The sequence below is a fragment of the Paraburkholderia sp. AV2 genome (assembly GCF_054968425.1).
In genome coordinates this window covers 110,905-166,549 of sequence record NZ_JBANLK010000004.1, presented here as the reverse complement: position 1 = coordinate 166,549, position 55,645 = coordinate 110,905, and the positions used below count along the sequence as shown (strand labels likewise).

General features: G+C 65.6%; 57 protein-coding genes and 1 tRNA gene (2 of these 58 running past the window's edge). 29 read left to right on the top strand and 29 right to left on the bottom strand.

The features are described 5' to 3' along the window. On the bottom strand, window positions 1-1,957 hold the 5' portion of the coding sequence (locus tag V8683_RS04895) for a cation:proton antiporter domain-containing protein (protein WP_411187192.1). 50 nt of this gene lie to the left of the window's left edge; the window shows 1,957 of its 2,007 coding nt (coding positions 1-1,957); it begins with the start codon at window positions 1,955-1,957; its stop codon lies off the left edge, out of view. Between the two features lie 242 nt (window positions 1,958-2,199). Here V8683_RS04895 and kdsD point away from each other — a divergent pair, with 242 nt between their 5' ends. The 11 genes from kdsD to V8683_RS04840 all read left to right on the top strand — a co-directional run bounded on the left by kdsD (window position 2,200) and on the right by V8683_RS04840 (window position 11,911). Continuing rightward, window positions 2,200-3,183, top strand: coding sequence for an arabinose 5-phosphate isomerase KdsD (gene kdsD / locus V8683_RS04890; protein WP_411187194.1), 984 nt, complete (start codon window positions 2,200-2,202; stop codon window positions 3,181-3,183). Further along, on the top strand, window positions 3,183-3,743 hold the full coding sequence (locus V8683_RS04885; RefSeq protein ID WP_411187196.1) for a KdsC family phosphatase: 561 nt from the start codon (window positions 3,183-3,185) through the stop codon (window positions 3,741-3,743). The genes kdsD and V8683_RS04885 overlap by 1 nt, the downstream gene beginning before the upstream one ends. Continuing rightward, a complete protein-coding gene (gene lptC, locus V8683_RS04880) occupies window positions 3,740-4,342 on the top strand; it encodes an LPS export ABC transporter periplasmic protein LptC (RefSeq protein ID WP_411187198.1) in 603 nt (200 codons plus the stop codon). The genes V8683_RS04885 and lptC overlap by 4 nt, the downstream gene beginning before the upstream one ends. Window positions 4,343-4,373: 31 nt before the next feature. Further along, window positions 4,374-5,075, top strand: coding sequence for a lipopolysaccharide transport periplasmic protein LptA (gene lptA / locus V8683_RS04875; protein WP_411187200.1), 702 nt, complete (start codon window positions 4,374-4,376; stop codon window positions 5,073-5,075). Further along, window positions 5,072-5,863 carry an LPS export ABC transporter ATP-binding protein gene (gene lptB, locus V8683_RS04870; protein WP_411187202.1) on the top strand — a complete coding sequence of 264 codons (792 nt, stop codon included), beginning with the start codon at window positions 5,072-5,074 and terminating at the stop codon, window positions 5,861-5,863. The genes lptA and lptB overlap by 4 nt, the downstream gene beginning before the upstream one ends. A gap of 337 nt (window positions 5,864-6,200) precedes the next feature. Next, window positions 6,201-7,715 carry an RNA polymerase factor sigma-54 gene (locus V8683_RS04865; protein ID WP_411187204.1) on the top strand — a complete coding sequence of 505 codons (1,515 nt, stop codon included), beginning with the start codon at window positions 6,201-6,203 and terminating at the stop codon, window positions 7,713-7,715. 176 nt (window positions 7,716-7,891) lie between these two features. Further along, window positions 7,892-8,248, top strand: coding sequence for a ribosome hibernation-promoting factor, HPF/YfiA family (gene hpf / locus V8683_RS04860; protein ID WP_411187206.1), 357 nt, complete (start codon window positions 7,892-7,894; stop codon window positions 8,246-8,248). A gap of 375 nt (window positions 8,249-8,623) precedes the next feature. After that, window positions 8,624-9,079 carry a PTS IIA-like nitrogen regulatory protein PtsN gene (gene ptsN / locus V8683_RS04855; protein ID WP_027795919.1) on the top strand — a complete coding sequence of 152 codons (456 nt, stop codon included), beginning with the start codon at window positions 8,624-8,626 and terminating at the stop codon, window positions 9,077-9,079. Between the two features lie 136 nt (window positions 9,080-9,215). Then, window positions 9,216-10,184, top strand: coding sequence for an HPr(Ser) kinase/phosphatase (gene hprK / locus V8683_RS04850; protein WP_411187208.1), 969 nt, complete (start codon window positions 9,216-9,218; stop codon window positions 10,182-10,184). Window positions 10,185-10,343: 159 nt separating this feature from the next. Next, entirely contained in the window at window positions 10,344-11,237 is an 894-nt protein-coding gene (gene rapZ, locus V8683_RS04845; protein WP_411187209.1) for an RNase adapter RapZ, read from the top strand. A gap of 38 nt (window positions 11,238-11,275) precedes the next feature. Further along, window positions 11,276-11,911 (top strand): LON peptidase substrate-binding domain-containing protein, encoded by a 636-nt coding sequence (locus tag V8683_RS04840; protein ID WP_411187211.1) that lies wholly within the window; start codon window positions 11,276-11,278, stop codon window positions 11,909-11,911. A gap of 33 nt (window positions 11,912-11,944) precedes the next feature. Here V8683_RS04840 and mutY read toward each other — a convergent pair whose 3' ends face one another. Together mutY and mutM are read right to left on the bottom strand one after the other, a co-directional pair. Beyond that, window positions 11,945-13,075 (bottom strand): A/G-specific adenine glycosylase, encoded by a 1,131-nt coding sequence (gene mutY, locus V8683_RS04835; RefSeq protein WP_411187213.1) that lies wholly within the window; start codon window positions 13,073-13,075, stop codon window positions 11,945-11,947. Window positions 13,076-13,090: 15 nt separating this feature from the next. Further along, a complete protein-coding gene (mutM, locus tag V8683_RS04830; protein ID WP_411187215.1) occupies window positions 13,091-13,921 on the bottom strand; it encodes a bifunctional DNA-formamidopyrimidine glycosylase/DNA-(apurinic or apyrimidinic site) lyase in 831 nt (276 codons plus the stop codon). Window positions 13,922-14,056: 135 nt separating this feature from the next. Here mutM and V8683_RS04825 point away from each other — a divergent pair, with 135 nt between their 5' ends. From V8683_RS04825 to hisC, 8 genes are all read left to right on the top strand, one after another. Continuing rightward, entirely contained in the window at window positions 14,057-15,907 is a 1,851-nt protein-coding gene (locus tag V8683_RS04825) for a tetratricopeptide repeat protein (protein ID WP_411187217.1), read from the top strand. Then, the gene (gene lolB, locus V8683_RS04820; protein ID WP_411187219.1) at window positions 15,907-16,560 is read left to right on the top strand and encodes a lipoprotein insertase outer membrane protein LolB; all 654 of its coding nucleotides are present in this window, start codon (window positions 15,907-15,909) and stop codon (window positions 16,558-16,560) included. Before V8683_RS04825 ends, lolB begins: the two co-directional genes overlap by 1 nt. A 25-nt stretch (window positions 16,561-16,585) precedes the next feature. After that, window positions 16,586-17,488 (top strand): 4-(cytidine 5'-diphospho)-2-C-methyl-D-erythritol kinase, encoded by a 903-nt coding sequence (ispE, locus tag V8683_RS04815; protein ID WP_411187221.1) that lies wholly within the window; start codon window positions 16,586-16,588, stop codon window positions 17,486-17,488. A 53-nt stretch (window positions 17,489-17,541) separates the two neighbouring features. Then, window positions 17,542-17,618, top strand: a tRNA-Gln gene (locus V8683_RS04810). Between the two features lie 134 nt (window positions 17,619-17,752). After that, window positions 17,753-18,709: a ribose-phosphate pyrophosphokinase gene (locus tag V8683_RS04805; RefSeq protein ID WP_027795928.1), complete on the top strand. Its 957-nt coding sequence runs from the start codon at window positions 17,753-17,755 to the stop codon at window positions 18,707-18,709. A gap of 164 nt (window positions 18,710-18,873) precedes the next feature. After that, window positions 18,874-19,479 carry a 50S ribosomal protein L25/general stress protein Ctc gene (locus tag V8683_RS04800; protein ID WP_411187223.1) on the top strand — a complete coding sequence of 202 codons (606 nt, stop codon included), beginning with the start codon at window positions 18,874-18,876 and terminating at the stop codon, window positions 19,477-19,479. 143 nt (window positions 19,480-19,622) lie between these two features. Further along, window positions 19,623-20,225 carry an aminoacyl-tRNA hydrolase gene (gene pth, locus V8683_RS04795; protein ID WP_411187225.1) on the top strand — a complete coding sequence of 201 codons (603 nt, stop codon included), beginning with the start codon at window positions 19,623-19,625 and terminating at the stop codon, window positions 20,223-20,225. Window positions 20,226-20,288: 63 nt separating this feature from the next. Further along, window positions 20,289-21,356 (top strand): histidinol-phosphate transaminase, encoded by a 1,068-nt coding sequence (gene hisC / locus V8683_RS04790; RefSeq protein WP_411187227.1) that lies wholly within the window; start codon window positions 20,289-20,291, stop codon window positions 21,354-21,356. Window positions 21,357-21,448: 92 nt separating this feature from the next. On the opposite strand, the gene V8683_RS04785 is transcribed toward hisC, so the two are convergent. The 3 genes from V8683_RS04785 to rsmD form a co-directional block, all read right to left on the bottom strand. Beyond that, window positions 21,449-21,706 carry a YfhL family 4Fe-4S dicluster ferredoxin gene (locus V8683_RS04785; protein WP_411187229.1) on the bottom strand — a complete coding sequence of 86 codons (258 nt, stop codon included), beginning with the start codon at window positions 21,704-21,706 and terminating at the stop codon, window positions 21,449-21,451. 97 nt (window positions 21,707-21,803) lie between these two features. Further along, the gene (gene coaD, locus V8683_RS04780) at window positions 21,804-22,307 is read right to left on the bottom strand and encodes a pantetheine-phosphate adenylyltransferase (RefSeq protein ID WP_411187231.1); all 504 of its coding nucleotides are present in this window, start codon (window positions 22,305-22,307) and stop codon (window positions 21,804-21,806) included. Between the two features lie 148 nt (window positions 22,308-22,455). Next, entirely contained in the window at window positions 22,456-23,094 is a 639-nt protein-coding gene (gene rsmD / locus V8683_RS04775; RefSeq protein ID WP_411187233.1) for a 16S rRNA (guanine(966)-N(2))-methyltransferase RsmD, read from the bottom strand. Between the two features lie 232 nt (window positions 23,095-23,326). On the opposite strand from rsmD, the gene ftsY reads away from it, so the two are divergent. Next, entirely contained in the window at window positions 23,327-24,478 is a 1,152-nt protein-coding gene (ftsY, locus tag V8683_RS04770; protein WP_411187235.1) for a signal recognition particle-docking protein FtsY, read from the top strand. Window positions 24,479-24,569: 91 nt separating this feature from the next. On the opposite strand, the gene maiA is transcribed toward ftsY, so the two are convergent. Further along, window positions 24,570-25,217, bottom strand: coding sequence for a maleylacetoacetate isomerase (gene maiA / locus V8683_RS04765; protein WP_411187237.1), 648 nt, complete (start codon window positions 25,215-25,217; stop codon window positions 24,570-24,572). 38 nt (window positions 25,218-25,255) lie between these two features. Next, entirely contained in the window at window positions 25,256-25,951 is a 696-nt protein-coding gene (locus V8683_RS04760; RefSeq protein ID WP_411187239.1) for a fumarylacetoacetate hydrolase family protein, read from the bottom strand. A gap of 260 nt (window positions 25,952-26,211) precedes the next feature. Here V8683_RS04760 and ybiB point away from each other — a divergent pair, with 260 nt between their 5' ends. Continuing rightward, a complete protein-coding gene (gene ybiB, locus V8683_RS04755) occupies window positions 26,212-27,174 on the top strand; it encodes a DNA-binding protein YbiB (protein ID WP_411187241.1) in 963 nt (320 codons plus the stop codon). Between the two features lie 211 nt (window positions 27,175-27,385). On the opposite strand, the gene V8683_RS04750 is transcribed toward ybiB, so the two are convergent. After that, complete coding sequence (locus V8683_RS04750; protein WP_156954436.1) at window positions 27,386-27,619, bottom strand: hypothetical protein; 234 nt, start codon at window positions 27,617-27,619, stop codon at window positions 27,386-27,388. A 17-nt stretch (window positions 27,620-27,636) separates the two neighbouring features. On the opposite strand from V8683_RS04750, the gene leuA reads away from it, so the two are divergent. Next, a complete protein-coding gene (gene leuA, locus V8683_RS04745; RefSeq protein ID WP_411187243.1) occupies window positions 27,637-29,283 on the top strand; it encodes a 2-isopropylmalate synthase in 1,647 nt (548 codons plus the stop codon). Window positions 29,284-29,471: 188 nt separating this feature from the next. On the opposite strand, the gene V8683_RS04740 is transcribed toward leuA, so the two are convergent. Beyond that, on the bottom strand, window positions 29,472-29,855 hold the full coding sequence (locus V8683_RS04740) for a nuclear transport factor 2 family protein (protein ID WP_411187245.1): 384 nt from the start codon (window positions 29,853-29,855) through the stop codon (window positions 29,472-29,474). Between the two features lie 387 nt (window positions 29,856-30,242). Between V8683_RS04740 and rpoH the strand changes: the two genes are divergently transcribed. The 5 genes from rpoH (at window position 30,243) to cydX (ending at window position 34,750) form a co-directional block, all read left to right on the top strand. Further along, on the top strand, window positions 30,243-31,172 hold the full coding sequence (gene rpoH / locus V8683_RS04735; RefSeq protein WP_407667939.1) for an RNA polymerase sigma factor RpoH: 930 nt from the start codon (window positions 30,243-30,245) through the stop codon (window positions 31,170-31,172). Window positions 31,173-31,545: 373 nt separating this feature from the next. Then, window positions 31,546-31,845, top strand: a complete 300-nt coding sequence (cydP, locus tag V8683_RS04730) for a cytochrome oxidase putative small subunit CydP (RefSeq protein WP_411187247.1) — start codon at window positions 31,546-31,548, stop codon at window positions 31,843-31,845. Beyond that, window positions 31,835-33,424, top strand: a complete 1,590-nt coding sequence (locus V8683_RS04725; RefSeq protein ID WP_411187249.1) for a cytochrome ubiquinol oxidase subunit I — start codon at window positions 31,835-31,837, stop codon at window positions 33,422-33,424. Before cydP ends, V8683_RS04725 begins: the two co-directional genes overlap by 11 nt. Window positions 33,425-33,477: 53 nt before the next feature. Next, a complete protein-coding gene (cydB, locus tag V8683_RS04720) occupies window positions 33,478-34,614 on the top strand; it encodes a cytochrome d ubiquinol oxidase subunit II (protein WP_411187251.1) in 1,137 nt (378 codons plus the stop codon). 19 nt (window positions 34,615-34,633) lie between these two features. Then, on the top strand, window positions 34,634-34,750 hold the full coding sequence (gene cydX / locus V8683_RS04715) for a cytochrome bd-I oxidase subunit CydX (protein ID WP_411187253.1): 117 nt from the start codon (window positions 34,634-34,636) through the stop codon (window positions 34,748-34,750). 126 nt (window positions 34,751-34,876) lie between these two features. Here the strand turns inward: cydX and nagE are convergent, their stop codons facing one another. The 5 genes from nagE to V8683_RS04690 form a co-directional block, all read right to left on the bottom strand. After that, window positions 34,877-36,628, bottom strand: a complete 1,752-nt coding sequence (gene nagE, locus V8683_RS04710; RefSeq protein WP_411187255.1) for an N-acetylglucosamine-specific PTS transporter subunit IIBC — start codon at window positions 36,626-36,628, stop codon at window positions 34,877-34,879. A gap of 120 nt (window positions 36,629-36,748) precedes the next feature. Then, window positions 36,749-39,367, bottom strand: coding sequence for a phosphoenolpyruvate--protein phosphotransferase (gene ptsP / locus V8683_RS04705; protein ID WP_411187257.1), 2,619 nt, complete (start codon window positions 39,365-39,367; stop codon window positions 36,749-36,751). 12 nt (window positions 39,368-39,379) lie between these two features. Continuing rightward, the gene (locus V8683_RS04700) at window positions 39,380-40,387 is read right to left on the bottom strand and encodes an SIS domain-containing protein (RefSeq protein ID WP_411190450.1); all 1,008 of its coding nucleotides are present in this window, start codon (window positions 40,385-40,387) and stop codon (window positions 39,380-39,382) included. Next, entirely contained in the window at window positions 40,380-41,483 is a 1,104-nt protein-coding gene (nagA, locus tag V8683_RS04695) for an N-acetylglucosamine-6-phosphate deacetylase (protein ID WP_411187259.1), read from the bottom strand. The genes V8683_RS04700 and nagA overlap by 8 nt, the downstream gene beginning before the upstream one ends. An 82-nt stretch (window positions 41,484-41,565) precedes the next feature. Continuing rightward, window positions 41,566-42,300: a GntR family transcriptional regulator gene (locus V8683_RS04690; protein WP_411187261.1), complete on the bottom strand. Its 735-nt coding sequence runs from the start codon at window positions 42,298-42,300 to the stop codon at window positions 41,566-41,568. Window positions 42,301-42,689: 389 nt separating this feature from the next. Here V8683_RS04690 and V8683_RS04685 point away from each other — a divergent pair, with 389 nt between their 5' ends. Then, window positions 42,690-43,643: a bifunctional helix-turn-helix transcriptional regulator/GNAT family N-acetyltransferase gene (locus tag V8683_RS04685; protein WP_411187263.1), complete on the top strand. Its 954-nt coding sequence runs from the start codon at window positions 42,690-42,692 to the stop codon at window positions 43,641-43,643. Between the two features lie 94 nt (window positions 43,644-43,737). Here the strand turns inward: V8683_RS04685 and V8683_RS04680 are convergent, their stop codons facing one another. The 6 genes from V8683_RS04680 to V8683_RS04655 all read right to left on the bottom strand — a co-directional run bounded on the left by V8683_RS04680 (window position 43,738) and on the right by V8683_RS04655 (window position 48,931). Next, window positions 43,738-44,550 (bottom strand): MetQ/NlpA family ABC transporter substrate-binding protein, encoded by an 813-nt coding sequence (locus V8683_RS04680; RefSeq protein WP_411187265.1) that lies wholly within the window; start codon window positions 44,548-44,550, stop codon window positions 43,738-43,740. A 146-nt stretch (window positions 44,551-44,696) separates the two neighbouring features. Then, complete coding sequence (locus tag V8683_RS04675; RefSeq protein ID WP_411187267.1) at window positions 44,697-45,326, bottom strand: SCO family protein; 630 nt, start codon at window positions 45,324-45,326, stop codon at window positions 44,697-44,699. Between the two features lie 25 nt (window positions 45,327-45,351). Further along, complete coding sequence (gene cyoE, locus V8683_RS04670; RefSeq protein WP_411187269.1) at window positions 45,352-46,257, bottom strand: heme o synthase; 906 nt, start codon at window positions 46,255-46,257, stop codon at window positions 45,352-45,354. A 9-nt stretch (window positions 46,258-46,266) separates the two neighbouring features. Continuing rightward, on the bottom strand, window positions 46,267-47,376 hold the full coding sequence (locus tag V8683_RS04665) for a COX15/CtaA family protein (protein ID WP_411187271.1): 1,110 nt from the start codon (window positions 47,374-47,376) through the stop codon (window positions 46,267-46,269). Between the two features lie 47 nt (window positions 47,377-47,423). Further along, window positions 47,424-48,092, bottom strand: coding sequence for an SCO family protein (locus tag V8683_RS04660; RefSeq protein ID WP_411187273.1), 669 nt, complete (start codon window positions 48,090-48,092; stop codon window positions 47,424-47,426). An 89-nt stretch (window positions 48,093-48,181) separates the two neighbouring features. After that, the gene (locus V8683_RS04655; protein WP_411187275.1) at window positions 48,182-48,931 is read right to left on the bottom strand and encodes an SURF1 family protein; all 750 of its coding nucleotides are present in this window, start codon (window positions 48,929-48,931) and stop codon (window positions 48,182-48,184) included. A gap of 126 nt (window positions 48,932-49,057) precedes the next feature. On the opposite strand from V8683_RS04655, the gene V8683_RS04650 reads away from it, so the two are divergent. Next, complete coding sequence (locus V8683_RS04650) at window positions 49,058-49,267, top strand: twin transmembrane helix small protein (protein WP_027795959.1); 210 nt, start codon at window positions 49,058-49,060, stop codon at window positions 49,265-49,267. A 92-nt stretch (window positions 49,268-49,359) separates the two neighbouring features. On the opposite strand, the gene V8683_RS04645 is transcribed toward V8683_RS04650, so the two are convergent. From V8683_RS04645 to V8683_RS04610, 8 genes are all read right to left on the bottom strand, one after another. After that, a complete protein-coding gene (locus V8683_RS04645; protein WP_411187277.1) occupies window positions 49,360-50,217 on the bottom strand; it encodes a cytochrome c oxidase subunit 3 in 858 nt (285 codons plus the stop codon). Between the two features lie 104 nt (window positions 50,218-50,321). Further along, window positions 50,322-50,534: a DUF2970 domain-containing protein gene (locus V8683_RS04640; RefSeq protein ID WP_411187278.1), complete on the bottom strand. Its 213-nt coding sequence runs from the start codon at window positions 50,532-50,534 to the stop codon at window positions 50,322-50,324. Between the two features lie 6 nt (window positions 50,535-50,540). Continuing rightward, a complete protein-coding gene (locus tag V8683_RS04635; protein ID WP_411187280.1) occupies window positions 50,541-51,110 on the bottom strand; it encodes a cytochrome c oxidase assembly protein in 570 nt (189 codons plus the stop codon). A 53-nt stretch (window positions 51,111-51,163) separates the two neighbouring features. Next, window positions 51,164-51,304 carry a cytochrome oxidase small assembly protein gene (locus V8683_RS04630; protein WP_411187282.1) on the bottom strand — a complete coding sequence of 47 codons (141 nt, stop codon included), beginning with the start codon at window positions 51,302-51,304 and terminating at the stop codon, window positions 51,164-51,166. A gap of 84 nt (window positions 51,305-51,388) precedes the next feature. Next, window positions 51,389-52,999: a cytochrome c oxidase subunit I gene (ctaD, locus tag V8683_RS04625; RefSeq protein ID WP_411187284.1), complete on the bottom strand. Its 1,611-nt coding sequence runs from the start codon at window positions 52,997-52,999 to the stop codon at window positions 51,389-51,391. Window positions 53,000-53,052: 53 nt separating this feature from the next. Beyond that, the gene (gene coxB / locus V8683_RS04620; protein ID WP_411187286.1) at window positions 53,053-54,735 is read right to left on the bottom strand and encodes a cytochrome c oxidase subunit II; all 1,683 of its coding nucleotides are present in this window, start codon (window positions 54,733-54,735) and stop codon (window positions 53,053-53,055) included. 92 nt (window positions 54,736-54,827) lie between these two features. Continuing rightward, window positions 54,828-55,304 (bottom strand): DUF2244 domain-containing protein, encoded by a 477-nt coding sequence (locus V8683_RS04615; protein WP_411187288.1) that lies wholly within the window; start codon window positions 55,302-55,304, stop codon window positions 54,828-54,830. Window positions 55,305-55,584: 280 nt separating this feature from the next. After that, window positions 55,585-55,645, bottom strand: the end of a protein-coding gene (locus V8683_RS04610; RefSeq protein WP_411187290.1) for a methyltransferase domain-containing protein. Its footprint extends 914 nt past the window's final position; 61 of the gene's 975 nt are visible here — the last part of the coding sequence; its start codon lies beyond the right edge, outside the window; the stop codon is at window positions 55,585-55,587.

Here is a 55,645-nt window from a genome sequence, read left to right as displayed (position 1 = left end):
CCTCGGCCTCGGCCAGTTGCTCGGGCAGGCCGCGCAGCACGACGATATCGTTCTCGCGCAGCTTCGTCGACGGATCGGGCTCGACGCCGCGAATCCCGTGCCGGCGGATCGCCGTCACCTCGACGCCGATCTCGGCAAGCCCCAGCTCGGCGAGCGTGCGGCCCACGGCGTCGGCGCGCTCGTCGACCGGTACGGATTGTAGCCGCACCTGCTCGTGACCGTCCTCGCCCACATCGTCCGTGCCGTGGAAGTAGCCGCGCAGGAGGCTGTAGCGCTCGTCGCGCAACTCCTCCACGCGGCGCACCACGCGCCGCATCGGCACGCCCATCAGCACCAGCATGTGGGAGGCGAGCATCAGGCTGCCCTCGACGATCTCCGGAATCACCTCGGTCGCGCCGGCGGCCAGCAGGCGTTCGAGATCGGCGTCGTCGACCGTGCGCACGATCACGGGCAGCGTCGGCTCCAGCTCGTGGATGTGATGCAGCACGCGAAACGCCGACGGCGTGTTCGCATAGGTGATCGCCACGGCCGCCGCGCGGTGGATACCCGCGGCGACGAGCGACTCGCGCCGCGCCGCGTCGCCGAACACCACCGACTCGCCCGCCGCAGCCGCGGCCGCCACGCGGTCGGGGTCAAGGTCGAGTGCGACGTACGACAGGCCTTCGTTTTCGAGCATGCGCGCAAGGTTCTGTCCGGCGCGGCCATAACCGCAGACGATGACGTGGCCGCTCTGCTTGAGGCTCTGCGTCGCGATGCGCGTCATCATCAGCGACTGCTGCATCCATTCGGTCGAGGACAGGCGCAGCACGATGCGGTCGGCGTTCTGGATCAGGAACGGCGCGGCGAGCATCGACAGCAGCATCGCGGCGAGGATCGCCTGCAGGAGCGTGGGATCGACGAGATGCTTGTCGAGAATGAGGTTCAGCAGCACGAAGCCGAATTCGCCGGCCTGCGCGAGCCCGAGGCCCGTGCGCATCGCCACGCCCGGCGACGCCCCGAAGAGGCGCGTGAGCGCCGTGATCATGACGGCCTTGAGGACCACCGGGCCGATCAGGAAGGCCAGCACCATCAACGGGTGCTGCCAGATCACGTGCGGATTGAGCAGCATGCCGGTCGTCACGAAGAAGAGCCCGAGCAGCACGTCGCGAAACGGCTTGATGTCCTCTTCCACCTGATGCTTGTACGGCGTTTCGGCGATCAGCATGCCGGCGATGAAGGCGCCGAGCGCGAGCGAGAGGCCGAACTTGTCGGTGATGAACGCGGCGCCGAGCGTGACGAGCAGCACGTTCAGCACGAACAGCTCCTGCGAGCGGCGGCGCGCCACGACGTTGAACCAGCGCGTCATGAACTTCTGCCCGACGATGAGCAGGAGCCCGAGCGCGAACACGATCTTGAGCGCGGCGAGGCCGAGCGACTCCACGAGCGACTTCGAATCGCCGCCGAACGCCGCGATCACGATAAGCAGCGGCACGACGGCCAGATCCTGGAACAGCAGCACGCCGAGAATGTTGCGGCCGTGCTCCGCTTCGATCTCGAGCCGCTCCGCGAGCATCTTGCTGACGATGGCCGTGGACGACATGGCGAGCGCGCCGCCCAGCGCCACGCAGGCCTGCCAGGTGATATGCACCCAGTGTTCGAGCGCGAGCCCGACGAGGAGCGCGACGGCGATGGTTCCGAGCACCTGCGAAAGCCCGAGGCCGAACACCGCGCGGCGCATCGCCCGCAGCTTCGAGAGCGAGAACTCCAGCCCGATCGAGAACATCAGGAACACCACGCCGAATTCGGCGAGATTCTGCGCGCCGTGCGTGTCCGGCACGATGCCGAGCGAGCGCGGCCCGACGAGGATGCCCACGCTCAGATAGCCGAGCATCGGCGGCAGGTTCAGATAACGGAACAGCACGACGCCGACCACCGAGGCGAGCAGCAGGAACAACGTCATTTCCAGCGGGGAGATCATCGTGTGAAGCGTCCTCGTGCGTGGCGTGTACAGCGTGTTCGACCGGCGAAACCGGCGGGTGCATCGGGCCCGCGCCGGGTCGGTCCATGATCGGCGCAAAGCGGGGCGAATGGATAGTGCTGCGAGGGAGCACCGTGAGGTTGGCGCGACGGTCGCGCGAGGCGCCCGGCGGCAGGGCCGCCCGGGGCTTGCCGGCTGGGCGTACCGGCGCGGCGGGCAGACGCCTTTGCTATACTCCGCGAATGATAGCGAAAATCAATGGCGACCGGGCGCTGAAGCTCGCTCGCGACGTGCTCGACATCGAAGCTGACGCCGTGCGCGGGCTTCGCGACCGGCTCGACGACAGCTTCGTCGGCGCGCTCGATCTCATTCTTGGCTGCCGTGGCCGTGTGGTGGTTTCCGGCATCGGCAAATCGGGGCACATTGCCCGCAAGCTGGCCGCCACGCTGGCCTCCACGGGCACCCCCGCCTTCTTCGTCCACCCCGCCGAAGCCAGTCACGGCGACCTCGGCATGGTCACGGCCGAAGACGTATTCGTGGCCCTCTCGAACTCCGGCGAATCGGAAGAGCTGGTCGCGATCCTGCCGCTCGTGAAGCGCATCGGCGCGAAGCTCATCGCCATGACGGGGCGCCCGGGCTCCACGCTCGCGCAACTCTCCGACGTCCATCTGTACGCGGGCGTGGAAAAGGAAGCCTGTTCGCTGAACCTCGCGCCCACCGCCAGCACGACGGCGGCGCTGGCGCTCGGCGACGCGCTCGCGGTCGCGGTGCTCGACGCACGCGGCTTCGGTGCCGACGACTTCGCGCGCTCGCATCCGGGCGGCGCGCTCGGCCGGCGCCTGCTCACCTACGTGCGCGACGTGATGCGCACGGGCGAACAGATGCCGACCGTGCCCGAAAGCGCCACGGTGCGCGACGCCCTGTTCCAGCTCACGGCCATGCGCATGGGCATGACGGCCATCGTCGACGCGGACCAGCGCGTGACGGGCATCTTCACCGACGGCGACCTGCGCCGCGTGCTGGAGCGCGCGGGCGACTTCCGCGATCTGCCGATCACTTCGGTCATGACGCGAGGCCCGCGCACGATCGGCCCCGACCATCTGGCGGTCGAAGCCGTGGAACTCATGGAGCGCCACCGCATCAATCAGTTGCTGGTGGCCGACGCGTCCGGCAAGCTGATCGGCGCGCTCAACATGCACGACCTGTTCTCCAAGAAGGTGATCTGATGGCGGCTCTCTCCGAACTCGACGCGAGTGCGCGCGCGGCGCGCGTGCGTCTGATGATTTTCGACGTCGACGGCGTGCTGACCGACGGCGGCCTCCTGTTCACGGGCGCGGGCGACACCATGAAGGCGTTCAACTCGCTCGACGGCCACGGCGCGAAGCTCCTGCGCGAGGCCGGACTCGACACGGCGATCATCACGGGACGCCGCTCGGAAATCGTGGCGGTGCGCGCGAAGGAACTGCGCATCACGCATCTGTATCAGGGCGTGGAAGACAAGCGCGTCGCGTTCGCGCAGCTGCTGGCCGAAACGGGCATGACGCCCGGACAGTGCGGCTACATGGGCGACGACTGGCCCGATCTCGCCGTGATGCTCCAGTGCGGCTTCGCCGCGGCGCCCGCCAACTCGCACGCCGAGGTGCTCACGCGCGCTCACTATGTCACCACCGCACGCGGCGGCCACGGCGCCGTGCGCGAGGTCACCGATCTGATCCTGCGCGCGCAGAACCGCTACGATGCGATGCTTGCGGCCGCCTGCGCGCCGCATGCCGCGGAGCCCCGATGAACCCGCAGAAGTTCAGTCTCACCTCGCTCGTGCCGGTCGTCTGCGTGGCGGCGCTTGCGCTCTTCACGTGGTGGCTGCTGCAGGCCGTCAAGCCGCACGAGAAGGAAGAGGCGCCGCGCGCGCTCACGCATACGCCCGACTATTTCGCCGACAACTTCTCGGTGTCCGAGCTCGACCAGTCCGGCGCGACGCAGTACCGCCTCACCGCGACGCACATGGTCCATTACGAGGACGACGAGAACAGCGACCTGACGCTGCCGGCCGTGCGGGCGTTCCAGCCCGACAAGCCGATCGTCACCGCTACGGGCCTGCGCGGCACGGTGAACAGCGACGCCTCGATCATCGATTTGTACGACCACGCGCGCATCCTGCGCGCGGCCGGCTACGGCGACCCCGAGATGCAGGCGGATTCCGAACATTTCCACGTGATCGTGAACGACGATGTGATCCTGACCGAAAAGCCGGTTAAACTTCGTCGCGGCCAGTCGGTCATGACGGCCACCAACGGCATGAACTACAACAACGTCACCCGGGTCATCAAGCTCTACGGCAATGTCCGTGGCGCGATCGCTCCGGCTGACTCCGGCGGCTCGTCCTGAACCCCGGGCCGTCCAATCCAGGCGTGACTGCATGAACGTATCGCATCCCCGTCCTCCGTCCGGCGCCCTGCGCGCCGCGCGCGTGCGCCGCGCCCTTCTCGGCGCGCTGGCCGCGCTGACCACGCTGTGCGTGGCGCTGCCGCTCGCGGGCTACGCGCCCGCCGCGCATGCCGAGCGTGCCGACAAGGACAAGCCGCTCAACATCGAAGCGGACAACATGACCTACGACGATCTGAAACAAGAGACCATCTTCACTGGTCACGTGGTCGCCACGAAGGGCACGATTCTGATCAAGGCCGACAAGGTCGTGGTGACCCAGGACCCGCAGGGCTACCAGTACGCCACCGGCACGGTGGCGCCGGACACCCCCGACGCCAACCTCGCCTACTTCCGCCAGAAGCGCGAGGGCATCGACGAATACGTCGACGGCACCGCCGAGCGCATCGACTACGACGGCAAGCAGGACCTGACCACGCTCACGACGCGCGCCACGGTGCGCCGCCTGCAGGGCCTCTCGACCGTGATGGACACGGTTCACGGCAGCGTCGTCACCTACGACGGCCAGAACGACTTCTACACGGCGAAGTCCGGCAAGGACGTCGCGGGTCCCGGCAACCCCACGGGCCGCGTGCGCGCGATGCTCTCGCCGCGCAACGGCGGCGCCCAGCCGCTCACGGGCGCCTCGGTCCCGCTCGCGCCTTCGACTTCGTTGCAGGGAGCGCCGCAGCAATGAACGCCGTAACCGCTCCGCAAAGCCATGGCCGGCAACTGGCCGGCAAAACCAGCTCGCTCGTCGTGCGCAACCTCAAGAAGCGCTACGGCTCGCGCACGGTCGTCAAGGACGTCTCGCTCGACGTGAAAAGCGGCGAGGTGGTCGGACTGCTGGGCCCCAACGGCGCCGGCAAGACCACGTCGTTCTATATGATCGTCGGCCTCGTGCCGCTCGACGCGGGCGAGATCGACCTCGACGGCCAGTCCATCAGCCTCCTGCCGATCCACAAGCGCGCTTCGCTCGGCCTCTCGTACCTGCCGCAGGAAGCGTCGGTGTTCCGTAAGCTCACCGTCGAAGAAAACATTCGCGCGGTGCTCGAGCTGCAGGTCGACATGAACGGCAAGCGGCTGTCGAAAGACATCATCACGGAACGCGCCGAAGCCCTGCTCGACGAGCTGCAGATCGCGCACCTGCGCGAGAATCCGGCCCTGTCGCTCTCCGGCGGCGAGCGGCGGCGCGTGGAAATCGCGCGGGCGCTCGCGACCGACCCGAGCTTCATCCTGCTCGACGAACCGTTCGCGGGCGTCGACCCGATCGCCGTGCTGGAAATCCAGAAGATCGTGAAGTTCCTGAAGCAGCGCAACATCGGCGTGCTGATCACCGACCACAACGTGCGCGAAACGCTCGGCATCTGCGACCACGCGTACATCATCAGCGACGGTACGGTGCTCGCCGCCGGCGCACCCGGCGAGATCATCGAAAACGAGAGCGTGCGCCGCGTCTACCTCGGCGAACACTTCCGCATGTAATCCGCGCGGGGTGGCGCACTGCGCGCCCCCCGCCGTGCGGCTATGCGCCGCGCATTCCCGAATCCTCATCTCCTGTTTCCCGCTCGGCGCGCCCGTGTGCCGCAAGCACGCGCCAACGCGCGGGCAAGTACGCCCGGCTGGCGTACAGGCGGGCGGCGCTGGTGCCATGCTTGATCGCCTGTTTTCAGGTCGCATTGCCGGCTGCTTCGCGGCCCGGGACCGCTGCCTTGCCCGACCGACGATTTGGGGCCGCACCATCGCGGCGCACGCGTATTTTCGTGGATTTTGCGTGGTATCGCGGGCGTGGCAAACTCTTTACAATGAATCGCACACTGCCATGAAAGCCAGCCTCCAACTCCGCCTCTCGCAGCATCTTGCGCTGACCCCGCAACTGCAACAGTCCATCCGGCTGCTGCAGTTGTCGACGCTCGAACTGCAGCAGGAAGTGGCGACGGCGATCTCGCAGAATCCCCTGCTCGAGAACGACGACGACTGGATCGCGAGCCCGCTGCGTGTTGCCGCCGACGGCTCGCTGATCGCGCAGCCGCCCGCGCCGGCGGGCGATGGCGCGCCGGGGCCGTCCACGACCTCGAGTTCCTCGGCAAACGGCAGCGAAGGCGGCGACGGCGAGCCGCGGGGCGTGGACGAATACGACGGTCTTGGCTCCGACGCGAACGGCGACGCGAGCCAATGGAACCTCGACGACTACGGCCGCCCCGGCGGTGCCTCGGACGACGACGATCTTCCCCCGCTGCAAATCCACGAATCCACCACCACGCTGCGCGATCACCTGATGGCGCAGTTGCGCGTGACGCAGGCGAGCCCGCGCGACCGGGCGCTCATCACGTTCCTGATCGAGTCGCTCGACGACGACGGCTATCTGAGCGCAACGTGCGAGGAAATCCTCGCCGACATCCCCGAAGAACTCGAAGTCGACGGGGACGAACTGAACGCCGCCCTCGCGCTCCTGCACAGCTTCGACCCGGCGGGCGTGGGCGCGCGCTCGGCGTCGGAATGCCTCAAGCTCCAGTTGCTACGCATCGAATCGACCCCCACGCGCACGCTCGCGCTGGAGATCGTGTCGAATCATCTGGAACTGCTCGCCGCCCGCGACTTCACGCGGTTGCGCAAACAACTGAAGACGGGCGACGACGAGCTGCGCGAAGCGCATGGGCTGATCCGCTCGCTGGAGCCGTTTCCGGGCGCGGCCTACGGCAAGGCCGAAGCGGACTACGTGGTGCCGGACATCATCGTCAGGAAGATGGGCCAGAACTGGCATGCCGAACTGAACCCGGAAGTCGTGCCGAAGCTGCGTATCAACCATCTTTACGCGAACATCCTGCGCAACAACCGGGGCGACCCGGGTAGCGGCTCGCTGCGTCAGCAACTGCAGGAAGCGCGCTGGCTCATCAAGAACATTCAGCAGCGCTTCGAGACGATCCTGCGCGTCGCACAGGCCATTGTCGAGCGGCAGAAGAACTTTTTTGTGCACGGCGAAATCGCCATGCGCCCCTTGGTTTTGAGGGAGATTGCTGATACGCTGGGCCTACACGAATCAACTGTCTCGCGTGTGACAACCGGTAAATACATGCTGACTCCATTCGGGACACTTGAATTTAAGTACTTCTTCGGATCGCACGTATCAACGGACACGGGAGGCGCGGCGTCATCCACGGCCATCCGCGCACTCATCAAACAATTGATAGGAGCCGAGAACCCTAAATCCCCCCTTTCGGACAGCCGCATAGCCGAACTGCTGGCGGAACAGGGCTTCGTGGTCGCGCGGCGCACCGTTGCGAAATATCGCGAGGCACTCAAGATTCCGGCAGTCAATCTGCGCAAGTCTCTTTAGCCTGTTGCCGGCTCGACCGGCACGGGCACTTTCCGGCCGCGGCGCCATCTGGCGGCGAAGGCCGGCCGAGGTAGTCCGTCGCGCAGGCCTTTTCGGGGAAGCCTCACGCGGTTCCACCAGTCGACCGGCGTCGCCACGCATGATGCGTAAGGCGGTTATTAGCCAGGAGTTGCACTATGAACTTGAAGATCAGTGGACACCATCTCGAAGTAACGCCAGCGTTGCGAGAATACGTGATCACCAAACTGGACAGGGTGCTAAGACATTTCGATCAGGTAATCGATGGCAATGTGGTCCTCTCGGTCGACAACTACAAGGAAAAGGATAAGAGACAGAAGGTTGAAATGAACCTTCATCTGAAGGGCAAGGACATTTTCGTGGAGAGCGCAAACGGCGACATGTACGCCGCCATCGATCTCGTGGTCGACAAGCTCGACCGCCAGGTCGTCCGCCACAAGGATCGGATGCAAGGCCACCAGCACGAGTCGCTGAAGTACCAGCCCGCACCTTCCGCCGAAGTCCCCCCACAGTAATCCCCGCGAACCCGCGCTTGCTCGCGGCGGGTTCGGCCGGATCGATCAAGGTGGCCGATGGGCGACTGACGATCCGGCCCCAAACAGCATGAGCCGCCCCTGCAAGGGCGGCTTTTTCATGCATAGAGGAGAGCGAACAGTAGAACCTGGTGCAACCAGGCATTATCGGTTGCACTGATGCATGGCGCATCGCACCATCCGTCCGTACGCTTGTTCTATAATGGTCCAGTCGTTTTCGGGGCGTGACGTCCCCACGGTCCCGGCACCGGCTTCGCCGCGAGAATCACATGCGTCTTCGGGGCGTGCAGCAAGGCGCCGGATTTCGCGCCAATTGCCGGGGTGAGGAGCATTCAGGCCACGTTTTCGCCTGCCAACATGAATCGTTTAGCCAAAATACTTCCCATCGAGAACGTCGTCGTCGGCCTGTCCGTCACCAGCAAGAAGCGCGTCTTCGAACAAGCTGGACTGATCTTCGAAAACCAGAACGGCATCGCCCGCAGTACGGTTACCGACAATCTGTTCGCGCGCGAGCGCCTCGGCTCCACCGGCCTCGGTGAAGGTGTCGCCATTCCGCATGGCCGCATCAAGGGCTTGAAGCAGCCGCTCGCCGCTTTCGTGCGCCTCGCCGAGCCCATCGCATTCGAAGCGCCCGACGGCCAGCCTGTCTCGCTCCTCATCTTCCTGCTCGTGCCCGAACAGGCCACGCAGCAGCATCTTGAAATCCTGTCCGAGATCGCACAATTGCTGTCGGATCGCGAGACGCGCGAGCGTCTGCATACGGAACAGGACCGCGAAACGTTGCATCGCCTGCTCACCCAGTGGCAACCTTGATGTAACGGGCCACATCGCGCGGTACGGCCTCGCCGGGCGCCTCGCACGGAGCCTGGCCGGCCGCAGCGGCAAGCGAGCGGCGCGCGGCCCGAAACGTCGCGGCCCTAAACCCGAGTCTTCGCGGAGTCACCGACTCATGGATACTTCCAGCATCAACGCCCAAAGCATCTTCGACGACAACGCCACCACGCTGAAGCTCAGCTGGCTGACGGGGCACGAAGGCTGGGAACGCGGCTTTTCGGCCGAGACGGTGGCGACGGCCACGGCAAGCGCGGACCTCGTCGGCCACCTGAACCTGATCCACCCGAACCGCATCCAGGTGCTCGGCGACGCCGAAATCCACTACTACCAGCGCCAGACCGACGAAGCCCGCTCGCGCCACATGGCCGAGCTGATCGCCCTCGAACCGCCGTTCCTCGTCGTAGCGGACGGCATGACCGCGCCGCCCGAACTGGTCCTGCGCTGCACGCGCTCGTCCACGCCGCTCTTCACCACGCCCATGTCGGCAGCGACCGTCATCGACAGCCTGCGCCTTTACATGTCGCGCATCCTCGCGCCGCGCGCGACGCTGCACGGCGTGTTCCTCGACATCCTGGGCATGGGCGTGCTGCTCACGGGCGACTCGGGCCTCGGCAAGAGCGAACTGGGCCTCGAACTCATCAGCCGCGGCCACGGCCTCGTCGCCGACGACGCCGTCGACTTCGTGCGCCTCGGCCCCGATTTCGTCGAAGGCCGCTGCCCGCCGCTCCTGCAAAACCTGCTCGAAGTGCGCGGCCTCGGCCTTCTCGACATCAAGACGATCTTCGGCGAAACCGCGGTGCGCCGGAAGATGAAGCTCAAGCTCATCGTCCAGCTCGTGCGCCGCCCGGACGGCGAATTCCAGCGCCTGCCGCTCGAAAGCCAGACCGTGGACGTGCTGGGCCTGCCCATCAGCAAGGTGACGATCCAGGTGGCGGCCGGCCGCAACCTCGCGGTGCTGGTCGAGGCCGCCGTGCGCAACACGATCCTGCAACTGCGCGGCATCGACACGCTGCGCGACTTCATGGACCGCCAGCGTCTCGCCATGCAGGACCCGGACAGCCAGTTTCCCGGCAAGCTGATCTGACAGTACGAGTACGCGAGTACGCCGAATGCGCGGAAGGTCTGCGCACGCTTTCTGCAGGGGCGTTTGCGCCTCTGCCGGGCGGCGTCCCTTGCCCGGACCGCCATCGCCTGCGGGCGGGTCCGATGCTATGATGGCCTAATCAGGTCCATCGACTTCCCCATGCGTATCATCCTGATCACCGGTATCTCGGGTTCCGGCAAGTCGGTTGCGCTGACCGCGCTCGAAGACGTCGGCTACTTCTGCGTCGACAACCTGCCCCCGCGCCTTCTGCCGCAACTCGCCCAATCTCTCTCCGACGACGGCTACGAACGCCTCGCCGTCGCTATCGACGCGCGTTCGAGTTCGTCGTTCGAAGAAATGCCGGAGATGATGCGCGACCTCGCGCGCCGGCACGACGTGCGCGTGCTGTTCCTCAACGCGAGCACCCAGTCGCTGATCCAGCGGTTCTCCGAAACGCGCCGCCGCCATCCGCTTTCCGGATCGGCCGCACACGACGCGAATGTCGGCATGCTGAAGTCGCTCGAAGAAGCCATCGAGCACGAACGCGAGCTCGTCGCGAATCTCGCCGAGTTCGGACACCAGGTCGATACGAGCAACCTGAACGCCAATGCGCTGCGCGCGTGGGTGAAGGCATTCGTCGAAGGCGAGCGCGGCTCGCTCATGCTCACCTTCGAATCGTTCGGTTTCAAGCGCGGCGTGCCGCTCGACGCGGATCTCGTGTTCGACGTGCGTACGCTGCCCAATCCGCATTACGACCAGCGCCTGCGCCCGCTCACGGGACTCGACCAACCCGTGATCGACTTCCTGCGCGCACAGCCGGCCGTTCACGAAATGATCGACGACATCTACACGTTCGTCGCGAAGTGGCTGCCGCATTTCCGCGCGGACAACCGCAGCTATCTGACCGTCGCGATCGGCTGCACGGGCGGCCAGCATCGCTCGGTCTACATCGCCCAGACCCTGGCCACGCGCTTTGCGGGCGAATCGAACGTCATCGTGCGTCACCGCGACGCCCCACTCGATGTTGGGGAGTCGTCCCGGCTGATAGCCTAACTGGCCCGCATGCGGGCCTTGACCGAAAGCGCTCCGCCATGTCCTCGTCTCCTGCCGTGCTCGCCGATTTGCCGCTCTTTCCGCTGCATACGGTGCTCTTCCCCGGCGGCCTGCTGCCGCTGAAGATCTTCGAAGCGCGTTATCTGGACATGGTCAGCAAGTGTCTGCGAGAGCACACGCCGTTCGGCGTGTGCCTGCTCAAGAGCGGCGGCGAGGTAGCGCAGCACGACGAACCTTCGGTGCCCGAAGATATCGGCTGTCTCGCCGAGATCGAGCAATGCGACGCGGAAGGCTTCGGCATGCTGCTGATCCGCGCGCGCGGCACGCGGCGCTTCCGGCTGCTCTCGCATCGTGGAGAAGCCGACGGCCTCCTCGTCGGCATGGCCGAACCGCTGCCCGCGGACATCCCGCTCGAAGGCACGGAACGGCTCGCGCGCTGCGGCGCCTGCGCGGAAGTGCTGGAACGCATCATCGCGACGATCCGCGAACGCGATGCGGCCAGCGTGCCTTTCGCGGAACCGTTCCGCTTCGACGATCCTTCGTGGGTCTCCAACCGCCTCGCCGAAGTGCTGCCGATCGCCATGCGCGCGCGACAGAAACTGATGGAACTGCCCGATGCCGGCGCGCGCATCGACATCGTGCATCACTACATGCAGCAGCATCAGTTGCTCTGATACGCGCATCGCAGCAAACCATCGGCGCGGGCGTCAGATCAGCGAACCGCGCAACCCGTCGAGCAGTTTGCGCACCGGCGCGGGCACACCGAACGCGTCGATCTCGCGCAGCGCGACCCATGCAGTCTGCCCATCGTTGAGCTCCAGTGCCGACGTCGGCCTCATCTCGCGCGCGAGTTCGACCACGCGCGGCTCGATGTCGAGCTTGAAGTGCGTGAACGTATGCGAGAACGGCGCGAGCGGCGAAGCCTGGCCCGCTCCGCCGAACGATTGCGCACGCTCGGCGAGCGCCGCTTCGTCGGCGGCTTCAGGCAGGCTCCAGAGACCGCCCCAGATGCCGGTCGGCGGGCGCTTTTCGAGCATCACCGTGTCGCCGTCCAGCAGCACGAGCATCCACGTGCGGCGCGTCGGCACAGTCTTCTTCGGGCGCGCCGCGGGCAGTTCGCGCTGACGCCCGGTCGTATTCGCCACGCAGTCTTCCGCGAACGGGCAGCGTGCGCAGTCGGGCTTGCCGCGCCCGCACAGCGTCGCGCCGAGATCCATGAGCCCCTGCGTGTACGCGCTCACGTCCGCGTCGCTCGCGTCGGCGCCAGGCACGATCGATTCGGCGAGCGTCCACATCGCGTTCTCCACGCGCTTCTCGCCCGGAAATCCCTCCACCCCGTACACGCGTGCGAGCACGCGCTTCACGTTGCCGTCGAGTATCGTCGCGCGCGCGCCGAACGCGAACGACGCAATGGCCGCCGCCGTCGAACGGCCGATGCCGGGCAGTTCGGCGAGGCCCTCGACCGTCGGGGGAAACCGGCCGCCGTGCTCCTGCGCGACGGCCTGCGCGCAGCGATGCAGATTGCGCGCACGCGTGTAGTAGCCGAGCCCGGCCCACAGCGCCATCACGTCATCGAGCGGCGCGGCGGCGAGCGCCTCGACCGTGGGAAAGCGTTCGAGAAAGCGCGCGTAGTACGGAATCACGGTGCTGACCTGGGTCTGCTGCAGCATGATTTCCGAGAGCCAGATGCGATAGGCGTCGCGCGTGTTCTGCCACGGCAGATCATGGCGGCCGTGCTCGCGCTGCCACGCGATCAGGCGCGGCGCGAAGCTCTCGATCAGTTCGGGCGGATAGACGCCGGCAGGCAGCGCGGTGGACGTGGACGAAGAACGATACATGGCGAAACCGGAAGCTCAGCGCTGGCAGCGCGGACAGAAAAAAGTGGATCGCTGGCCCTGCACGATCTGCCGGATCGGCGTGCCGCACACGCGGCATGGCTGGCCCTTGCGGTCATAGACGAAATATTCGAGCTGGAAATAGCCGCTCTCGCCGTTGCTGCCGACGAAATCGCGCAGCGTGCTGCCGCCCTTCTCGATGGCCGAGGCGAGCACGGCGCGCACGGCGTCCGCAAGCAATTCGTAACGCGCGAGCGAGACGCGGCCCGCGGGCGTGGTTGGCCGGATGCCCGCGCGAAAGAGACTCTCCGACGCGTAAATATTGCCAACCCCGACGACGATATCGCCGGCCAGCAACGCCTGCTTGACGGAAACCTTGCGGCCGCGCGTCTCGCGGTAGAGCAGCGCGCCGTCGAAGGCCGGCATGAACGGCTCGATGCCGAGTCCCGCGAGGAGCGGATGGCCAAGCACGTCGCCCGCCTCGCGCGGATGCCAGAGCACGGCGCCGAAACGGCGCGGATCGCGAAAGCGCAGCGTAAAGTCGTCGAAGAGCCAGTCGACGTGATCGTGCTTTTCGGCGACGGGCGGCTTCGGCAGGTTACGTAGCACGCGCAACGTCCCGGTCATCCCGAGATGGACGATGAACCAGCCATCCTCGACCTCGAACAGCAGATACTTGCCGCGCCGCCCCACGGAGCGGATCGTCTGGCCGCGCAGCGCGCGCGCGAGCGCGGCCGGCACGGGCCAGCGCAGCGCGGGGTTGCGCACCTCCACGCGCTCGACGCGGCGGCCCGCAACCCACGGCTCGATACCTCGGCGAGTGACTTCAACTTCGGGGAGTTCTGGCATGTCTAACGGGTATGTTGAACGTCGAGCCGGGTGGCAAAGCGGGGTTGGTCTGCAACTTGCATAATCGGTGTGTGTGCGTTGTGCGCGTATTGTAGCCAGCGCGTTACAATCGACCGAAACATTCGACGGAATTCCATGGAACTGTCTTTCGTAAAGCTGTTTGCGAAGCGCTCGTCCGCCGTGGCGGCGCGCCTGCCCGTCGCCATCGGTGCCCGCCGCCTCATCGGCGTGGCGGTGCTCGCGGCCTGGGCGTTGACCGCACCAGGCGCCTGGGCGCAGGATCAGGCCCCCGACACGGACGACACTTCCGTCTCGATGCCGGACATGTTGGGAGAAGTGAGCGCCAACGAAAAGAAGGATCTGCCCGACGTCCCGCTGACGAGCCAGATCGTCTTCCAGGTGCTCGCCGCGGAAATTGCGCTTCAGCGCGACGAGCCGGCGCCCGCATACCAGACTTACCTCGCGCTTGCGCGCGACACGCACGATCCGCGCTTTGCGCAGCGCGCGACGGAAGTCGCGCTCGCGGCGCAAAGCCCGTCCGACGCGCTGAACGCGGCCCAGCTCTGGCAACAGTACGCCCCCGATTCGGAGCGTGCCGCGCAACTGGACGCTTCGCTGCTCGTGCTCTCCGGCCGCCCCGAAGACGCCGAGCCGCTGCTCGCGCGCGAACTTGCGGCCGTGCCGGCGGACAACCGCGGAGCCGCGGTGGTGTCGCTGCAGTTGCTGCTCTCGCGCGGCCCGAACCGCGCCGGCGGCCTGACCGTGCTGAAGGATCTGCTCAAGAACGACATGGACCGGCCCGAGGCACAGCTCGCGATCGGCCGTCAACAACTGCTCGCCGACGACGTGGCCGGCGCGCGCAAGTCGTTCGAGCAGGCGCTCACGATCAAGCCCGATTACCTGCCCGCCGCGCTGATGCTGGCGCAAATGGGCCCGGAAGAGCGCAGCGAAGGCATCGCCGCGATCGAGAAGTACGTGCAGCAGAACCCGAAGTCGCATGAGGGACATCTCGCGCTCGCGCAGACTTACCTTGCGGCCGACCGGCTCGACGACGCCCAGAAGCAGTTCGAGATCCTGCGCAAGGACAACCCGAACGACCTGATGCCGTATATGGCCCTCGCGCTCATCGCCGTGCAGCAGAAGCACTACGACGTCGCGCAAAAGAATCTGACGCAGTACACGCAGCTCGCGGAAAAAACGCCGGGCGCGGACCCGGGCCAGGGCTACATCTACCTCGCACAGCTCGCGATCGAACAGAAGGACGACGACACGGCGCAGAAATGGCTCGACAAGATCGACCCGAACAGCCAGCAGTACGTCCCGGCGCAGATCACGCGCGCGCAGATCTACGAAAAGGAAGGCAAGGTCGACGACGCGCGCCGCCAGCTCGCGAGCATCCAGACCGACGATCCGCGCGATCAGGCGCTGATCGCGCGCACGGACGCCGCGATCCTGTTCGACGCGAAGCGCTATCCGGAAGCGGAAGCCCGCCTCGCGAAGGCCGTCACGGATTTCCCCGACGACCCCGATCTCACCTATGACTACGCGATGTCCGCCGAGAAGAACGGCCATTACGACGTCATGGAAACCCAGTTGCGCAAGCTGATCAAGACGCAGCCCGACAATCCGCAAGCGTACAACGCGCTCGGCTATTCCCTCGCAGACCGCAACCTGCGCCTGCAGGAAGCGGACAAGCTGGTCGAGAAAGCGTCGGCGCTCGCGCCGAACGACGCGTACATCCTGGACAGCGTGGGCTGGGTGAAGTACCGCCTTGGCGACAACGCCGAAGCTATCAAGCTCCTGCGCAAGGCCTACGATATGCAGCCGAACGCCGAGATCGGCGCGCACCTGGGCGAGGTGCTGTGGGAGAACGGCGACCAGAGCGGCGCACGCGAGGCCTGGCGCGAGGCCCTCAAGCTCGAACCCGATAACGACACGCTCCTGAAGACGCTCAAGCGCTTCCAGGTGCAGACGAACGATCTCTGATGGCAGATAACCGATCGACCTTCCGCCCCGCCGCGCCGGTCCTGTTCAGCGCCCGCTTCCTGCGGCGCCCGGTGCTCGGTGTGGCGGCGGCCGCCCTGCTTGCGCTCGCGGGCTGCGCAACGCCGCCGCATCAGCCCTCGACCTCGAACGCGACCACCTCGCTCACCACGCAGACGACCCGCGCCTACCACGGCCGCTTCGCGGCGCAATACGTCGACCAGAATGGTCAGCAGCGCAATGCGTACGGCAATTTCGACTGGCGCGAAACCGACTCGACCGTGACGCTGCAACTGCTCAATCCGATCGGACAGACGCTTGCGATCATCACATCGTCGCCGGCGCAAGCGATGCTCGAACTGCCGAACCGTGACCCCATCATCGCCGACAACGTCGGGACGCTGATGCAGCAGGCGCTTGGCTTCGCGCTGCCGGTCGAAGGCCTGCGCTATTGGCTGCAGCCCACGGTCGCGCCCACCTCGCGCGCGCATACGACAGCCGATCCGCAAGATCCATCGCACCTCGCCCAGATCGAACAGGACGGGTGGACGATAAACTATCTCGCCTATGCCGACGCACCCGCCACCGGCGTCAAGCGCGTGAACCTCACGCGCGAAGACCCGCCGCTGGAAATCAAGCTCGTGCTCGACCAATAAACTGGCCGCACCCGCCATCCGCATCATGACTGAAACCCAGGACTCGCTGCGCGACTGCCTCGCGCCGGCAAAACTCAATCTCTTCCTCCACATCACCGGCCGCCGCCCGGACGGTTATCACAACCTGCAGTCCGTGTTCCAGTTGCTCGACTGGGGCGACACGCTGCACTTCAAGCGCCGCAACGACGGCCGCATCGCGCGCACGACCGAAGTGGCCGGCGTTCCCGCGGAACAGGACCTCACGGTGCGCGCCGCCACGCTGCTCAAGCAGTACACGGGTACGCAGGAAGGCGTCGAAATCGACATCGAAAAGCGCCTGCCGATGGGCGCCGGCCTGGGTGGCGGCAGCTCGGACGCGGCAACCACCCTGCTCGCGCTCAACCGCCTGTGGAAGCTCAATCTGACACGCGCCGAACTGCAGGCGCTCGCGCTGAAACTGGGCGCCGACGTGCCGTTCTTCGTGTTCGGGAAAAATGCGTTCGCGGAGGGTGTTGGCGAGGCACTCGAGGCGGTACAATTGCCCGCGCGTCATTTTTTGGTCGTGACGCCGCAGGTACATGTCCCAACTGCCGCGATTTTCTCGGAAAATTCGTTGACAAGGGACACAAAGCCTTGCACAATAGCAGTCTTTCTTGCACAGCAAGCGGCGCAGAAGGGATGGCCAGATAGTTTTGGCCGGAACGATATGCAAGCGGTTGTCGCAGGAAAATACGCGGAAGTAGCGCAGGTGCTTGGATGGTTTGAGAATGGCTGCAATGTCTCGAACAACATCGCACCGGCGCGGATGACCGGATCGGGTGCAAGCGTTTTTGCAGCGTTCGCCAGCCGGGCAGAAGCGGAAGCGGTGCAGGCGCAACTGCCGGATGTCTGGCGCAGCGCTGTAGCTTCGAGCCTGGACACACATCCACTCTTCGCTTTCGCGGCATAGTTTCAGCATCGTTGAGCGGCCCTACCCGTTCAGCGAAGCGCAAAGTTAAGTGTAGGGGAGTCGCCAAGTTGGTTAAGGCACCGGATTTTGATTCCGGCATGCGAGGGTTCGAGTCCTTCCTCCCCTGCCAAATATTCCAGCGGTTACAACGCAGCCGGGCACCATTGCTCACAATGCTCCGCTCAGTGGTTCGCAGTGGCAGCCGGTCGCGTCGTAAAGCGCATGTAGTTCCTCTCGCCCTCCCAAGTCCGCAGCAGGTGCATGATGAGCAGCCATGACGGCCTGATGGTTTTTACTGGCAACGCAAATCCCGCGCTTGCACAGGAAGTCGTCAAGATCCTCGGTATTCCCCTCGGCAAGGCTATGGTTAGCCGCTTCTCCGACGGTGAGATCCAGGTCGAAATCCAGGAAAACGTGCGCGGCAAGGACGTCTTCGTCCTGCAGTCCACCTGCGCGCCGACCAACGACAACCTGATGGAACTGATGATCATGGTCGATGCGCTCAAGCGCGCATCCGCGGGCCGGATCACCGCTGCCATCCCCTATTTCGGCTATGCCCGCCAGGACCGCCGCCCGCGTTCGGCGCGCGTCGCCATCTCGGCGAAGGTCGTGGCGAACATGCTGGAAATCGCCGGCGTCGAGCGGATCATCACGATGGATCTGCACGCCGACCAGATTCAGGGCTTCTTCGACATTCCCGTCGACAATATTTACGCGACGCCCGTTCTGCTCGGCGACCTGCGCAAGCAGAGCTACGAGAACCTGCTGGTCGTGTCGCCGGACGTCGGTGGCGTGGTTCGTGCACGAGCGCTCGCGAAGCAGCTCAACTGCGACCTCGCGATCATCGACAAGCGCCGTCCGAAAGCGAACGTCGCCGAAGTGATGAACATCATCGGTGAAGTCGAAGGCCGCACCTGCGTGATCATGGACGACATGGTCGACACCGCGGGCACGCTCTGCAAGGCGGCGCAGGTGCTCAAGGAGCGCGGCGCGAAGAAGGTGTTCGCCTACGCCACGCACCCGGTGCTCTCGGGTGGCGCGGGCGAGCGTATCGCCGCTTCGGCGCTCGACGAACTGGTGGTGACCGACACGATTCCGCTGGGCGCGGAAGCACGCGCCTGCGCCAAGATCCGCTCGCTCACGAGCGCGGGTCTCTTGGCCGAAACGTTCTCGCGCATCCGCCGCGGCGATTCGGTGATGTCGCTTTTCGCGGAAAGTTAAGTATTCGCGCGTCAAGCGCGGCATTCGCAAGGATGCCGCGCTTTAGCGTAATCGGCGCGAGCGGACGTAGCTTCGCGCTGCATTGTTGGGGGCCTTCAGGCGAGCCATTTGCCGAATGGGCTCCGTTTTACTGCCTGGTCGCGGGCAGTGCATTGGAGAAAAACATGAAAGTCATCGCTTTCGAGCGTAGCCAGCAAGGTACGGGTGCGAGCCGCCGCCTGCGCAATACCGGCAAGACCCCCGGCATCGTCTACGGTGTCGGCGCCGAGCCGCAACTGGTCGAACTCGATCACAACGCGCTGTGGCATGCCCTGAAGAAGGAAGCCTTCCACTCGTCGATCCTCGATCTCGAAGTGGCCGGCAAGTCGCAGCAAGTGCTGCTGCGCGACGTGCAGTATCACCCGTTCCGTCAGATCATTCTGCACGTGGACTTCCAGCGCGTCGATCCGAACAAGAAGCTCCACACGAAGGTGCCGCTCCACTTCCTGAACCAGGAAACCAACCCGGCTGTGAAGCTGGCGAGCGCGGTCATCTCGCACGTCGTGAACGAAATCGAAGTGGTGTGCCTGCCGGGCTCGCTGCCGGAATTCCTCGAAGTCGACCTCGCGAAGATCGAAGCCGGCCAGTCGCTGCACGCGAAGGACATCACGCTGCCGAACGGCGTGACGCTGGTTCCGCACGTCGAAACGGAAAACCCGGTGATCGTCTCGGCGACGGTTCCGGCCGGTGCCGTGGCGGCAGCCGAGGGTGAAGAAGCCGCCGCCGAGTAAGCGGCAGGAAAGAACCGATATCCTCTCGATCCGTTTCCCTGAAACGGTCGACGTAACCCGCCGCGGTCCGCCCCGGCGGGTTTTTTTTCGCATCTTTTCCGTGCGGTTTTTCCGCACATTTATTCCGATTCGGGCAACAGCACATGATCAGGTTGATCGTCGGACTCGGCAATCCTGGCGCCGAATACACTGCAACGCGGCACAACGCCGGCTTCTGGCTGGTGGACCAGCTCGCGCGCGAAGCCGGCACGACGCTGCGCGACGAGCGGCGCTTCCACGGCCACTATGCGAAGGCGCGCCTCTACGGCGAGGAAGTGCATCTGCTCGAGCCGCAGACCTACATGAACCGCTCGGGCCAGTCGGTCATCGCACTCGCGCACTTCTTCAAGATCCTGCCCGACGAGATCCTCGTCGCGCACGACGAACTCGACCTGCCGCCCGGCACCGTCAAGCTCAAGCTCGGCGGCGGCAGCGGCGGCCACAACGGCCTGAAGGACATTTCCGCGCATCTGACGACGCAGCAGTACTGGCGCCTGCGCATCGGCATTGGCCATCCGCGCGACCTGATTCCCGAAGGCGCACGCGCGGGCGCGAAGCCGGATGTCGCGAACTTCGTGCTCAAACCGCCGCGCAAGGAAGAACAGGATGTGATCGACGCCTCGATCGAGCGCGCGCTCGCCGTCATGCCGACATTCGTGAAAGGCGAAACGGAACGCGCGGTGATGCAGTTGCATCGCAACGGTTGAGGTCGATCGAAGGGCCATCGCGGCCCGTTTGGCGTAGTAACCGCAGCACTACAGGAGAGCGTCTTGAGTCGTTACTGGAGTGACATCGTCGGCCGTCTCGTACCGTATGTGCCGGGCGAACAGCCCGCGCTCGCGAAGCCGGTCAAACTGAACACCAACGAGAACCCCTACCCGCCGTCTCCGCGCGTGCTGGAAGCGATCCGCGCCGAGCTGGGCGAGCATGCCGAGTCGCTGCGCCGCTATCCGGATCCGGTCGCGAAGCGCCTGCGCGAAACCGTGGCCGCGCATCATGGTCTGCGCGCCGATCAGGTGTTCGCCGGCAACGGTTCGGACGAAGTGCTCGCGCACGCGTTTCAGGCCCTGCTCAAGCACGACCTGCCCGTCCTCTTCCCCGACATCACGTACAGCTTCTATCCGACCTACGCGCGTCTCTACGACGTGCAGTACCGCACGGTACCGCTCGACGAGGCCTTCGCGATCCGCATCGAGGACTACGCGCAGCCCAATGGCGGCGTGATCTTCCCGAATCCGAACGCGCCCACGGGCCACGCGCTGCCGCTCGTGCAGATAGAAAAGCTCGTGGCGGCGAACCCGGAATCGGTGGTGATCGTGGACGAGGCGTACGTGGACTTCGGCGCGGAATCGGCGATCACGTTGATCGATCGCCATCCGAACCTGCTCGTCGTGCACACGACCTCGAAATCGCGCTCGCTCGCCGGCATGCGGGTGGGCTTCGCGTTCGGCCACGCCGACCTGATCGAAGCGCTCAACCGCGTGAAGGACAGCTTCAACTCGTATCCGCTCGATCGCCTCGCGCAGGCGGCTGCCGTCGCCGCCTATGAAGACGTCGAATGGCTGCGCGCGACGAGCGCACGCGTCATGGCGGGCCGCACCCGACTCGTGGCGGCGCTCGCGGCATTGGGCTTCGAGATCGTGCCCTCGGCTGCGAACTTCGTGTTCGCGCGCCATCCCTCGCACAACGCGGCGGCCATCAACGCGAAGTTGCGCGAGCGAGAGATCTTTGTGCGCCACTTCAACGCGCCGCGCATTAGCCAGCATCTGCGCATTACGGTTGGCACCGATGCCGAATGCGACACGCTCGTCGCCGCGCTCAAGGACATTCTGGGCTAGCCAAACGGGCTACCGGGCCGCCAGGCCGGACGAGCCAATAAAAAACGCGCCTCATGAGGCGCGTTTTTTTCGTGGTGCGGCGGCGAGACGCTTCAGACGTTTTTCGCCGCCATCAGCGCGTGATACTTCTGCGTCAATTGCTCGACCGACTCCAGGTGCTCCGGATTGCGCGGAATGCATTCCACCGGGCACACCTGCACGCACTGTGGCTCGTCGAAATGGCCAACGCACTCCGTGCATTTGTTCGGATCGATCACATAGATTTCCGGACCCATCGAAATCGCGTCGTTCGGGCACTCGGGCTCGCAAACGTCGCAATTAATGCACTCGTCGGTAATCATCAGGGCCATGCTGGTCTCGCTTCTCTACTCACTGCGTGCCGGCCTGCCCGCCAGCGTCATTCACTATCAAGTCGTCCAGCAAGTTTACGCCGGTTTGGCCCTGCGCTCAGGCCTTCGTGACAGGAGCGGAGAGTGACGCGACCTTGTCCTGCAGGCGCTTTTCCACCGACGGAAACACGAACTTGCTCACATCGCCGCCCAGTTGAGCGATTTCGCGCACGATCGTGCCCGAAATGAACTGATACTGATCCGAAGGCGTCATGAACATGGTCTCGACGTCCGGCAGCAGATAGCGGTTCATACCGGCCATCTGGAACTCATATTCGAAGTCCGACACGGCGCGCAGGCCACGCACGATCACGCGCGCGTTGTTGTTGCGGACGAAATCCTTGAGGAGCCCCTTGAAGCTCATCACCTGCACGTTCGGATAGTGGCCGAGCACCTCGTGGGCAATCTCGAGCCGCTCGTCGAGCGAGAAGAAGGGCTTCTTGTTGCGGCTGTCGGCAACACCCACCACCAGCGTGTCGAAAATGCTCGACGCACGCCGCACGAGATCTTCGTGGCCGCGCGTGAGCGGATCGAAGGTACCGGGGTACACGGCGACTACCATGAGGCTTCTCCTCTCTCAACAGAATTGGGGCGCAATACGTGCAACGCACGCGATAGGCCGCCGAACCGCTCCGATCGTGGCCGGCACAGTGCGGACGCATGCACGCGCGTGACGGCCAGGCCGTCCGCCGCTTGTTATGGAACGCGCATTATTCCTCATTTTCGCGCTGCAGCAAATGATAGAAGACCGCACCTGCCTTGCCCTCGCGCACGACGCTCCAGCCCGCCAGCGCCGGCTGCGCGGCCGGATCGAGGCCCTCGCCGCACTCGACGTAGAGCCAGCCATCCGGTGCGACGAGCGGCGCGGCGAGCTCCAGCGCGCGCACGAGCAGCGCGGGCTCGCCGAACGGCGGATCGAGGAACACCACGTCGAAGACGCCCGGCGCGAGACTGGCCGCGAGGCGCAGCGCGTCGGCTTCGGCGATTTCGATGCTGCGCGCCTCAAGGCGCGCCTGGTTGGCGCGAAGCTGCGCAGCGGCGCGCGCGTTACGCTCGACCATCACGACCCGCGCCGCGCCGCGCGAGGCGGCTTCGAAGCCGAGCGCCCCACTGCCCGCGAACAGATCGAGACAGCGCAGACCGTCGAGGCGCTGGCCGAGCCAGTTGAAGAGCGTTTCGCGCACGCGGTCGGGCGTGGGACGCAGGCCGTCCAGATCGAGCACCGGCAACGGCGTGCGCTTCCAGTCGCCGCCGATGATGCGGATCGTGTGAGCACCGCCGCCGCGGGCAGCTTTGCCGGCCGCGGCCGTGCGCGCGCCTTGCGGGCGCGGGGACGTAGAACGGGACATGCGTGTTTTCTTTGGTGACGGCTTATGGGTGTCCGGGCGGCGCGCCGTGCACGCGCCGCACCCCTGATGCGCGAACGTTACCACAGGCCCGCCCGCGCGCCGCGGGGCCAACGCAACGACGCGGCCGGGGGCGCCTGATAAAATGGCGTGTTCTTTCGCGCGTTGCCGCCATTTCCCCGACGTCCGGACCGTCCGAGGTCCGGCCCGCAACGCGCTTCCACAACGCCAGATCATGTTCAGTTTCTTCAAACGATTCCGGGGCTCCAAGGCCGACGAGAGCGCGCCCGAGGGCGAAGCCGCGGATTCCGCGGCCACCGAAACCGCGCCGGTGGCGCAGACCGCCCCCGTGCCGGTCGCACGTGAAGCAGCGCAAGCTGCCGGACCCGCACACACCACCTCCGCGACCGCCGAGTCTTCCGCTTCGGTCGCCTCAGTCGACCCGGCGACAGAAATCGTCCCGCCGCCCGCGCCGGAGCCCGCCGCGAAGCAGTCATGGCTCACGCGCCTGAAGTCGGGTCTCGCGAAGACGAGCTCGAACCTCACGAGCATCTTCGTCAATGCAAAGATCGACGACGACCTCTACGAGGAGCTGGAAACGGCGCTCCTGATGTCGGATGCCGGCGTGGACGCCACCGAATACCTGCTCGAAACGCTGCGCCAGAAGGTCCGCGCCGAACGCCTCACCGAGGCCGCGCAGGTGAAGGAAGCACTGCGCCAGTTGCTGATCGACCTGCTCCAGCCGCTCGAAAAATCGCTGATGCTGGGCCGGGCGCAGCCGCTCGTGATGATGATTGCGGGCGTGAACGGCGCGGGCAAGACCACGAGCATCGGCAAGCTGGCCAAGCATCTGCAGCGCTTCGACCAGAAGGTGCTGCTGGCCGCCGGCGACACGTTCCGCGCCGCCGCGCGCGAGCAGCTCGCGATCTGGGGCGAGCGCAACAACGTGACGGTCGTGCAGCAGGAAAGCGGCGACCCGGCCGCGGTGATCTTCGACGCCGTGAGCGCGGCGCGCGCCCGCGGCATCGACGTGGTGATGGCCGACACTGCGGGCCGCCTCCCCACGCAGTTGCATCTGATGGACGAGCTCAAGAAGGTCAAGCGCGTGATCGGCAAGGCATTCGACGGCGCGCCGCACGAGGTGCTGCTCGTGATCGACGCGAACACGGGCCAGAACGCGCTCACCCAGGTGAAGGCGTTCGACGACGCACTCGGCCTCACCGGGCTCATCGTCACGAAGCTCGACGGCACCGCAAAGGGCGGCATCCTGGCTGCGATTGCGCGCCAGCGACCGGTGCCCGTGTACTTCATCGGCGTGGGCGAGAAAGTGGAAGACCTGCAGCCGTTCAGTGCCGAAGAGTTCGCGGACGCCTTGCTCGGCAGCTAGGCAACGGGGCTGAATGCAAAGCAAAAGGGGGGGCGTTCCTGCGAACGACCCCCCTTTTTTCATATCTGCGCCCCCGAAGGAGCGCCACGACTCACTCCGAATCCGGCTGCTCGCCCGGTGCGGCCTTCGCGAATGCATCGATCCGCATCGCGTGGTCGTAGATGCGCTGGATCGTCGGATAACGCGCCGTGTCGATATTGAAGCGGTTCGCGTTGAAGACCTGCGGGATCAGGCAGGCGTCGGCAAGGGTCGGCGTATCGCCATAGCAAAGCTTGCCCGTGCGTGCGTCGCTCGCAAGACGCTGCTCCAGCGTGCCGAAGCCCAGTTCGATCCAGTGGCGGTACCAGGCGTCCTTCGCGGCGTCGTCAACACCTAGCGTGTGCTTCAGGTACTTCAACACGCGCAGGTTGTCCACCGGATGGATCTCGCACGCCACTTGCAGCGCCAGCGAGCGCACGTGCGCGCGGTCGGCTGGCGCTTTCGGCAGCAGGGGCGGCTCGGGATGCGTCTCCTCCAGGTATTCGATGATCGCGAGCGACTGCTGGATCAGGTTCTGCTCGTCGTCGACCAGCGTCGGCACGATGCCATCCTGATTGATCTGCCGATACGCCGGCTTCAGTTGCTCGCCGCCCTCGCGCACCAGATGCACCGGCACGTACTCGTACGACAGGTTCTTCAGGTTCAGCGCGATACGCACACGGTACGACGCGGAACTGCGGAAATAGCTGTAAAGCTTCATGCTCTCCTCGTCAAAGCTCGTAACGGTTCGTGCCCGTCTCAGACCACGCGCAGCGCGATCTCGCCCATCCCCTCCACGCCGCCGCGCATCAGGTCGCCCTTCACCACCGCGCCGACCCCCTCGGGTGTGCCGGTGTAGATCAGGTCCCCCGCTTTCAGCTCGAACAGCGTCGAGAGAAAGGCAATCGTGTCCGCCACCGGCCAGATCATCTGCGAAACGTCGCTGCTCTGCTTGTCCTCGCCGTTGACCGAGAGCCAGATCGCGCCCTTCGCGAGCTGGCCCACCTGTTCGACCGGATGGATCGGACCGATCGGCGCCGAATGGTCAAAACCCTTCGCGGTATCCCACGGACGGCCCAGCTTCTTCGCTTCGGCCTGCAGGTCGCGGCGCGTCATGTCGAGACCCAGCGCGTAGCCATAGACGTGCGCGAGCGCGCTCTCGACGGGGATGTCCTTGCCGCCCTTGCCGATCGCGGCGACGAGTTCCATTTCGAAGTGCACATTCTTCGACTGCGGCGGATACGGAAATTCGGCGGTCGTGCCGGGGGCGACGTAGAGAATCGCGTCGGCCGGCTTGGCGAAGAAGAACGGCGGCTCGCGGTCGGGATCGTGGCCCATCTCGCGCGCGTGGGCTTCGTAGTTGCGGCCGACGCAATAGATGCGGCGCACCGGGAAGCGCTGGTCGCTGCCCGCTACCGGCACCGATGCCTGCGTCGGCTCGAAAACGTAAGTCATGGGGTTCTCCGTCTGCTTGAAGGATGGCGCGGATGGCGCGGAACTGCGTGGGCCGCGCGGGAATCCGGCAGCGGCGCGAACTGCGAGTGTAGCGCGCGGCGCCGCGTCCACGCAGCGTGGCAACCAAGCGGGGCGACTGGAACCGCCGCGCTCCGTCCGCGTGCGCGCCTCATGCGATACTGAGCGCATCCCCGTAATGCATCACGACTGCCGCCCGCCGCGCACCGCGCGCACTCCGGGCGCCTGGAATGCCGCTCTCCATGAATGCTCCCGATCCTGCCGACACCTTTTCCTGCGCCCGCTTCATCAAGGAGATCGGCCGCGGCCCGAACGGCGCGCGCGCGCTGTCTCCGGAAGACACGCAGGCGCTCTATGCCGCGATGCTCGACGGCCGCGTGTCCGACCTCGAACTCGGCGCGGTGCTGCTCGCCTACCGCCTGAAGGGCGAAACCGCGGCGGAGCTGGCCTCGATGCTGGCGGCCGCGCACGCATCGTTCGCACCGCTGGCGTCTCCCGCGGGCGACTATCGCGCCGTCTCGATCCCGAGCTACAACGGCGCCCGCAAGCAGCCGAACCTCGTGCCGCTGCTCGCGCTGCTGCTGGCGCGCGAAGGCGTGCCGACCCTGGTCCACGGCGTAAGCACGGATCCTGGCCGGGTGACGAGCGCCGAAATCTTCGCGGCGCTGAACTTCGCCGCCGTTCGCGATCATGCGGGCATCGAAGCGCAGCTCGCGCAAAAGCGCGTTGCATTCGCGCCTGTCGAAGTGCTCGCGCCGCCGCTCGCACGCCTCCTCGCGCTGCGCGCCCGTATGGGCGTGCGCAACTCCACCCATACGCTCGTGAAGCTGCTGCAGCCGTTCGCGCAGCCGGGTCTGCGGCTCGTCAACTACACGCACCCGCCCTACCGTGAAAGCCTGAGCGCATTGTTCGCGGCGCATCCCGATGCCGCGACGGGCGGCGCGCTGCTCGCGCGCGGCACGGAAGGCGAAGCGGTCGCCGACACACGCCGCCAGGTCCAGGTGGACTGGCTGCACGACGGGATCTGCGAAACGCTGGTCGAGCCCGAACGATCGTCGCCCGACGCGCCCGAAGTGGCGCTGCCGGAAGGCCGCGACGCCCCGACGACCGCCGCCTGGATCGATGCCGTGCTGCGCGGCGAGGCGCCGGTGCCCGGGGCGATCGCGCGGCAGGTCGAGACGATCAAGCGCATCGCCAGACGCTAACTCGCTGTTGACACGCACAGTCGTCCTGTCTTACATTGGCCGAATGCGTTCCTTTCCGAACACCCTCCGAATTACCTTCGGCCGCCTAGCGGCCCTATCGCTACGTCTAGCGTAAGCCAGGCGTAGCGCTGCGCGACCGCCTCCTCCGCGAGGTTCCCCGGTCCGCAGTCCTCCCAAGCCGTTCCCGCAGTACCCCAAACTCGCCGTATCCCTACAACCAGTCGTCTGTATTCGTCCGTTTACCGTTCGGACGAGTCGCGAGGGTCAAAATGCACGTTGCATGGGCATCGTTCACGTCCACATTTGCCGCGCCGGTTACCGCCGCCACCGTGGCCGCCTTCTTCGCGTTCGTGGTTGCCGCCCGAACACCGGAAGTTTCGCGCATCGTGCTTCGTCGCCAGCCCGCCAGCCGCCCGCTGCCGACCGCCATCGCAAACGACTTCATGAAGAACGAGGCTCGTCATGTTGCGTAATCCCGCCGAGAAGTACCGCCCCTTCCCCGCCATCCGCCTGAACGGCCGCCGATGGCCTACCCGCACCGTCGAACGCGCGCCGATCTGGATGAGCACCGACCTGCGCGACGGCAACCAGTCGCTCATCGAGCCGATGAGCATCGAACAGAAAACCGAATTCTTCGAGATGTTGGTGGCGATCGGCTTCAAGGAAATCGAGGTCGGTTTCCCGTCGGCATCGCAGACCGACTTCGATTTCGTGCGCAAGCTGATCGAGGAAAAGCGCATTCCCGAGGACGTGACGATCGAAGTGCTCGTGCAGTCGCGCGAGGAACTGATCGCGCGCACGTTCGAGGCGCTCGAAGGCGTGCCGCGCGCGATCGTGCACCTCTACAACGCGATCTGCCCGTCGTTCCGCAAGATCGTGTTCGGCCAGTCGAAGGAAGAGGTCAAGGCGCTCGCCGTGGACGGTACGCACATGATCCGCGAACACGCCGATGCCCGCCCGCAAACGCACTGGATCTACCAGTACTCGCCCGAAACGTTCAGCATGACGGAGCTCACGTTCGCGCGCGAAGTCTGCGACGCCGTCGCGCAAACCTGGCGCCCGACGCGCGATCACAAGATGATCGTGAACCTTCCGGCCACGGTCGAAGCCGCAATGCCCAACGTCTACGCCGACCAGATCGAGTGGATGGATCGCAATCTCGCGTACCGTGACAGCATCGTCCTCTCGGTGCATCCGCACAACGACCGCGGCACGGCCGTCGCCGCCGCGGAAATGGCGCTGCTCGCGGGAGCGGACCGCATCGAAGGCTGCCTCTTCGGCAACGGCGAGCGCACCGGCAACGTCGATCTCGTGACGCTCGCGATGAACCTCTACACCCAGGGCATCGATCCGGGCCTCGACTTCTCCGATATCGACGCCGTGCGCCGCGTAGTCGAGCGCTGCAACCAGTTGCCCGTGCACCCGCGCCATCCGTACGCGGGCGACCTCGTGTTCACGGCGTTCTCGGGCTCGCATCAGGACGCAATCCGCAAGGGTTTCGCGCAGCAGCAGCCCGATGCGATCTGGGAAGTGCCCTATCTCCCCATCGATCCCGCCGACCTCGGCCGCAGCTACGACGCGGTGATCCGCGTAAACAGCCAGTCGGGCAAGGGCGGCGCGACGTATCTGCTCGAACGCGGCATGGGCTTCACGCCGCCGCGGCGCGTGCAGATCGAGTTCAGCCACGCCGTGCAGACGGCCGCGGACACGACGGGCGAGGAAATCACCGGCGAGGCGATCTGCGCCCTTTTCAAGCGCGAATACTTCGAGACGAGCGGGCCGGCCGTGCATGCCGGAGCGGGCCGCGTGCGCTGGGAAGGCCGTGACATTGCGGCGCCCTCGGCCGCCGACGGGCACGAAGCCCTGGCCCAGGCGATTGCGGCGGCAATAACGACGGCCACGGGCGCGACGGTCGAGATCATCTCGTTCGAAACCGCGCGCACCGAGCAGGGCGCAACCGCCGTGTTCGTCGGTTGCCGCGTAGGCGCTCAGCCCATTCGCCACGGCGTGGGCGTCGCCGATGACACCGTGGAGGCGACGGTCGCCGCGGTCGTGAGCGGCGTGAACCGCGCGGCCTGGCCTCAGGTCGACCGCCGCGCCGCCGCCTGAAGCCGCGCGCGATCAGGCCCGGCAGGGAAATTGACAGAAGCTTTGCGTGGGAACAGCGTTGGCTTTGCATGGGCCCGGAGTAAGCGCTAAAGCGCTAACTCCGGCCGACAAGCGCGAGCGGCAGAACGGGCCGCCTGCGTAGGTCCGGAGCGTCCAGAAGACGCGCCGGAAGAAGGGACTAACCGGTTTTATTCGAGCGCACAACGCGTCGCCTGCCATGCGAGCAGACGCCAGTGACCATCCTCCTGCGTCTGGATGGCCGTGTAGGCAATGGGAAACAGCAGCGCGCCATTGTTGGCTTCCATCTCGATCAGTGCGCGCCCGGACACCACGCAGGCCTCGCGCCCAACCGGCAGCACGTCCTGCGACTGGATCTCGATCTGACGGTAGCGGCGGCGTCCTGCCGTGATGGCATCGATGAACTGCTGTTTGGTTTCGCGTTTACCGTTCGTATGGACGAAGATCGCGTTGTCCGACAACAGGGCGTTCAGCGACGATCCGTCGCCCTCCACCATTGCACGAAACCGTTCGCGCTCCAGCCCGCGAATCGCATCGATTACTTTCGCCGCCATGGCCCTTGCCCCCTTGCGCGCCCGTCCCAATGTCGGTGGAAACCAGCGCAGAAGATGTACCGCACGCGTCTCGCTGAAATTTATACCAGGTTTGGTCGCGTGGAAACTTGCGATCAAAAACGGCGCGCCTCGGCGCGTCTGATTGCCACATCTAGAGGGTTTACTCGCCATTCTTCGGCGCGATACTTCGCCATCCGCTGTCGGCCCCGTCCAGTCTGGTTTCCGGCGAAATCTATCGAAATAAATGTTTCGATAGCAGCCACGGAACCTTGAAGTCCCTACAGACTCCAAGTATTAGCACTCGGTGGAGCAGAGTGCTAACATCCACCGTGGAGTCGCAGTCCGACTTTTGCAAGATATAGAGGAGTTCACTACGTGAGCAACGCAATGGCAATGACCCTTCCTGGTACGCTGAGCCCGACGCCGGCCAAGGCGGCGGGGGCAGGCGTGCTGGCGCTCGCGAATCAATCGATGCTGCCCGGCCAGCTGGGCAATATCGACGCCTACATTCAGGCCGTCAACCGGATCCCCATGTTGACGCCGCAAGAGGAGCGCCAGTTCGCGACCGAGTTTCGCGAACAGAACAATCTCGAATCCGCCCGTCGCCTCGTGCTTTCGCACCTGCGCCTGGTGGTTTCGATCGCCCGTAACTACCTGGGCTACGGCCTGCCGCACGCCGACCTGATCCAGGAAGGCAACATCGGCCTGATGAAGGCCGTAAAGCGCTTCGACCCGGAGCAAAACGTACGGCTCGTTTCGTACGCCATGCACTGGATCAAGGCCGAGATCCACGAATACATCCTGCGCAACTGGCGCATGGTGAAGGTCGCCACGACCAAGGCGCAGCGCAAGCTGTTCTTCAACCTGCGCAGCCACAAGCAGGGCCTGCAGTCGTTCACGCCTGAGGAAATCGAAGGCCTCGCGCAGGAACTGAACGTGAAGCGCGAGGAAGTCGTGGAGATGGAGACGCGTCTGTCCGGCGCCGACATCGCGCTCGAAGGCCAGACCGAGGACGGCGAGGAATCGTTCGCCCCCATCGCCTGGCTGGCCGACTCGCACAGCGAGCCGACCGCCGTGCTGGCGTCGCGTCAGCGCGACCGTTTGCAATCGGACGGCATTGCGAGCGCGCTGGAAGCACTCGACGCGCGCAGCCGCCGCATCATCGAGGCGCGCTGGCTGAACGTCGCCGACGACGGCTCGGGCGGCTCGACGCTGCACGAGCTGGCCGACGAGTTCGGTGTCTCGGCCGAGCGTATCCGTCAGATCGAAGCCAGCGCGATGAAGAAGATGCGCACGGCACTCGCCGACTATAGCTGATCGCGCCCGCCGAGCCCCCGGCTCGCCGGCGTGCTAAAGCCCCGTCCTCTCAGGAGGCGGGGCTTTTTCTTTGCACGATGCCGGCGCGCGGCCACCCTCGATTCATATCGGCGGATTTTTCCCTAACATAAATATCGACCCCGATGCGGAACGCATTTTAATTTGCCCCCATTTTATTGACTTAAAGCAAATCAAATCGCGATACTGACCAGGATGGCCTGTGTTCGCGACAAGATGTCGCGAGCGGACTGTCGCATGCCTTGACTCGCAATCTTAAAATTCTTGTCCATCAGTTGTGCCGAAGCGCCGGGTGACCCAAGCCATCCGGTCGGGATAACGAAGCATTGGAAGAATCTGCAGTCATCGATCCATCATGATCTCGACATCCGATCCCCCCTCCCGGCCGCCGCCCGCACTGCGGTCGCGCTTCCTGCGCTGGGCGCGCGGACCCACCTTCTCCCGCGACATCGCCTTCGTCCTCGCCTTCAAGCTTGTCCTGCTGATGGCGCTCAAATACGCATTCTTCAACCACCCGCAGGCCGAAAACATGAACATGCCGCCGGCGGAGGTCGCACGCGCCATTCTTTCGGTGTCCGTGCCATCCGCGATGAACCCGCATCAAGACCATCAAGGCCATCAAAGCGATACCCAGGGGGACCAAAATGCCCATTAGCGAAACCGTCGACCTCTCACGGCTGCAGTTCGCCATCACCGCGCTCTATCACTTCCTGTTCGTTCCGCTCACGCTGGGCCTCTCGTGGCTCCTCGTCATCATGGAGTCGGTCTACGTGATGACCGGCAAGCCGATCTACAAGGACATGACGCAGTTCTGGGGCAAGCTGTTCGCCATCAACTTCGTGATGGGCGTCACCACCGGCCTCACCATGGAGTTCCAGTTCGGCACCAACTGGTCGTACTACTCGCACTACGTGGGCGACATCTTCGGCGTGCCGCTCGCCGTCGAAGGGCTCGCCGCGTTCTTCCTCGAATCGACCTTCGTCGGGCTGTTCTTCTTCGGCTGGAACCGGCTCTCGAAGGGCCAGCACCTCATCACGACATTCTTCGTCGCGCTCGGCTCGAACCTCTCCGCGCTCTGGATCCTCGTGGCCAACGGCTGGATGCAGAACCCCGTCGGCGCCGAGTTCAACTACGAAACCATGCGCATGGAGCTCACGAGCCTCTTCCAGGTGATCTTCAACCCGGTCGCGCAGGTGAAGTTCGTGCATACCGTATCGGCGGGTTACGTGACCGCCTCGATGTTCGTGCTCGGCATTTCGTCGTGGTACCTGATCCGCCGCCGCGACGTCGATTTCGCGCTGCGCTCGTTCGCCATCGCCGCAGGCTTCGGCCTGGCCTCGACGCTGTGCGTGCTGGTGCTCGGCGACGAGTCGGGCTACACCACGGGCGAGGTGCAGCAAATCAAGCTCGCCGCCATCGAGGCCGAATGGGACACCGCCCCCGCGCCCGCGCCGTTCACACTGTTTGGCATGCCGAACCAGAAGGAAGAGCGCACCGACTATGCGATCCGGATTCCTTACTTGATGGGCATCATCGCGACGCGCTCTATCGATGAGCCGGTGATCGGCCTGAAGGACCACATCGGGCGCGCGGAAGTGCGCATCCGCAATGGCATGCTTGCCTATGCCGCATTGCAGAAAATGAAGGAAGGCACCGCCGACACCGAAACACGCGACGTCTTCGACGCCCACAAGGGCGACCTGGGCTACGGCCTGCTGCTGAAGCAGTTCGCGCCGAACGTGGTGGACGCGACGCCCGAGCAGATCGAGGCCGCCGCGAAGAGCGCGATCCCACCGGTCGCGCCCGTATTCTGGTCGTTCCGCATGATGGTGGGACTCGGCATTCTGTTCCTCGCGACCTTCGTGCTGGCGTTCTGGTTCTGCGCGCAACGTTCGCTGCTCAAGCCGAGCCGCGCGTGGTTCCTGCGTTGGGCCGTGTGGGCGATCCCGCTGCCGTGGATCGCCGCCGAGTTCGGCTGGGTCGTCGCCGAACTCGGCCGCCAGCCATGGACCATCGCCGAAGTGCTGCCGACGCATCTTTCCGCATCGAGCCTCGCGCCCGGCGACGTGATGCTGAGCATCGCGGGCTTCGTGGTGTTCTACACGGCGCTCTTCATCATCGAAATCACGCTGATGTTCAAGTACGCCCGCCTCGGCCCGTCCGCGCTGCACACAGGGCGCTACTTCCACGAACAGGGTTCGACCGTGGCGGCCGGCAACGGCCACGTCGCCTGAGCCCGGCGCCGCCGGCTATCGCACCAACAAGGACGAGCAAGGAACAGACAACCATGGACTACGCAACCCTCAAGCTCATCTGGTGGGTGCTGATCGGCGTGCTGCTGATCGGCTTCTCGCTCACCGACGGCTTCGACATGGGCGCCGCCGTACTGCTGCCCTTCATCGGCAAGACCGATGCCGAACGCCGCATCGTCATCAACACCGTAGGCGCGACCTGGGAAGGCAACCAGGTCTGGCTCATCACCGCGGGCGGCGCGATGTTCGCGGCGTGGCCGCTGGTGTATGCGGCGTCGTTCTCGGGCTTCTACTTCGCGATGCTGCTCGTACTCTTCGCGCTGTTCTTCCGCCCCGTGGGCTTCGACTATCGCGGCAAACGCGACAATCCGACGTGGCGCAACGCCTGGGACTGGGCGCTTTTTGTCGGCGGCTTCGTGCCCGCACTCGTGTTCGGCGTGGCGTTCGGCAACCTGCTCGAAGGCGTGCCTTTCGCCTACGACACCGACCTGCGGGTTACGTACCACGGCAGCTTCTGGGAATTGCTCAACCCGTTCGCGCTCGTCTGCGGCCTCGTAAGCCTGACGATGCTCACCGCGCACGGCGCCGCCTTCGTCAAGCTCAAGAGCGACGGCGTGGTGGCCCAACGCGCGGGCAAGGCGCTGCGCCTCACCTCGATCCTCGCGGTCGTGCTCTTCATCGTGGCGGGCGCGCTAGTCGCGACGCTGATCGGCGGTTACACGATCACGTCGCCGGCGCCGCTCGACGCTCCCTCGAACCCGCTGCTCAAGAGCGTCGAGGCCGGCCAGGGCCTCTGGCTCACGAACTACGGCCTCTACCCGTGGATGGCGATCGCACCCCTGCTCGGCATCGTGGGCGGGCTCGTCGCCTGCGTGCTCGCGGGTTCGCGCATGGAGAAGACGGCGTTCATCGCCACCGGGCTCATGATCGTCGGCGTGATCCTCACGGCGGGCTTCTCGATGTTTCCGTTCATCATGCCGTCGTCGCTCGATCCGCGCAGCAGCCTGACCGTGTGGGACTCGACTTCCAGCAAGACGACGCTCGAGATCATGCTCGTCGCCGTGATCATCTTCCTGCCTATCGTGCTGGCCTATACGACCTGGGCCTACCGCGTCATGCGCGGCAAGGTCACTGCCGCCGCGATCAAGGAACAGCACAATTCGCTTTACTGATTTCGAAGGAGTCTGAACGATGTGGTATTTCAGTTGGATCCTCGGCATAGGCGCGGCGCTCGGCTTTGGCATCATCAATGTGATGTGGCTCGACTCGCAGCAGCAGAAGCCGGTCGACACGGTTCGCAAGGACTGAGCCCGGAGCCGCCGCCGCACGCAGGCGGGCAGGCATAAAAAAATCGGCGCTGCAGATAGCAGCGCCGATTTTTCTTGCTCGCGTTCGCGTGGATCGTGCCGCGCATGCAGCGCGGCACGGCAAGCGTCACGCGGGTTGCGGCGCAAGCATGTGCGCGTAACGCTGCGCGGCGCGACCGACCACGATGTGCATCGTATCGGCCGACACCCACACCACGTCGAGCGCATCGAGCTTCTGACGATCGACCGCCGCCGCATCGCGCACGACCACACGCAGGCGCGTTGCCGCCACGACATCGAGCGACACGACGTTAGCCGATCCGCCCAGTGCCGCCAGCCAGCGCGACGGATCCGGATCGAGCGGGCCCGGTTCGCTTTCGTCTGCAACCGCAACTGCAGCAGCCTCAGCCGGTTGCGCGGGCGCCACGGACTGCGCCGGCGCCTGCGGTGCCGCACCGACACCGCGCTTGATCTCGCTGCGGATCTCGTCGGCGATGATGTCGGCTTCCGGTCCGATGATCACCTGCACGCTCTCTCCGCCGCGCTTGAGCACGCCGCGCGCTCCGATCACCTTCAACGCGGGCTCCGATACCTTCGCCGGATCGGCCACCGAAAGACGCAGACGCGTCGTGCACGCATCGACCACCTTGAGGTTCGCAGCGCCACCGAGCGCATCGATATAGCGCGCGGCGCGCGACGCGCCTTCGGCATTCGCCGGCACGGCGGCACCCGACATCGAGGACGCGAGCGCCGTGTCGCCGTTCGAGGCTTCGCGGCCCGGCGTCGGCAGGTTGAAGCGGCGGATGAAGAAGCGGAACAGCGTGTAGTAGACCACCGCGTAGACGAGGCCGAGCGGAATGGCCTCCCAGCCGTGCGTCGAGAGCCCGTAGTTCAGCACGTAGTCGATGAAACCCGCCGAGAACGTGAAACCGAGCTTGATGTTCAACAGCGAGCAAATCGCGAGCGAGAGGCCCGTGAGCACCGCGTGAATGCCGTACAGCACCGGCGCGAGGAACATGAACGTGAACTCGATCGGCTCGGTCACGCCCGTGAGGAACGAAGTGAGCGCCATCGAAAGCAGGAGACCCGCGACCATCGAGCGGCGTTCCTTCGGCGCTTCGTGCAGCATCGCGAGACACGCGGCCGGCAGACCGAACATCATGACCGGGAAAAAGCCCGCCATGAAGCTGCCCGCGGTGGGATCGCCCGCGAAGAAGCGGTGCAGGTCGCCGGTGACGGCCGCGCCGCCGCCGGGCGGCGTGAACGTGCCGAACACGAACCACACGAGCGAGTTGAGGATGTGGTGCAGGCCCGTCACGAGCAGCAGCCGGTTCAGGAAGCCATACACGAAGGTGCCGATCGCGCCCGCCGTGGTAAGCCAGTGACCCGCGCTGTCGATCACGCCCTGCACCGGCCCCCAGCCATAGCCGAACACAATGCCGAGCACCACGCACACGAGCCCGGTAATGATCGGCACGAAGCGTTTGCCGCCGAAGAACGCCAGGAACTCGGGGAGCTTGATGTCCTTGAAGCGGTTGTAGAGCATGCCCGCGACAATACCCGCCACGACGCCCGAGAGGACGCCCATGTTGAGCTTGTCGTTGATGTCCTTCATCACGGCAATCTCGACGAGATAGCCGAGTGCGCCCGCGAGCGCGGCCACGCCGTTGTTGTCCTTGGCGAAGCCGACTGCGATGCCGATCGCGAAAAGGAGCGGCAGGTTGTCGAAGATCGCTCCGCCCGCGTCGGCGATGATCTTGATGTTGAGCATGTCGCTCTGGCCGAAGCGCAGCAGCAGGCCGGCGACCGGCAGCACTGCGATCGGGAGCATCAGCGCGCGGCCGAGGCTCTGAATCTTGAGAAACGGATTGCCATCCATTGAACTGCCTCCAGTCCCTGTCTCTTTCGTGACGTCAGTGAGTGATGAGAGTCGCCGGTTTGCGCGTGAAACCGCGCGTGCCGGCGTGTTTTTTATTTAAGGGGGTGTTCCAGCGGGGGGTTATTCCAGCGGCCAGATCGAGCGGCTCACGGCGCGCACGGCCTGGGCCGATTCGAGGGCAAGCGCGTCCTGCGCGCGCTGGCGGCACAACTGCCAGTCGAGGTTGCGCACGCGCGCCTTGATGGACGGCACCGATACCGGGTCGACGGACAGCTCGGTCACGCCGAGACCGACGAGTAGCGGCACGGCAACCGGATCGCCCGCGAGCGCGCCGCAGACGCCAACCCACTTGCCGTGCTTTTCGGCGCCCTGCACGGCCGCCGCGACGAGTCGCAGCACGGCCGGGTGCAGGCCGTCCGCCTGCGCCGCGAGATCGGGCTGGCAGCGGTCCATTGCGAGCGTGTACTGCGTGAGGTCGTTCGTGCCGATCGAGAAGAAGTCCGCGTGCTGCGCAAGCTGGTCGGCCAACAGCGCCGCCGAAGGCACCTCGATCATCACGCCGATCTCGACCGGCTCGGTGCGGCCGGCTTCTTCTGCAAACGTTTCGATACGCTCGCGCAGACGCACGAGCTCGCCCACGTCGGTGACCATCGGCAGCAGGATACGCACGGCACCCGCCGGCTTCACGGCGACGAGCGCGCGCAACTGGTCGTCGAGCAGATCCGGGCGCACCTGCGCGAGACGGATGCCGCGCAGGCCCAGCGCCGGATTCGGTTCGGGCGGCAGCGTCAGGTAATCGACTTCCTTGTCCGCGCCTACGTCGAGCGTGCGGATGATCGCGCTGCGGCCGGCCAGCGCCTCGGCGATGGCCTGGTAGCTCTGGCGATGCTCCTCGATCGTCGGCGCCGCCTGACGGTGGATGAACATCAGCTCGGTGCGCAGCAGGCCCACCGCATCGGCGCCGTTCTCCACGGCCGTGTTCGCGTCTTCGAGCGTGGCGATGTTGGCCGCGACCTCGATGGCGCGGCCGTCGCGCGTCGCCGCCGCCTGCTGCGAGGTGCGGCGGTTCGCTTCGCGCACGCCCGCGAGGCGCTGGCGCTCGGCGCGCGCACGCTCGACGTCGAGCGCGGTCGGCGCATAGGCGAGACGCCCTTCGCCGGCATTTACGACAACCTGCGTGCCTTCGGCGATCGTATGCAGCGCGTCGCCAACCGCGACGAGCGCCGGAATGCCCGCCTGGCGCGCGATGATCGCCGCGTGCGAGGTCGCGCCGCCGCGCGCCATCACGAGCGCCGTCACGCGCGCACGGTCGAGCGTGGCGAGATCGGACGGCGTGAATTCGTCGGCGGCGAGCACGGCCTCGTCGGGCAGCACGCGTGCCGCCGTGTTCGAGAGCCCGAGCGCGCGCAGCACGCGCTTTTCGATGTCGCGCAGGTCGGCGGCACGCTCCGCCAGCAGCGGATCGTCGATCTGGCCGAGCACCGCGATCTGCGCGAGGATCGCCTCGCGCCATGCGAAGCCCGCGCTCTTGCCGAGGCTGACGAGATCGCGCGCGGCGTCGACGAGCGTCGGGTCTTCGAGCAGCACGCGATGCATCGTGAAGATGCCCGCCTCGCCGATCGCGCCGCGCTGCGACGCGGCTCGCACGGTGTGGTTCAGCTCGGCGTCGACGGCGGCGATGGCCTTGTCGAGCGCGCGGCTTTCGGCGGCCGGGGTGCCGTTCGCCGCTTCGGGCGGCACGATTTCGGCGTCGTCCCAGCGCACCAGCGTGCCGACGGCGATGCCAGGCGCCGCGCACACGCCCGCGAGCGTGTCGGGCGCGGCATTCCCGGCCGCGGCAGGCGCGGCGGGAAGCGTGGCAGGAAGCGCGGCGGCACGCGGCGCCGGCGAGATCTGTCGTGCCGGCGCTTCGCCGCCCTCGCCCGGCGCTTCGCGGGTCAGCTCGTTGGCGACCGCGTCGACGGCCTGCTGCGCGTCGCGGCCCGTACCGACGAGCTCGATCGTCGCACCCTCGCCCGCGCCTAGCGCGAGCAGGCCGACCACGCTCTCGATGGCCGCTTTGCGCTCACCATGCCGCACCTCTACGCGCGCATCGAAATCGCGCACGGCCTCGCGCGCCCGCGCAGCAGGCCGCGCGTGCAGGCCGCCCGCATGCGCGAGCGTCACGGTCCTGCGCACCTCGTTCTCGACTGGGCTCGCCGCACGGACCACGGCGGCCTCCGCGCCCTCGCGCATACGCAGCACAAGCAACGGCGACACGCCGGCTTCCACCTTGCCCGCCTGCGCGCGCGACACCACTTCGAACGCATCCGAATTCGCAATCGCCACGACGGAAACGAGGCTCGGCGCCTCGCACGCAACGACGTCGAGATCGAATTCGATCAGAACGTCGCCGCGCCGCACCTCGGCGCCCTGCTGGACCTTCGGTTCGAAACCCTTGCCGTTCAGCTCGACCGTGTCGATGCCGATATGCACGAGCACCTGCGCGCCTTCGGCCGTTTGCAGCGTGACGGCATGGCCGGTACGCGCGAGGTGCATGACGACGCCGTCGCACGGCGCGACGAGGCGGCCGACCAACGGGTCGATGCCGATCCCGTCGCCGAACAGCCCTTCCGAAAACACCGGATCGGGCACCGATGCGAGCGGCACGACCGGGCCGGTAAGCGGTGCGACAAGTGAAATGTCGCCTGGGGCGGATTGATCCGGGTTCATCAGGTGGGACTCCTGGATGCGTTCCATCAGCTTTCCAATCTAGTGGGTTTCGGTGACTTTGTTCAGGTAGCGCGGCTCGTCGGGATTGCGGCCGCGCGCGGCGGCGAGGCCCGCCGCCATCACGTAGAACGAAAGAATGGCGGCGACCGGATCGAGCGCCGCATCGGCGGCCGTCACGAGCGGCAGCGTGGCCTCCGGCACGTCCGCGGGCGCGGCGAGCAGCACCCGCGCGCCGCGCTTCGTCATGTCGCGCGCGAACTCGACGAGGCCCGCCTGCTCCGGCCCGCGCGGCGCGAACACGAGCAGCGGGTAATCGCGGTCGATCAGCTCCATCGGGCCGTGACGCACCTCGGCACTAGAGAACGCCTCGGCCTGGATGCCCGAGGTTTCCTTGAGCTTGAGCGCCGCTTCCTGGGCGATGGCGAGGCCCGGGCCGCGGCCAATCACGATCATCTGCGAAACGTCGCGCAGTTCGTCCACGGCCTTCGACCAGTCGAGCGCGCCCGCGCGGTGAAGCGCGTCGGGCAGCGCGCGCACGGCGTCCACGAATGCGGCGTCGCGCTGCCAGAACGCGACCAGTTGCGCGGACATCGAGAGCATCGCGATATAGCTCTTGGTGGCCGCCACGCTCAGTTCCGGCCCGGCGAGGAGCGGCAGCTCGACACCCGCGGCGTCGGCGAGCGGCGAGCCCGGCACGTTGACGGCTGCCGCCGTGAGCGCGCCCGCCTCGTGCAGCACGCGCATCGTGGCCACGAGATCAGGACTCCTGCCTGATTGGGAAAAAGCAAGGGCGAACTGGCCCCGCACGCGCAACGGCGCCTGCTGGAGCGTGGCGATCGACATCGGGATCGAGGCGACCGGCACGCCGATGCGGCTCATCGTGAGCGCGGCGAAATAGCTCGCCGCATGGTCGGAGCTGCCGCGCGCGACGGTTAGCGCAACCTGGCGCGGCTCGGCCTGGAGCTGGAGCGCCAGCGCCTCGACGGGCGCGGTGTCCGCGAGCTGCGCGGCGACGACGCTGGCCGAGGCCAGCGCTTCTTTAAGCATATTCGACAATCGAATCTCCTTCGACATAGGTCGCGGTGAGGGCCAGCTCGCGATCGAACACGACGACGTCGGCCCATGCGCCGCGCGCGAGGCGGCCACGGTCCTCGATGCCGAGGTAATCGGCAGCGTAGCGCGACAGGCGCGCGGAGACGTCGGCGATCGGCAAGCCGAGCGAAACGAGGTTGCGCAGCGCCTGATCCATGGTCAGCGTGCTGCCTGCAAGCGTGCCATCGGCAAGCCGCACGCCGCCGAGACACTTTGTCACGTGCTGGCTGCCGAGGCGGTATTCGCCGTCGGGCATGCCGGTGGCCGAGGTGCTGTCGGTGACCACGTAAAGGCGCGGAATCGCGCGCATGGCCGCACGGATCGCGCCCGGATGCACGTGCAACAGGTCGGGAATGATCTCCGCGTATTCGGCATGCGCGAGCGCCGCGCCGACAAGGCCGGGGTTGCGGTGATGCAGCGGCGACATCGCGTTGAAAAGGTGCGTGAAGCCGCGCGCGCCATGCTTGAGTGCCGCGACGCCGTCGTCGTAGGTCGCGAGCGAGTGGCCGAGCTGCACGCGCACGCCGCGCGCCGCCATTTCCGCGATGATTTCGATGTGGCCGGCGATCTCGGGCGCGACGGTCACGACGCGGATGGGCGCGATCGAGAGGTACTTGAGCACCTCGTCGAGCACGGCCGACACGGCCGCGTCGGGCTGCGCACCAAGCTTGCCGGGATTGATGTACGGACCTTCCAGATGCACGCCCAGCACCCGCGAGCCGCCCGGCGTGCGCAGGCGCGCCACGTCGCCAAGCCCCGCCACGACGCTCATCAGCTCGTCGCGCGGCGCGGTCATCGTGGTGGCGAGCAGGCTCGTCGTGCCGAAGCGCGCGTGCGTGCGCGTGATGGTTTCGATGGCGTCGCCCGCCTCCATCACGTCGGCGCCGCCGCCGCCGTGCACGTGCAGGTCGATGAAGCCCGGCAGGACATAGGGCGCGTCGTTCGTCGCCGGATCGGCAGGCTTGCCCGAGATCGAGTGGATGCGCCCGTTCTCGAACGACAGCGTGCCCAGGATCCAACCTTCAGGAGTGAGTATGTTTCCGCTCAGCATGAATGTTTTCCGGTGAGTTGCGAGGAGGCGCGGGGCGTCATATCGGGGTCGTGCCTGTGGGATTCGTTCAGCGGCGCCATGTTCACTGGCGCAGTTCCGCGACGAAGTCGTAGTAGCCGTCGCGGCAGTAGGTATCGGTCAGTTCGATGGCGTGCTGGTCGGCGGAAAAACCCACGCGCGTGATGACGAGCAGCGCCGCGCGCGGCTCCACGCCCATCAGCGCGGCAATTTCGCCCGTCGCATTGACCGCGCGGAAATGCTGCAAGGCACGCACCACGGGCATGCCGCGCGCTTCGAGATACGCGTAGAGCGAAGCGTCGATGGCGTCGGGGTCGGGCACGATCGAAACCGGCAGGGCCGAATGCTCCACGGCCATCACGGTGCCGTCCGCACGGCGCAAGCGCCGCAGGCTCGTGACCGAGGCGCCCGGCGAAAGGCCAAGCTGCACGATCTCCTCACGATGCGCCGCCCGCACTTCGCGCGCCAGCCACACCGAGTCCGGCGTGAAGCCGCGCTGCTGCATCTTCTTCGTGAAGCCGGTGAGGCGCGAGAGCGGATCTTCGACTCGCGGCGTAATGAAGCTGCCTGCCCCGCGCGCACGACGGATCAGCCCCTGCTCCACGAGCAGCTCGATCGCCTTGCGCGCCGTGATGCGCGAAACGCCGATAGCGTCCGACAGCGTGCGCTCCGAAGGCAGCGCCTCGCCGGCCGACCACACGCCGCAATGAATGGCCGTGGCAAGGTTGCGCGCCAGTTGCAGATAGAGCGGCGTCACGTTGCGCGCATCGGGCATCAGGGCAGACCAACGGGTTTCCATGGGACGTGTGCCTGGGTTCTGGGATCGTGGGGCGTCCGGGCGCCGTGTGCGCTGGACCGCTTTGAAGTCGAGCCCATTATATAACCACAATAATACCAGTCAACAGAATGGTATTGATCTGCCATGTCGCCCAGAATCTGTTAATTATCAATAGCTTGCAATTCATCGCCTGGCTGCTTTATGACGTCTTGCCGCATCGGGATTTACCCTGGACATGCCCAATTGGACCTCCGAACAAGACCAAAACGAACGCCCGATACGCTGCGGAGCAGACCAGAGTGATACCACCCTATACCCAAAATGGCAGATCCCAAATAGTGCTAACGTACGTCATGCAGTTCCCCTATAGTCCTGTTTGATAACAATCCGCGACATCGCAAGGGGGCGACTTGTCGACCGAATCCGATGCCATGCGGCACGCCGAGGCCGTGTTGCAGTTCAATCGCTTCTACGCGAAATACCTGAACGCCGAACACGAGCGCCAGCCGCGAAGCGCCTATTCGCTCACCGAAATGCGCGTCTTCCACGAGCTGGCCAGCGGTGCGGCCGACACGGCGGCGAGCCTCGCCCGCAATCTCGTGCTCGACACCGGCTATCTGAGCCGGATCCTCGCCGGGTTCGAGCAGCGCGAGCTGATCTCACGGCGCCCGAGCGAAACCGACGCGCGCCAGTCGCTGCTGAACCTCACCGACGCGGGACGCGCCGAGTACGCATCGCTCGATGCTGCCGCGATTGCTTGCATTGCAACGGCGCTCGGCAAGCTCGCGCCGGCCGAGCAGGAGCAGTTGATCCGGGCGGTTCGAATGATCCAGGGATTGCTCGGGGGACCCGCAGCCCACGGCATCGTCACGCTGCGTGAGCCGCGTCCTGGCGACTTCGGCTGGATCGTCCACGGCCTCGCCCAAGTCTTCGCGCAGGACGAAGCCTGGGGCGCGCAGTTCGAAGCGATGGTGGCCCACACGATCGGCGCTTTCGCGATGAAACACGACCCGGTACGCGAAAACGCATGGATCGCCGAGCAGGAGGGCCAGGCGGTGGGCGGAGCCTTGGTGGTCGCCGCGGGTGAGCATCGCGCGTGCGTGCGGATGTTGTTCGTGGAGCACCACGTGCGGGGGCTCGGGATCGGCTCGCGGCTGCTCGACGAGTGCGTAGGCTTTGCACGACGCGCAGGCTACGCGACGCTCGATATCGAACTGGCACCCGACCTGCCCGAAGCGCGCCGCATGGCCGGACGCGCCGGATTCTCGCTGATGCCCGCAGGGGATCGCGGGCCCGGCACCAGCCCGCTCACCGAACGCTGGACGCGCAGCCTTCACGATACGGTGTCGCGGTGTGCGGCGTAGGCATGGAAAGGCAGGCATAAAAAAAACGCCGCAGCCGCGGCGTTTGCTTTCGCGAGTCACGCATGCGGCAACAAGCCGCATGCCAATGCACCAATCAGAACGACGGCACCATCGAGCCCTTGAACTGGGTCTTGATGAACTGGCGCACGTCTTCCGACTGATAAGCCGCGACCAGCTTCTTCACCCACGGCTTGTCCTTGTCCTGGATGCGCACGGCGATCAGGTTCGCGTACGGGCTGTGGATGTCTTCCAGCGCGATCGCATCCTTGGTGGGCTGCAGCCCGGCTGCCAGCGCGTAGTTCGTGTTGATGACGGCGGCGTCCACGTCGCCGAGCGCGCGCGGCAACTGTGCGGCGTCCAGTTCGACGAGCTTCACCTTCTTCGGATTCTCGGCGACGTCGAGCGGCGTCGCATTGTTGCCGTTCGTACCCGCACCCGCGCGCAGCTTGATCAAGCCCTTGTTCTGCAGGAGCAGCAGCGCACGGTTCTCGTTCGACGGATCGTTCGGCACCGCGACCTTTGCGCCGGCCGGCAGGTCGTTCAGCGACTTGAGCTTCTTCGAGTACACGCCGATCGGCGAGATGTACGTGAGACCCACGCTCACGAGCTTGTAGCCGCGCTGCTTGATCTGGCTGTCGAGGTACGGCCCGGTCTGGAAGCTGTTGGCGTCGAGATCGCCCGAGTCGAGCGCCGCGTTCGGCTGCACGTAGTCGTTGAACTCGATGACCTTGACGTTCAGGCCTTCGCGCTTCGCGACCTTCTGAACGACGGTCCAGACCTCGGCGTCCGGACCCGAGACGGTGCCGACCTTGATGACCTGATCGTCGGCGCGGGCGCCGAAGCTGGCGAGAAGCGTGGTGGCGGCAAAGCCGGCGAGAAGAGCCTTAAGAAGATTTCTGCGCTGCATGGAGGTGATGTTCCTGCCTGTTATTTCGATATCGCCGGCTCGCACGGCATTGTGTGCCGCTGCCGGAGGGGTGGAATGCTCTCACAGAGGGGCGGCTACGCGAAATAATGAAATCGCATACCGGTATGCCGCTGCGTTTTACGTGCTTAGCTGAGCAGCAGCTTCAGGTCGTGAATCCAGGGCGTCACGCCCTGCCCGTCGCGGGCGAAGAGGCGCAGCTTGCCGGTCGGGTCGAACACGTAGCTCGCGGCGGTGTGGTCCATCGTGTAGCTGCCGGGCGTATTGCCTGGCACCTTCGCGTAGTAGACACGGAAGTCTTTCGTGACCTGCTTGAGCGCGGCATCGTTGGCGGGGCGCAGGCCGACGAACGTCGGGTTGAACGCACTCACGTACTGGCTCAGGATCGTCGACGTATCGCGCTCCGGATCCACGGTGACGAAGAGCACCTGAACGCGCTTCGCCGCATCGGGCCCGAGTTGCTGGAGCGCCTGCGAGAGCTCCGCCAGCGTAGTCGGGCAAACGTCCGGACAATGCGTGTAGCCGAAGAACAGCACGACCACCTTGCCCTTGTAGTCGGCAAGCGAGCGCATCGTGCCGTTCGTGTCGGGCAGCGAGAAGTCCTTGCCGAACTGCGTGTTGCCGGTGATGTCGAGGTTCGTGAACGACGGCGCCTGCTGGCCGCAGCCCGCGACGAGCGCGGTGCCGCCGAGGGCGCAGACCGTGGCGAGCGCAACGATCGTGGCGCGCCCAATGCGCGCAAGCGTTTGACGGTTCATGGCAGGGGTCATCGCCGCTCGGGCATCAAGCGCCGATCAGCGCGCGAACGTAGTGATCGACGAGCAACGCCGCGAACAGCAGCGAAAGATAGACGATCGAGTAGCGGAAGGTCCTGCGCGCCAGTGCATCGGAGTACTCGCGATAGATCTTCCACGCGTAGGCGAGGAATACCGCGCCGAGCAGCACCGCTGCCGCCAGGTAGAGCGCGCCGCTCATGCCCGAGATGAACGGCATGAGCGTGACGGCGAACAGAACCACGGTATAGAGCAGGATGCACAGGCGCGTGTAGGCCTCGCCGTGCGTGTTGGGCAGCATCGGCAGACCGGCCTTCTTGTAGTCGTCGCGACGGTACAGCGCGAGCGACCAGAAGTGAGGCGGCGTCCAGACGAAGATGATCAGCACGAGAATCCAGGCGTCGCCGGGCACGTGGCCCGTGACCGCTGCCCAGCCGAGCGCGGGCGGCATGGCGCCCGAGGCGCCGCCGATCACGATGTTCTGCGGCGTGGTGGGCTTGAGCAGCAGCGTGTAGATGATGGCGTAGCCGATGAACGTGGCGAAGGTGAGCCACATGGTGAGCGCGTTCGTGAACGTGTAGAGCGTCCACATGCCCACGGCGCCCAGCACGGCCGAGAACAGCAGGATCTGCATGCTCGTGATCTCGCCGCGCGCCGAGGGCCGCCAGGCCGTGCGGCGCATCATGGCGTCCACTTTCTGCTCGACGAGGCAGTTGATCGCGAAGGCGGCGCCGGCCGTGAGCCAGATGCCGACGGTGCCGCCAACCAACACCTTCCACGGCACCATGCCCGGCACGGCGAGGAACATGCCGATCACCGCGCAAAACACCGCCAGTTGGGTGACGCGCGGCTTCGTGAGCGCGACGTATTGGGAAATCCGGCTACCCGGGGGATGGGAGAGGGTTGTACTTTCCATAGGGCGGGATCACGCCGGCGCGGCGTCGCGCGCAGCGACAACGGCGCGGCCAGGACGGCTATAAGCAATTCGAAAGTTTAGCATGACGACCAGCAGCAACAGGATCGCCGCGCCGCCGTTGTGGGCCACCGCAATGGCGAGCGGCCATTGCAACACGATGTTCGAGAGCCCGGTGAGGAACTGGATCGCCACGACGATCAGAACCCCATTTGCGGGACGCCGCAGCGACTCGAAGCGCCGCAATCCGAGGGCGAACCATACCAGATATGCGATCACCACGAGCGCAAACGTGCGGTGCGTCCAGTGAATCGCGACGAGCGCATCCTGGGTGATGACGTCGCCGTTGCCGTCCATGCCGAGCGCGCGCCACAGGTGGAAGCCGTGATGGAAGTCCATCGGCGGAATCCAGGCGCCGTTGCAGGTGGGGAAGTCCGTGCAGGCGAGCACCGCGTAGTTCGTGCTGACCCAGCCGCCCAGCGCGATCTGCGCGACGAGCAGGGCGAGCGCCGCGAGCGCCGCCGCGCGCCAGCGCCCCGCTTCGGGCTCGTACGCGGGCAGCGGCGTGATGCGCGCCGCGAGCCAGCCGAGCGTGCCGAGCAGCGTGAGGCCGAGCAGCAGGTGCGTCGTGACGATGATGGGCTGCAGCTTCATCGTCACGGTCCATGCGCCGAAAATGCCCTGCACCACGATCAGCGCGAGCAGCGCGGTAGGCCACCAGGGCGAGACATGCAACGGCAGGCGCTTGATGCGCGCGCGCCACGCGATGACCGTTTGCGCGATGATCAGCACGCCGATCGCCATCGCGAAATAGCGGTGGACCATCTCGATCCACGCCTTCGTCATGCTGACCGGGCCGGTGGGCAGCAACGCATGGGCGGCCGCGATCTGCACGTGCGCGATGAACGGCGAGGAGGTGCCGTAGCAGCCCGGCCAGTCCGGGCAGCCGAGCCCCGAATCGGTAAGGCGCGTAAAGCCGCCGAACATCACGAGGTCGAGCGTCAGGAACGTTGTGACCCAGACGAGCTTGCGGAACTTGCCGTCGTCGGCCTTCACCCACACCCATGAGAGCGGGAAAAGCGCAATGCACAAGCCGATCAGGCCGAGTTCCAATACGAACATGTCCTACCTTTTCACCAATTTTTACCAATACATTCGTGCGTCGCACCTTACCCGATCCGCGACCATTTGAGCAGCTTCGAAATGTCGCTCTTGACCTTCGACGGATCCGGGTGCGCCGGAAAACGCATCATCAGGTTGCCGTTCGGATCGACGAGGTAGATGTGGTCGGTGTCCTTCGTCGCGCTGGTGGCGGGCAGCCATTGCGCGAGCGCGGCCGGGTCGGCGCGCAGCATGCGCGTGTCCGGATAGGCGGTCTTGAGGACGTCGGCGACCGGCACGTCGTCCGTACGCAGCCAGACCATCGCGATGCGCTCGCGCTCCTCGCCCTGCGTCGCGCGTATCTGGCGCATGAGGTACAGCTTCGTCGCGCAAGGCTCGCCGCACGCACCGCCGTCCACGGAAATCATCAGCCAGTGACCGCGCAGCGTGGCGAGCGGCACGGCGCGGCCATCGGCGCCGGTGACCGTCAGGCCATCGGGAATCGGGCGCTGCGGCTCGATCAAGGTGCCGTAGTTGGTCGTGCCGCCCGCCGGCTTGACGACGTAGTACATGAAGTACGAGACCGCAATGGGCGCCGCGCAAACGATCGCCATCAGGAGCAGGATCCAGCGTCCGCGCCGCCACGAGCCGTTCGGGCGGCCGCCTGCCGGTGTGGACGCCCGGCGATGCCCGGCGCCATGGCCATCTTGCGGCGTACGGGAAGTTTGCGTCAACAAGGCTCGAACCTCTTTCTCTGGTTGGCGCGCCGCTCGGGGCAGCGCGGATGTCGCGAACGCGCGGACCGCTCTTGCGCAGCGGCGTATCATCAGTCGTCCTTCGGGGCGCGATCCGGGCCCGCCTGCGTGCGCTCTTTTGCCGCAGCCCGCCGCGCCGCATACAGGCCGAATCCGAGGGCCGCGGCAGCCATGCCCCACCACTGGAACATGTAGCCGTAGTTGCGCTCGACGCCCAGGGTCGGTGCCGGCCAGTCTCGCACGAGGCCGTCCTGGACCGCCGGCGCGAAGCCGGACTGCTGGATCACGAACGGCTGCAGCGGCAGCCCGGTTTCCGCCGCGTAGGACGCGACGCCGAGATTCTGCCGTATCTTCTGATGCGGTGCAGAGCCGCCGGCACCCAGTTCGAACGCGCGCGAGGCATCCGCGCGCGCGATGCCTTCCACCGTGACCGGTCCAGCGGGCGTGTCGTAAGGTGCGATCGCGGTGCGATCGGCCATATTGCGCGGCAGCCAGCCGCGATTCACCAGGACATAGCCGCCGCCTTGCAGCTTGAGCGGCATCACGACGTAAAAACCCGGCTGGTCGTTATACGGCCGATTGTCGAGATAGACGACGAGATTCGGCATGAAGATGCCGGTGGCGCGCACCCGATGGAACTCGATGGGGCCAAGCGGCAACGGTGCCGCGCCGACGGTCTGCGGCGGCGCCGACTCGTAGCGTTCGATCTGCGCCTGCAGCGCCTCCTTCTGATGGGCGCGATCGCGCTGCCAGAAGCCGAGGCGGATCGTCACCGCCATCACGAGCAGGATCAGCAGCGCAGGCATGAGACGGAACTTCATCGGGCACGTCCCATGCAGCCGATATCGTCGCGAGGAGCAAGCGGCCCTCGCCGACCCACATCCGGTGCCATAACCGGTGCCATAATGAGACTGGCGCTTTCAGACATGCCCGATTCCGTGAACTTCATGCACATTCTCGTTCCCATCGCGTTCGCGCTGATCATCGCGAGCCTGTTCTCCGCGCTCTATTTCATGATGCACGACCGCGGCCGCACGAAGCGAATGGTCTGGTCGCTCGCCACGCGCGTGGGACTCTCCATTTCGCTCTTTCTCTTCATCCTGTTCGCGCACTGGATGGGGTGGATCCAGTCCACCGGCATTCCGTACGGACGCTAGTCCCCTCTCCCGCGCACATAAACAAAGCGCCGCGCCGACAGGGTCGGCGGCGGCGCTTGGTTATTCAGTCTTCCTGCTTGTTGCGCTGCAACTCAAAGCCAGTACACGACGACATAGAGCCCCAGCCACACCACGTCCACGAAGTGCCAGTACCAGGCGGCGCCTTCGAACGCGAAGTGATGCTCGGCCGTGAAGTGTCCGCGTATCAGCCGCACCATCACCACGGTGAGCATCGTGCCGCCGAGAAACACGTGAAAGCCGTGGAAACCCGTGAGCAGGAAGAACGTCGAGCCGTACACGCCCGAGGCAAGCGTGAGGTTGAGTTCGTTGTATGCGTGAATGTACTCGAACGCCTGCAGGCACAGGAAGCACAGCCCCAGCGCGATCGTCGCCGCCATCCAGGCGATGGCCTTGCTGCGATGGTCGTCGCGCAGCGCGTGGTGCGCCACGGTAAGCGTCGCGCCGGAAGAGAGCAGCAGCGCGGTGTTGATGGTCGGCACCGGGTAGGGCTTCATCGACGCGAACTGCGAGACGAGCTGCGCTGGCCCGGTGTTCGGCCACACGCCGCTGAAATCCGGCCAGATCAGCTTGTAGTCGAGGCTGCCGAGCTGATGCATCGCGATCTCGCGGGCATAGAACAGCGCGCCGAAGAATGCGCCGAAGAACATCACCTCGGAGAAGATGAACCAGCTCATGCTCCAGCGGTACGACACGTCCACGCGCTTGCCGTACATGCCGCCCTCGGATTCGGAGATCGCGTCGCCGAACCAGTGCCAGAGCGTGAAGAGCAGCCACAGCAGGCCGGCCAGCACCCCGATCGGCCCCCACGACTCGCCGTTGATCCACGATGCCAGCGACCCGAGCATGACGACAAGACCGATGGCCGCGCTGATCGGATGCCGCGACGGATGGGGAATGAAGTAGTACGGGCTATCGTTTTGGCCGCTCATGCCTGATTCTCCAGTTTCCAGTTGCTCCGGAAAGATTCCGGCTCTCTGCCTTCCTTATCGCTTCCTGACGTCCTGCAAGACACCCGCAAAACACGAGCCGCGCCTCATCCCACCACGGCATGCACGATCAGCAACAGCACGCAGATGAAAAGCGCCGCGCCGATGAGCGCCGCCGCAATCAGCGCAACAGGGTTCAACTGCGCGGCATCCGCCTCGAGATCCGCGCGCTTGCGAATCCCCAGAAAGGACCACGCTACCGCCTTGAAGAGCTGCAGCATGCCGCCCTTCTTCTTTGCCCCACCGCCTTCGCCGTTCATGCTTCCTCACGTTCCTCCGCCAGCACGCGCCGCGGCTGGCTTGTTCAGCTCGAAGAACGTGTACGACAGCGTGATCGTGTTCACGTCCTTCGGCAGCTTCGGGTCGATCACGAACACCACTGGCATGCGCCGCGCGTCGCCCGCCTGCAGCGTCTGCTGCGTGAAGCAGAAGCATTCGATCTTGTGGAAATACCCGGTCGCCTGCTTCGGTGCGTAGCTCGGGATCGCCTGCGCGGTCACCGTGCGCCCTTCGTGATTCGACAAGTCGTACATCACCGTCATCACCTCGCCCGGATGCACGTCGAGGCTCGTCTGCTCCGGCTGGAAGGCGAGCAGCCCGCGCGCATTCGCATCGAACTCCACCGACACCGTGCGGCTCATGTCCACCTGCGTGTTGCGCGCCTCGCGCTCCGTCGTATCGCGCTGCACCAGGTTGTTGATGCCGGTGACCTGGCAGATCGCGCGGTACATCGGCACGAGCGCAAAACCGAAGCCGAACATCAGGAACGCCACGACGACGAGCTTGACGAGCATCGAACGGTTGAGCGTGCGGTCGCTGGCCCCTTGCGTCGACATCTGGCTTCCTCGAACAATCTTCTCGCAAGACATACCGGCTCAACGCATGCCGCTCAGTACGTGGCGAAATACACCTGCTTGACGATGGCACTCACAAAAAAGGCGGCGACGATAGCCAGCAAGACCAGGCCGAGTCGCAGATTGCCCGCGCGGATTTCCTCGGGCGTTCGTCTTTTTTGTGAATTCCGGATCATGTTTCCCTGGCTGCTTGCTGCAAGCTTTTGCTTAGGCTTCCCGGCCTTGCGTCACGCGCATGCCGGGAAGCCGTTGCCGACACGTCACTCGACCGTCGGCGGATTTTCGAAGGTATGGAACGGAGCCGGGCTCGGCACGGTCCACTCGAGGCCCGTCGCGCCATCCCACGGCTTGTCGCTGGCCTCTTCCAGCTCGCCGCCGCCGCGGTACACGGGCAGCGCCACGAAAAACAGGAAGTACACCTGAGAAAGTCCGAAACCGAACGCGCCGATCGTGATCACCTGGTTCCAGTCCGTGAACTGGGCCGGATAGTCCGCATAGCGGCGCGGCATGCCCGCGAGGCCGACGAAGTGCATCGGCAGGAACGCGAGATTGAAGAAGATCATCGAGCACCAGAAGTGGATCTTGCCGCGCGTCTCGTTGTACATCCAACCGGTCCATTTTGGCGACCAGTAGTACCACCCCGAGAACAGCGCGAACAGCGATCCCGCCACCAGCACGTAATGGAAGTGCGCGACGACGAAGTAGGTGCCGTGATACTGGATGTCGAGCGGCGCCATCGCGAGCATCAGGCCCGAGAGACCGCCGAACGTGAACACGATCAGAAAGCCCACGGCCCACAGCATCGGTGTTTCGAAGGAGAGCGAACCGCGCCACATCGTGGCAATCCAGTTGAACACCTTCACGCCCGTGGGCACGGCGATCAGCATGGTCGCGTACATGAAGAAGAGCTGGCCCGTGACCGGCATGCCGGTCGCGAACATATGGTGCGCCCAGACCATGAACGAGAGGATCGCGATGGAGGCCGTGGCGTACACCATCGAGCTATAGCCGAAGAGCGGCTTGCGCGAGAACGCCGGAATCACCTGCGACACGATCCCGAACGCCGGCAGGATCATGATGTACACCTCGGGGTGCCCGAAGAACCAGAAGATGTGCTGGTACATGACCGGGTCGCCGCCGCCCGCCGCGTTGAAGAAGCTCGTGCCGAAGTGGCGGTCGAACAGGAGCATCGTGATCGCACCCGCCAGCACCGGCATCACGGCAATCAGCAGGTATGCGGTGATGAGCCACGTCCACACGAACATCGGCATCTTCATGAGCGTCATGCCCGGCGCGCGCAGGTTCAGGATCGTCACGACGATGTTGATGCCGCCCATGATCGACGACGCGCCCATCATGTGCAGCGCGAAGATCGCGAAGTCCATGCCGGGGCCCATCTGCGTGGAAAGCGGCGCGTAGAGCGTCCAGCCCGCTGCCGTCGCGCCGCCCGGCGAGAAGAACGAGCCGACCAGCAGGCAACCGGCGGCCGGCAGCAGCCAGAAGCTGAGGTTGTTCATGCGCGCGAAGGCCATGTCCGGCGCGCCGATCTGCAGCGGGATCATCCAGTTCGCGAAGCCCACGAACGCCGGCATGATCGCGCCGAACACCATGATCAGACCGTGCATCGTGGTGAGCTGGTTGAAGAACTCGGGGCGCATGATCTGCAGGCCCGGTTCGAACAGCTCGGTGCGGATCCCGAGCGCCATCACGCCGCCCGAAAGGAACATCACGAACGAAAAGATCAGGTACAGCGTCCCGATGTCCTTGTGGTTGGTGGCCAGCAACCAGCGGCGCCAGCCGTGCGGTGTCGCGTGGGCGTGTTCTCCGTGGACGTGACCGTGGCCCGCTACATCGTGTCCGATGCTCGACATGAGTCTCTCCTAGTGCAAATCCGAGTGCTGCTTGTACGTCCCTGGCCGGCAGCTCAGGCTGCCGGGCCGATTTCCACGCGCCGGGCTTCCCTGGCATCGCTGCCGCCCGTGACCGTTTCCGGCTTCTTGAGAACAATTCGATCTTCCGCGATCCCCGCCGACTTCAGCGCGTCGCGCACCGCCTGTGCACGGTGCTTCGCGAGTTCGGCGTTGACGCCCGCGTTGCCGCTCGCGTCGGTGTAGCCCGAGAGGGCGAGCTTCGCGTCCGGGTGAGCCTTCGCGTAGTCGGCAGCGGCCGCGATCGTGTCCTTCGCATCGGCGGGCAACGTGCTCTTGCCGATGTCGAAATAGATGCTGGCCGGCAGCGACGCCGCGCTGGTCGAAGCGCTGGTCGACGCACTCGCGGCCGAATCCGCGGCCGAACCTGCCGCCGCGCCCGATGCCTGATCGGCGCCGCTCGCCGCGGCCGCGCCGCTGGCCTGATCCGCGCCGCCGGCCGCAGCCGCGCCGCTCGCCGCCGCGCCCGCATTGGCCGTCTGACCGCCGCCCTCGGGCATCTTGCCGTTGCGCGCATCCGCGACCTGGCGCGGCTGCAGCACCTCGCCCGTGTGATTGCCCCACGAGTTGCGCTCGAACGTGATGACCGAGGCGATCTCGACGTCGCTGAGCGTCGGCGCCCACGAAGGCATTGCGTTCTTGCCGTGCAGGACGATGCTCACGTGACCGGCGAGCGGACCGTTGACGATCTTGCTGCCGTCGAGCGCCGGGAACGCGCCGGCGCCCTTGCCGGTCGGCTGGTGGCAGACCGCGCAGTTCGACATGTAGACCTTTTCGCCGCGCGCTTTCAGCTCGGCGAGCGTGTAAGTCTTGTTCGGGTCGTCGTTGGCGGCGGCCATCTTCGCCTTCTGCGTGTCGACCCACTTGGCATAGTCATCGTCGGAGACCACTTCGACCACGACCGGCATGAACGCGTGCTCCTTGCCGCACAGCTCCGTGCAGAAGCCGCGGAAGGTGCCGATCTTCTCGGCCTTGAACCACGTGTCGCGCACGAAGCCCGGAATCGCGTCCTGCTTCACGCCGAACGCGGGCACGTACCACGAGTGCACGACGTCGTTCGCGGTCGTGATGATGCGGATCTTCTTGTTGACCGGCACGACGAGCGGGTTATCGACTTCCTGGAGATAGGTGTCGGTGATCGGCGTCTGGCCATCCACCTCGGCGCGCGGCGTCGAGAGCGTGGAGAAGAAGTTGATGCCCTCGCCCGGCCCCTTCACGTAGTCGTAGTTCCATTTCCACTGGTAGCCCGTGACCTTGATCGTGAGGTCGGAGTTCGAGGTGTCCTTCATCGCGACGACGGCTTTGGTGGCGGGCAGCGCCATCAGCACGACGATGATGAACGGCACGATCGTCCAGATGATTTCGACGGTGGTGCTTTCGTGGAAGTGGGAGGCCTTATGGCCCTTCGATTTGCGGTGCGCAAAGATCGAATAGAACATGACGCCGAACACACCGACAAAGATCACGGTGCACAGCAGCAGCATCATCATGTGGAGGCTGAAGAGCTCCTCGGCGATCTTCGTCACCGGCGGCTGGAAGTTGATTTCGTTCACCGCCGGGCCGCCCGGGCTGTCTCCTACGGCAAGGGCCGCGCCGGCGAACAGGAGTCCGCTACATGCCAGCACACCCGAAAGGGCTCGCTTGATTGTTTTCATAGCTTCCTTACCCATGATTTCCATTCAAACCCTCGACCCCGCAGGAAGGTTGCGGATCGCGCGAAGGATGCACGTGCCGGAAAAGCCAGGCACAACCCTGACGCGGCCCGAGCCGCTCAAGGTCCGCACGCGAGCCACATGCGCAGTTCCCGCGCGAACTGCGCACGCCGGTATTGCGGCAGGTACAACCCGACAGCGACCGTCTGGCCGCGGGATACGAGCCGCACCGGATCGCGTGGCGACGCGACCGGCTCGACCCGGACCCAGCGGGGATTGAATTCGAACTGGGAGAGCGTGTCGGCGCTCATCTGTTCGATCACCAGCCGGTTCGGATACAGCCTGATACGTTCGTAATCGACAGCGTGGCGCGCATAGACGGCAAAGGCGCCCCCTACTACCAACAGATCGATACCGGTGAACGGCAGTACCAGCCAGGCGCCGTTGATCAACAGCAAGACGGCGATCGTGACGGAAACGAAAGCCAGCGACACAAAGAAGTACACGAATTGCCTGGGCGAGACCGAACAGTTGCGCTTCATCAGCCAGTCCTTGATGACCGGCTCGGGACTCGCCAGCAGATCGGACGTCTGCATCGCTGCCTCCTGCCGCACACCACTGCAACAACCTCAGACTATCGCTGCCCGGCGCGTCGCACAACTCTCATAACACTGTAGACGCAGGGCTTGACACATCGGAACCCGGGACGCCCCATGCGGCAAACTGACGCATTATAGGCACGAACTCCCGACACCCACAAGCCAGGTCTGATCGCCCCCAAGTCCAAGCCAGACAAGGCTTTGCACGATCTTCACAGGCTTTTTCGGGAGCATTTCGGTCGCTAATTTCAGGCATAACGAAAGCCCCCTTGCCACCTCATCGATTCCTTGCCGGGCCTCGCCCGATATCCTCGATTCTGACGATGCCGTGCCCTTCG

Excerpts from the sequence above, each read along its gene's own strand:
- kdsD (WP_411187194.1), top strand. The coding sequence starts at position 2,200 with ATGATAGCGAAAATCAATGGCGACCGGGCGCTGAAGCTCGCTCGCGAC.
- V8683_RS04885 (WP_411187196.1), top strand. The coding sequence starts at position 3,183 with ATGGCGGCTCTCTCCGAACTCGACGCGAGTGCGCGCGCGGCGCGCGTG.
- lptC (WP_411187198.1), top strand. The coding sequence starts at position 3,740 with ATGAACCCGCAGAAGTTCAGTCTCACCTCGCTCGTGCCGGTCGTCTGC.
- lptA (WP_411187200.1), top strand. The coding sequence starts at position 4,374 with ATGAACGTATCGCATCCCCGTCCTCCGTCCGGCGCCCTGCGCGCCGCG.
- lptB (WP_411187202.1), top strand. The coding sequence starts at position 5,072 with ATGAACGCCGTAACCGCTCCGCAAAGCCATGGCCGGCAACTGGCCGGC.
- V8683_RS04865 (WP_411187204.1), top strand. The coding sequence starts at position 6,201 with ATGAAAGCCAGCCTCCAACTCCGCCTCTCGCAGCATCTTGCGCTGACC.
- hpf (WP_411187206.1), top strand. The coding sequence starts at position 7,892 with ATGAACTTGAAGATCAGTGGACACCATCTCGAAGTAACGCCAGCGTTG.
- ptsN (WP_027795919.1), top strand. The coding sequence starts at position 8,624 with ATGAATCGTTTAGCCAAAATACTTCCCATCGAGAACGTCGTCGTCGGC.
- hprK (WP_411187208.1), top strand. The coding sequence starts at position 9,216 with ATGGATACTTCCAGCATCAACGCCCAAAGCATCTTCGACGACAACGCC.
- rapZ (WP_411187209.1), top strand. The coding sequence starts at position 10,344 with ATGCGTATCATCCTGATCACCGGTATCTCGGGTTCCGGCAAGTCGGTT.
- V8683_RS04840 (WP_411187211.1), top strand. The coding sequence starts at position 11,276 with ATGTCCTCGTCTCCTGCCGTGCTCGCCGATTTGCCGCTCTTTCCGCTG.
- mutY (WP_411187213.1), bottom strand. The coding sequence starts at position 13,075 with ATGTATCGTTCTTCGTCCACGTCCACCGCGCTGCCTGCCGGCGTCTAT.
- mutM (WP_411187215.1), bottom strand. The coding sequence starts at position 13,921 with ATGCCAGAACTCCCCGAAGTTGAAGTCACTCGCCGAGGTATCGAGCCG.
- V8683_RS04825 (WP_411187217.1), top strand. The coding sequence starts at position 14,057 with ATGGAACTGTCTTTCGTAAAGCTGTTTGCGAAGCGCTCGTCCGCCGTG.
- lolB (WP_411187219.1), top strand. The coding sequence starts at position 15,907 with ATGGCAGATAACCGATCGACCTTCCGCCCCGCCGCGCCGGTCCTGTTC.
- ispE (WP_411187221.1), top strand. The coding sequence starts at position 16,586 with ATGACTGAAACCCAGGACTCGCTGCGCGACTGCCTCGCGCCGGCAAAA.
- V8683_RS04805 (WP_027795928.1), top strand. The coding sequence starts at position 17,753 with ATGAGCAGCCATGACGGCCTGATGGTTTTTACTGGCAACGCAAATCCC.
- V8683_RS04800 (WP_411187223.1), top strand. The coding sequence starts at position 18,874 with ATGAAAGTCATCGCTTTCGAGCGTAGCCAGCAAGGTACGGGTGCGAGC.
- pth (WP_411187225.1), top strand. The coding sequence starts at position 19,623 with ATGATCAGGTTGATCGTCGGACTCGGCAATCCTGGCGCCGAATACACT.
- V8683_RS04785 (WP_411187229.1), bottom strand. The coding sequence starts at position 21,706 with ATGGCCCTGATGATTACCGACGAGTGCATTAATTGCGACGTTTGCGAG.
- coaD (WP_411187231.1), bottom strand. The coding sequence starts at position 22,307 with ATGGTAGTCGCCGTGTACCCCGGTACCTTCGATCCGCTCACGCGCGGC.
- rsmD (WP_411187233.1), bottom strand. The coding sequence starts at position 23,094 with ATGTCCCGTTCTACGTCCCCGCGCCCGCAAGGCGCGCGCACGGCCGCG.
- ftsY (WP_411187235.1), top strand. The coding sequence starts at position 23,327 with ATGTTCAGTTTCTTCAAACGATTCCGGGGCTCCAAGGCCGACGAGAGC.
- maiA (WP_411187237.1), bottom strand. The coding sequence starts at position 25,217 with ATGAAGCTTTACAGCTATTTCCGCAGTTCCGCGTCGTACCGTGTGCGT.
- V8683_RS04760 (WP_411187239.1), bottom strand. The coding sequence starts at position 25,951 with ATGACTTACGTTTTCGAGCCGACGCAGGCATCGGTGCCGGTAGCGGGC.
- ybiB (WP_411187241.1), top strand. The coding sequence starts at position 26,212 with ATGAATGCTCCCGATCCTGCCGACACCTTTTCCTGCGCCCGCTTCATC.
- V8683_RS04750 (WP_156954436.1), bottom strand. The coding sequence starts at position 27,619 with ATGAAGTCGTTTGCGATGGCGGTCGGCAGCGGGCGGCTGGCGGGCTGG.
- leuA (WP_411187243.1), top strand. The coding sequence starts at position 27,637 with ATGTTGCGTAATCCCGCCGAGAAGTACCGCCCCTTCCCCGCCATCCGC.
- V8683_RS04740 (WP_411187245.1), bottom strand. The coding sequence starts at position 29,855 with ATGGCGGCGAAAGTAATCGATGCGATTCGCGGGCTGGAGCGCGAACGG.
- rpoH (WP_407667939.1), top strand. The coding sequence starts at position 30,243 with ATGGCAATGACCCTTCCTGGTACGCTGAGCCCGACGCCGGCCAAGGCG.
- cydP (WP_411187247.1), top strand. The coding sequence starts at position 31,546 with ATGATCTCGACATCCGATCCCCCCTCCCGGCCGCCGCCCGCACTGCGG.
- V8683_RS04725 (WP_411187249.1), top strand. The coding sequence starts at position 31,835 with ATGCCCATTAGCGAAACCGTCGACCTCTCACGGCTGCAGTTCGCCATC.
- cydB (WP_411187251.1), top strand. The coding sequence starts at position 33,478 with ATGGACTACGCAACCCTCAAGCTCATCTGGTGGGTGCTGATCGGCGTG.
- cydX (WP_411187253.1), top strand. The coding sequence starts at position 34,634 with ATGTGGTATTTCAGTTGGATCCTCGGCATAGGCGCGGCGCTCGGCTTT.
- nagE (WP_411187255.1), bottom strand. The coding sequence starts at position 36,628 with ATGGATGGCAATCCGTTTCTCAAGATTCAGAGCCTCGGCCGCGCGCTG.
- ptsP (WP_411187257.1), bottom strand. The coding sequence starts at position 39,367 with ATGGAACGCATCCAGGAGTCCCACCTGATGAACCCGGATCAATCCGCC.
- V8683_RS04700 (WP_411190450.1), bottom strand. The coding sequence starts at position 40,387 with ATGCTTAAAGAAGCGCTGGCCTCGGCCAGCGTCGTCGCCGCGCAGCTC.
- nagA (WP_411187259.1), bottom strand. The coding sequence starts at position 41,483 with ATGCTGAGCGGAAACATACTCACTCCTGAAGGTTGGATCCTGGGCACG.
- V8683_RS04690 (WP_411187261.1), bottom strand. The coding sequence starts at position 42,300 with ATGGAAACCCGTTGGTCTGCCCTGATGCCCGATGCGCGCAACGTGACG.
- V8683_RS04680 (WP_411187265.1), bottom strand. The coding sequence starts at position 44,550 with ATGCAGCGCAGAAATCTTCTTAAGGCTCTTCTCGCCGGCTTTGCCGCC.
- V8683_RS04675 (WP_411187267.1), bottom strand. The coding sequence starts at position 45,326 with ATGAACCGTCAAACGCTTGCGCGCATTGGGCGCGCCACGATCGTTGCG.
- cyoE (WP_411187269.1), bottom strand. The coding sequence starts at position 46,257 with ATGGAAAGTACAACCCTCTCCCATCCCCCGGGTAGCCGGATTTCCCAA.
- V8683_RS04665 (WP_411187271.1), bottom strand. The coding sequence starts at position 47,376 with ATGTTCGTATTGGAACTCGGCCTGATCGGCTTGTGCATTGCGCTTTTC.
- V8683_RS04655 (WP_411187275.1), bottom strand. The coding sequence starts at position 48,931 with ATGAAGTTCCGTCTCATGCCTGCGCTGCTGATCCTGCTCGTGATGGCG.
- V8683_RS04650 (WP_027795959.1), top strand. The coding sequence starts at position 49,058 with ATGCACATTCTCGTTCCCATCGCGTTCGCGCTGATCATCGCGAGCCTG.
- V8683_RS04645 (WP_411187277.1), bottom strand. The coding sequence starts at position 50,217 with ATGAGCGGCCAAAACGATAGCCCGTACTACTTCATTCCCCATCCGTCG.
- V8683_RS04640 (WP_411187278.1), bottom strand. The coding sequence starts at position 50,534 with ATGAACGGCGAAGGCGGTGGGGCAAAGAAGAAGGGCGGCATGCTGCAG.
- V8683_RS04635 (WP_411187280.1), bottom strand. The coding sequence starts at position 51,110 with ATGTCGACGCAAGGGGCCAGCGACCGCACGCTCAACCGTTCGATGCTC.
- V8683_RS04630 (WP_411187282.1), bottom strand. The coding sequence starts at position 51,304 with ATGATCCGGAATTCACAAAAAAGACGAACGCCCGAGGAAATCCGCGCG.
- ctaD (WP_411187284.1), bottom strand. The coding sequence starts at position 52,999 with ATGTCGAGCATCGGACACGATGTAGCGGGCCACGGTCACGTCCACGGA.
- coxB (WP_411187286.1), bottom strand. The coding sequence starts at position 54,735 with ATGGAAATCATGGGTAAGGAAGCTATGAAAACAATCAAGCGAGCCCTT.
- V8683_RS04615 (WP_411187288.1), bottom strand. The coding sequence starts at position 55,304 with ATGCAGACGTCCGATCTGCTGGCGAGTCCCGAGCCGGTCATCAAGGAC.